Source organism: Sinorhizobium medicae, assembly GCF_007827695.1.
Taxonomy (GTDB): domain Bacteria; phylum Pseudomonadota; class Alphaproteobacteria; order Rhizobiales; family Rhizobiaceae; genus Sinorhizobium; species Sinorhizobium medicae.
In genome coordinates this window covers 57,245-114,915 of sequence record NZ_VITA01000015.1, presented here as the reverse complement: position 1 = coordinate 114,915, position 57,671 = coordinate 57,245, and the positions used below count along the sequence as shown (strand labels likewise).

Genomic DNA, 57,671 nt, shown 5'->3' with positions numbered 1-57,671 from the left:
CGGTGCCCTCGATCAGTATCCATCCCTTTTCCGCGGCCACCCGCCGGCCCACGGTAATCGGTGCCGTGCAGAGCGTCGGCGTTTCGGGGTGCTTTCCGGGCGAAGCGTAAAGCGAGGCCTCGAATGCACGCCTGTCGATGCAAATGGGGGAGAAAGTGTTCGTCTCGGTCGCGAGCGCCGCCGTGAAGATGCGCAATGTCTTCGTCTTTGCCGTCACCTCGGTTCACCCCATCGGATTGGGGAGATAGCCGGTGAAGCCGCATATTCTCCAACGGCTAAGATGGAGCCGGCAATAATAAACTGTCTGCCACTTCATCACATCGAAGCTGCCGTTCGCTTTCTTCACTCCGCCATCGAACTTCTTGCGGGCGAGTGCGAGCTCTCCACTGATTTCGATGTCTTCCAAGGTCGTCGTCCGGAAAATGGCTTCCCGCGGGTCCTCGGCGAAAGACTGCCGTGCGAAATCCTGCGCCTGGCGCAACCATTCGTCGCGATATTCGGCCAGAGAAGGGAAGGTGAGCCGCCACTTGTCGGGGTCCGCCTCTCGCCTTCCGTCTATACCGATGAAGCTTTCCTCCACGAAATCCTCGGCGACCATCGACCAGTCGGCGGCCAGGAAGGCGTCTATGTCGCGCGGCACCAACATCTCCCAGATGGAACGGCGAGCCGCGTCGTCACCGGGGAACGGATTCTGGAAGGGATCCCGCATGTGTTTCGCCCTAAATTGAAATTCTTTTCATAAATAAGCATTTTCTCTGGTCAAATTCCGCATTCTATGATCATTTGTCAACGAAATAAGAAAATAATTTGCAGAGAAGATTCGCATGTCGATCAAGCGGTATGGCGACGAGCAGACTGGAGCAGGTGGAAAAGCCCTGCCTTTTGCACGCGCAGTCGAGGCGGATGGCTGGCTTCATGTCTCCGGTCAGGTCGCGATGGAAAATGGCGAGATCATCGAAGGCAATATCGTCGCCCAGACGCATAGGGCGATAGGCAATCTACTGGCCATCCTGAAAGAGGCCGGCTACGGTGTCGAGCACGTGGTGAGAGTTGGCGTCTGGCTGGACGATCCGCGCGATTTCTGGAGCTTCAACAAGATCTATCAGGACTATTTCGGAGCTCATCCGCCCGCGCGTGCCTGCGTTCAGTCCTCCATGATGGTCGATTGCAAGGTGGAGATCGATTGCGTCGCCTACAAGCCGAAGGACGCCTGACAGGGAGAGGGCGCCGTTTGATGGATATTTTCGCGACACTGCAGGAAGAGAAAGGGCGGCTCTCTCAATCGGAGAACCGCATTGCCGATATCCTGCTCAACGATTTCGAGTTTGCTGTTAACGCTTCCATCATCGAGCTCGCCGGAAAAGCCGACGTTTCGCCACCGACGGTGACCCGCTTCTGCAGGCGACTTGGCTGCGAGAGCTTTTCCGATTTCAAGGTTCAACTGGCGCGTACACCCTATGTCGGGATGCGCTACCTGAAGCCGGAGCCCAAGAGCCAGGAGCCCGGCGATGTGGCCCAGGACATCATCACCAAGGCGCAGAATGCATTGCTCCTCTTACATCGGTCGCTCGACCTTGCAGCCATAGAGCGCGCGGCCGACCAGTTGGCGCAAGCGGAAATGATCTATGCCTTCGGTTCCGGCGGGAACTCCTCGATGATCGCCGGGGAGTTCCAGAACCGTCTCTTCCGCCTCGGCATGCGCATCACTTCGAGCTCCGACCACAGCATGCAAATGATGATGGCGGCGGCCGCACGTCCGGCCGATGTCATTGTTGGATCGTCTTTCTCGGGTCGGAATGCGGAACTGGTGCGAGCCTTCATCCTTGCGCGCGAGGCCAAGGTGCCGACGATCGCGCTAACCCAGAGCGGCAGCCCCGTGGCGCAGGCCGCCGACATCACCGTGCCGGTCGACCTGCCGGAAGGAAACAACATCTATCGCCCCACCTCCACCCGCATCGCCTATCTCGCTTTGCTCGATATCGTCGCGAGTCTTGTCGCCTATCGCGTCCAGCCGCAGGCAACCGTGACCCTCAGGCGCATCAAGCAGCAGCTCGTGGTGCACAGGGATGGCGACGACCGGCAGCTTATGGGAGACTGACGTGCCACAAGGAACGCCTATTCCGAAGTCCGTAGCGATCGTCACGGGAGCCGCCGGCGACATCGGCCGTGCTATTGCCCGGCGCCTGCGTGACGGACATGATACCGTCCTGTTAGCCGACATCGAGGGCGAGGCGGCCGAGAGAACGGCGCGTGATCTCGGCGGAGCGGAGCGGTTCGTGGCCGTCACCTGCGACGTGACGGACACCGCAAGCGTATCCGCAATGGCTCGGGCAGCCGCCTCCTTCGGAACCGTGCGTACACTCGTGAACAATGCGGGCGCTGCGCGCGCCGTCAGCCTGCACGACACGACGCAGGATACATGGCGCGCGGACAATGCGCTCAACCTCGAAGCGGCCTTTCTCTGTTTCAGGGCTGTCGAGGAAATGCTGAAGGAGAGCCGGGGTGCGGTCGTCAACATCGCCTCGGTAAACGGGATGAACGTTTTCGGCCATCCCGCCTACAGCGCCGCCAAGGCTGGCCTTTTGCACCTGACCCGGCTGATCGCCGTCGAATACGGCAAGTTCGGCATCCGCGCGAATGCGGTCGCGCCGGCGACGGTGCGCACGCGGGCCTGGGAGGCGCGCGCAGCCGCCAATCCCGATGTCTTCGAAGAGGCGAAGCGCTGGTACCCCCTGCAGCGCATCGTCGATCCGCAGGACGTCGCCGAGGCCGTCCATTTCCTTGCCAGTCCCGCCGCCGGAGCCATCTCCGGCATCTGCCTGCCGGTCGACTGCGGGCTTACCGCGGGCCATGCCGAAGTCGCCCGGACCTTCTCGCAATCGATCCACTACTGACCTATCCACCTTGGGAGATTGTTCATGCTGCAGGCCGCTTATCGCCTTGAATCTGCCTGGCAACCGGATGGTGGCCCATTCGGGCGCTTCACCTTCAGCCTCTTTAACCTTTCGGGCGAGCCGCTTAGCGACTTTCGGCTCGTCTACACGTCGCTCACCCGCGTCATCGATCCGGACGCATGCGAGAATGCGGTCTTCCTCCGCAGGAATGCCAATTTCCACGAGTTCGCGCCGCCCGAAGGACTGACGCTTGCCCACGGAGAGCACTGGACATTCATGATCAGCGGTCTGCACCGGCAGGCGAAGCATTGCACCGACGGGGCGAAGTCGGCCTATCTGACGCTCGCCGATGGAAGTCATGTCGCTGTGGCGGTTTCCGACCTTCGTCTGGAGGGCGCCGTAAGCGAGCCGCCGCCGGAGCGCCTCCCCGAAGGCTGGCTCGACCTTCCTTTCGCGCTGCAGCCCTGGCCCGCGGAGATCGATGCAGCGCCCGGAGACCTGCTTCCGGATTTCCTCTATCCTGCGGCGGGAAGCGCTGCGGACGAGATCGAGGCGGTCTCCAACGTACTCGCGCTCTTCCACAGGCTGTTTTCGGCGGGTCACGCTCCATTCAGCCTTGCGCCTTCCTCCCAGGGGCGGCCGATCATGTTCAAAAAGGCAGCCGAGCTCGGCGGAGAAGCCTACAGGCTTCATTTTTCCGACGAGGAGATCCGGCTCGACTATGGAGCTGCCGCCGGGAGGCAATACGGCCTGACGTCCCTCGCCCAACTGATCGACGGTGCCCGCAACCACGCCGGGAGTTTCAGTTTTCCGGTATCCGGTGTCATCGCGGACGGGCCGCGCTACGGGTGGCGCGGCTGTCATCTCGATGTGTCGCGGCAATTCTATCCGACCGCCGACATTCTGCGCCTCATTGATATCCTCGCCTGGTTCAAGCTCAACATCTTCCATTGGCACTTGACCGATGACGAAGCCTGGCGGCTTGAAATCAAGGCCTATCCGACGCTCACGACCCTGGGCGTCATGCGGGGGCCGGACGAGCCGATGCTGCCTCAGCTCGGCAACGGCGCCGAACCGGTCGGCGGCTTCTACAGCCAGGAGGAAGCAAAGGCGATCGTCGCGCATGCTGCGGCGCTCAGCATCGAAGTCGTTCCGGAGATCGACATTCCCGGACACAGCACTGCCGCGCTCGTGGCGATTGCCGAACTCTCCGATGGGCAGGAGGCGCCGGAAAGCTACCGTTCGGTCCAGGGCTATCCCAACAACGCCCTTAACCCTGCCATTCCGCTCACCTACGAATTCCTCGAGAAGGTGTTCGACGAAATGGTCGAGCTCTTCCCGAGCCGATATATCCATGTCGGCGGTGACGAGGTGGCAGACGGTTCGTGGCTCGCTTCGCCGCTGGCGCGAAAGCTTATGGAACAGGAAGGCATTTCCGGCACCTTCGCACTGCAGTCCTATTTCCTAAAGAAAGTGAAACAGATGCTGACGGCGCGAGGCCGCAAGCTTGTCGGCTGGAACGAGGTTGCCCATGGCGGCGGGGTCGGAACAAAGGACACGCTGCTGATGGCTTGGGAGAACCCCAAGGTTGGGATCGAGCTGGCACGCGAGGGTTACGACGTCGTGATGACGCCCGGCCAGGCCTATTATCTCGACATGGCCCAGGCGGATGCCTGGCAGGAACCCGGTGCCAGCTGGGCCGGCACGGCAACGCCGTCGCACACCTACGCCTATGAGGCGGAAGGGGAGTTCCCGAAAGAGCTGAAGAGCCGCATGAAGGGCGTCCAGGCCTGCATCTGGTCCGAGCATTTCCTCTCGCGGGGATATTTCAACCGCCTCGTCTTTCCCAGGCTGCCGGCAATTGCCGAGGCGGCCTGGACGCCGAAGGACAAGAAGGATTGGTTGCGCTTTGCCGCGATCGCGCCATTGAGTCCCGTTCTGTGATGTCAAGCGCCATGCGGATCGCCGTCGGTGGAATCCATACGGAATGCAGCACCTATTCCCCCGTCCTGATGACGGTTGAAGACTTCCGGGTGCTCAGGGGAGAGGATCTTCTGAATTCGGACTATTTCGGCTTCCTCAGCGCGGAGGGGATAGATCACCTTCCACTGTTGCATGCGCGTGCTGTTCCCGGGGGGCCGGTCTCGCGCCCGGCTTATGATGCTCTCAAGAGTGAGTTCCTGGAACGCTTGAAGGCGGCCCTGCCTCTCGACGGGCTCTACCTAGCCATGCACGGGGCGATCAAAGTGGACGGAATGGACGATGCCGAGGGGGACTGGATCTCCGCCGCGCGCGCCATTGTTGGCGCCAGCTGCCCGCTCGCTGTGAGCTACGATCTCCATGGCAATGTCAGCCAGCGGATCATCGATCAGATCGACATCTTTGCCGCCTACAGGACCGCGCCGCATATCGACACGCGCGAGACGATGATGCGGTCCTGGTCGATGCTGGTGGAAGCCCTCCGCTCGGGGACGCGGCCCGGCGTCGCCTGGGCGCGCGTGCCGCTTCTCCTTCCCGGAGAACGGACCTCGACGGAGGATGAGCCCGCGGCGGGCCTATATCGCGGCCTCGCTGACATTAACAGGCGGCCGGGCATTCTCGACGCCAATCTGATGGTCGGCTATGTCTGGGCGGACGAGCCGCGCGCAACCGCCTGTGCCGTCGTCACCGGCGCTGACAAGGAAGCTGCTACTAAAGCGGTGGAAGAAATCGCTGCAAGCTACTGGTTCAATAGGGAAGAGTTTCGTTTCGGGTCAATCTCTGGGTCGCTTGCGCAAATGCTCGGCATTGCCGAGAGTGCAAAAACGGCGCCGGTAATCCTCGCCGATTCCGGCGATAACCCCACGGGCGGCGGCGTTGGTGACCGGGCGGATGTGTTGATAGCCCTGATCGAGCGCGGCTGGCGCGACGCGCTGATCGCTGGGATTGCCGATCGGCCGGCAGTCGATGCCTGTTTCGCGGCTGGTACAGGCGGGATCCTGAAATTTCGGGTCGGCGGCAGTCTCGACACGTCGAGCCCGTCCGCCGAGATCGAGGCCAAGGTGGTTCGCCTTGATGACCCGGGACCCGCCACCGAGCGGCAGGCTGTTGTCGAGGCCGCGGGCATCGAGATCGTATTGTCGGCGCGGCGGCGCCCCTATCACAATATCGAGGACTTTACTCGCCTCGGTCTCGATCCCAGGGGTGTGCGGCTGCTCATCGTAAAGTCCGGCTATCTTTCGCCGGAACTTGCGCCGATCGCCAATCCGAGCCTGATGGCGCTGACGGACGGCGTCGTCAATCAGGAGATAGAGAAGCTCGCCAGCCTGCGGCGGGAACGGCCGATCTTCCCCTTCGACCGTGATTTCGAGTTCCGGCCCAGCGCCAGGCTGTCCGCCCGCTGGATTTGAGACAGTGAAACCGCCCGTCTTTTCGGGCGGTTTCGGCAGACCTTGGCCCTTGTGCGGACCCGCCTATATGCCTTCCTCGCTTCTGATCGCCATGCGCAATCCGGTCATCCGGACAAGCATGTTCGCCATTGTCCTGTTCGGTTTTTCGGGCGCTTCTACGTCGCCCTACCAGTCAGTCGTCGGCATCACTGAACTGGGCTTGAGTGACGGGCTCTATTCGGCACTGATCTTCGCCGCGGCCCTGGTCAACGTCGCGCTAAGCGTGACGATCGGCATTGTAGCCGATCGCGTCGGCAATTACCGGACTTTGATGCTGGCGGTCATTCTCTGCGGCGTTGCGGGCTACGGGGCGGTCTATCTGCTGCCAACGAAATTGAGCTTCGTGCTTGCAGCACTCATTTTGTTGCCGGCTTACGGAGCGCTCAATCCTCTACTCTTCGCCTATGTCCGCACGGCTGCGAAGGACATGGGAGGTAGGCATGCGGCTGCAGTCAATTCCGCCATTCGCGCTGCCATATCGCTTTCCTGGGTACTGGTCCCGGGACTGGTCGGATTGGTTCTGTCGGCACACGGCAGCATGCTGCCGGCCTACCTGCTGGCAAGCCTCGGCTGTCTCGCCAACTTCGTGCTTGTTTTGCGGCGGCTGCCGCCCAAGGCGGCTGTCGACCAAGCTTTGGGCAAGCGCCTCTCCTTTCTCGCGTCCTTCGGCGAGATATTGTCATTGCGCGTTGTGTTAAGGCTTCTCGCCATAGCCCTGATCTCCTCGACCCTGCACGTCAATGCGGCGGTGCTGCCACTGATCGTTACAGGTGCGGTCGGCGGCGACGTGGGCGACATCGGCATTATCGTCGGCATCGTTGCGCTGCTGGAGGTGATTTTCATCCTGGTATGGGGACGTATCCAGGACAGCCTCAGCCATATCAACGCACTCGCGCTCGGAACTGCGATCTATGTGGTCAACATGGCCCTGCTGGGGCTCTCGGCCGAGCGCTGGCACATTTATGCGCTGACGCTCGTAAGCGCTTTCGGCGCAGCGGCGCTGATCAGCATTCCGATCACATATCTGCAGGAACTGATCGCAGACCGGCCCGGGCTCGGAAGCTCGCTAATTTCGGTGAATATATTCCTCGGCGGCGGCCTCGGCGCCGCTCTGTTCGCGCTCGGAACGCGCATCAGCGACTATTCAGGAACAGCGCTTCTAAGCTCCCTCGCGGGCGTGGCCGGTCTCTCGCTGCTTCTTTTTCTGGATGGCGGGCGAGGGAAAGCCTCTGCGCTCTGAACCCGCCCCAACCTCATCCCCATGCTCGTTGTCATGGGGATGCAGAAGGTGAAACGGCTGGAGCTTCAGATCACTCGCCCAATATGCCCGGCAGGCGGAGGCCTTTTTCGCGGGCGCAGTCCAATGCGATGTCATATCCGGCATCGGCGTGGCGCATGACGCCGGTTGCCGGGTCGTTCCACAGCACCCGCTCAACGCGGCGTGCCGCATCGTCCGTACCGTCGCAGCAGATCACCATTCCGGAATGCTGCGAGAAGCCCATGCCGACCCCGCCGCCGTGGTGCAGTGATACCCAGGTGGCACCGGAGGCGGTGTTGAGGAGAGCGTTCAGGAGCGGCCAATCGGAGACGGCATCGGAGCCGTCCTTCATCGCTTCGGTCTCGCGGTTTGGCGAGGCGACGGAGCCGGAGTCGAGATGGTCGCGCCCGATGACGATCGGCGCCTTCAGCTCGCCGCTGCGCACCATCTCGTTGAAGGCGAGGCCGAGGCGGTGGCGATCGCCAAGGCCAACCCAGCAGATGCGTGCGGGCAGGCCTTGAAAGGCGATGCGCTCGCGCGCCATGTCGAGCCAGTTGTGCAGGTGCTTGTTATCCGGCAGCAGCTCCTTCACCTTCTGGTCGGTCTTGTAGATATCTTCCGGATCGCCCGAGAGAGCCGCCCAGCGGAACGGACCGATGCCCCGGCAGAAAAGCGGACGGATATAGGCCGGCACGAAACCGGGGAAATCAAAGGCGCGCTCGAGACCTTCGTCCTTGGCGACCTGGCGGATGTTGTTCCCGTAGTCGAGCGTCGGTATGCCGGAATCCCAGAAGGCAAGCATTGCTTCGACATGGTCGCGCATCGACGCGCGGGCGGCCTTCTCGACCGTCTTCGGGTCGCTCTCGCGCTTGGCCTTCCATTCGGCGATCGTCCAGCCCTTCGGCAGGTAGCCATTCACCGGATCGTGGGCGGAGGTCTGGTCGGTGACGATATCGGGGCGGATGCCGCGGCGGACCATTTCGGGCAGAATTTCAGCTGCATTGCCGAGAAGACCGACGGACTTGGCTTCGCCGGCTTTCGTCCAGCGCTCGATCATTTCCATGGCTTCCTCCAGCGTCTCGGCCTTTTCGTCGAGGTAGCGGGTACGGAGGCGGAAATCGATCGAATCCGGGTTGCATTCGACGGCGAGGCAGCAGGCCCCGGCCATGACCGCCGCAAGGGGCTGTGCTCCGCCCATACCGCCGAGGCCGCCCGTCAGGATCCACTTGCCTTTCAGGCTGCCGCCATAGTGCTGGCGGCCCGCCTCGACGAAGGTCTCATACGTGCCCTGCACGATCCCTTGAGTGCCGATATAGATCCACGAGCCGGCGGTCATCTGGCCATACATGGCGAGACCCTTCTTATCCAGCTCATTGAAATGATCCCAGTTCGCCCAGTGCGGCACGAGATTGGAGTTGGCGATCAACACCCGCGGCGCATCCCGGTGCGTGCGGAAGACTCCGACCGGCTTGCCAGACTGGACGAGCAGGGTCTCGTCTTCGTTCAGATACCTGAGCGAGGCGACGATGCGGTCGAAATCGGCCCAGGTGCGTGCAGCGCGGCCGATGCCGCCATAGACGACGAGTTCATGCGGGTTCTCGGCGACATCAGGATCGAGATTGTTCATCAGCATTCTGAGCGGCGCTTCGGTCAGCCAGCTCCTGGCGCTGATCTCGGTGCCTCGCGGGCTGCGTACTTCGCGAATATTGTGGCGCGGGTTGTTCATGTTCATGCCTCGCTCCCTGTCCTTTTGAGTTCGTTTGCTATTTTCCCGATGCGTTCCAGAATTGCCGCCAGAGGCCGGCGGAGCCTTTCGGCTTTCGCCGCATCCAGGGCGAAGGGCGGCGCTTCCGTCGCCAGATGCGTCGATTGCGCCAGTTCCATCTGGATCGCGTGCACACCCTGTTCCGGGCGGCCATAATGGCGGGTCGTCCAGCCGCCCTTGAAGCGACCATTTAGAGTATGGCTGTAACCTTCTGTTTCAGAGGCGATTTCCTCGACCGATCGCTCGATTTCCAAAGCGCAGGTTTTGCCCCTGTCGGTGCCGATGTTGAAGTCCGGCAGCGTGCCTTCAAAAAGGAAGGGAATATGTGAGCGGATCGAATGGCAATCATAGAGCACGGCAATGCCGTGGATCGCCCTGACACGGGCAATCTCCGCTGCAAGCGCCGCATGGTAGGGCGCGTGAAAATCGCGCAGGCGCTCTGCGATGTCGGCCTCCGCCGGTCCTTGGCCTTCTTTCCAGATGGGCTGACCGTCGAAGTCGCTTTCGGGCACGAGCCCCGTCGTGTTCTGGCCGGGATAGAGGCTGACGCCATTAGGGTCGCGATTGGCGTCTATGACATAGCGGTGAAAGGTCGCGCGGACAGTCGTCGCATCCGGGAGCAGACCTTCGTAGAGTTCGTGGATGTGCCAGTCGGTGTCTGCGAGAATGCGGCCATTGTCGTTGAGCCGTTCCCAGATCGACGAGGGTAGGTCCGTCCCCGTATGCGGAAAGCCGAGGATGACGGGCGAATTGCCTCGCCGGACTTCGAAGACGGCCATGTCAGTTCTCCAGTTTGGGAAGAATGCCGGCGGAGACGGCGGCGGCGAGCTGACCCGACGCCACGAGATAGGCCGCGGCCTTCAGGTCGTCGGCCATGTAGCGATCTTCCTCGATGCTGGGCGAGATGCTGCGCACGGCAGCGGCGGCCTTCTGAAGTTCCGGGCTGGTGGTGAGCGGCGCGCGGAACTCGATACCCTGCACCGCAGCGAGCGCCTCGATGCCGACGATCGCAAAGAGGTTGTCCGTCATCTGCAGAAGTCGGCGCGCACCGTGGCAGGCCATGGACACGTGGTCTTCCTGATTTGCAGACGTGGGCGTCGAGTCGACGGAGGCTGGATGGGAGAGCTGCTTGTTTTCCGACATCAACGCCGCCGACGTGACCTCCGCAATCATCAGTCCGGAATTGAGACCCGGTTTCTTGGCGAGGAAAGCCGGCAGGCCGTAGCTGAGCGCGGGGTCGACCAGAAGGGCGATGCGGCGCTGGGCAATGGCGCCGATTTCGCACACCGCAAGCGCGATCTGGTCGGCGGCAAAGGCGACCGGTTCGGCATGGAAATTGCCGCCCGAGACGACGGAATTGTCCGAAAGCACCAGCGGATTGTCGGTGACGGCGTTGGCTTCGATCGTCAAGGTGGCTGCGACGGAACGCAGGAGGTCGAGGCAGGCGCCGTCGACCTGTGGCTGGCAGCGGATGCAATAGGGATCCTGCACGCGCTCGTCGCCCTCGATATGGCTTTGGCGAATCGGGGAGCCAGTCAGCAGGTGCCGTAAGGCGGCGGCCGTGTCGATCTGGCCTTTATGGCCGCGAAGCGTATGAATATCCGGATGGAAGGGGGCGGAAGAGCCCATGGCCGCGTCGGTCGAAAGGGCGCCGGTGATAAGTGCCGCCTGGCCGGCGCGGTGGGCGCGGAAGAGCCCGGCAAGGGCGAGAGCCGTCGAGACCTGGGTGCCGTTGATCAAGGCGAGGCCCTCTTTGGCGGCAAGCGTGACGGGAGAAAGCCCCGCAGCCCGCAGCGCCGCTGCACCCGCCATGCGTTCGCCGGCATAGAAGGCCTCGCCGTGGCCCATCATCACCGCGGCCATGTGCGCAAGCGGCGCGAGGTCTCCGGACGCGCCTACGGAGCCTTTCTCCGGGATGAGCGGGATCACGCCCTTGTCCAGCATCGCTTCGAGGAGCCGGACGAGTTCGAGCCGCACACCGGAGGCGCCGCGGCCGAGAGAGATCAGCTTCAGTGCCATGATCAGCCGCACGATGTTTTCCGTGAGCGGCTGGCCGACGCCGCAGCAATGGGAGAGGATCAGATTGCGCTGCAACGTTTCCACGTCGGCGCTGTCGATCTTGATCGAAGCCAGTTTGCCGAAACCTGTATTGATGCCGTAGACGGGCGCATTGCCCGCGACGATCTCGGCAATCCGCGCTGCAGCCTTGGCCACACCAGCATCGAAGGCAGGGTCGAGGCGCGCCGGCGCGCCAGTCCAGTATATCGTTTCCAGATCGCTGAGCGGAACCGAGCCGGGCCTGAGAATGATGGTCATCGGGAAACCCTTTCGCCCTTGAAAACACGCTCGCACAGGGGATTGAAGCCGACGCGGTAGATCAGCTCCGCCGGTTGATCGATGTTCCAGATCGCAAGGTCCGCGGACTTGCCGGCTTCGATCGTACCGGTCTCGTCGAGCACCCCGAGTGCACGGGCGGCCTCGCGAGTAACTCCGGCGAGACATTCCTCCAACGTCAGGCGGAAGAGCGTCGCGGACATGTTCATTGTGAGCAGCAGCGAGGTGAGCGGCGAGGTTCCGGGATTGCAATCGGTGGCGATAGCCATGCGCGTCCCCGCCGCGCGGAGTGCTTCGACGGGTGGAAGCTGCTTTTCCCGGAGGGTGTAGAAAGCGCCGGGCAGAAGGACGGCGACCGTGCGGGCCTTTGCCATGGCGGCGGCGCCCGCAGCGTCGAGATATTCGAGGTGGTCGGCGGAAAGAGCGCCGTAGGAAGCAGCGAGCTTTGCGCCGCCGAGATCGGAAAGCTGTTCGGCGTGAAGCTTCACGGGAAGGCCGAGCGACTTCGCCTTGTCGAAGACCAAGGCGATCTCCGCCGGCGAAAAGGCTATGCCTTCGCAGAATCCGTCGACGGCATCCACAAGCCCTTCCGCATGCGCTGCTGCGAGGCCCGGCAGGACGACCTCGGCGATGTAGTCGCCGTTTCGACCCTGATATCCCGGCGGGGTCGCATGGGCTGCGAGATAGCTGGTGACGATGCGCACCGGGCGCAGGGTCTCCAACCGGCGGGCGGCGCGCAGCATCTTTAGCTCGGTCTCGACGTTGAGACCATAGCCCGACTTTACCTCGACGGTCGAAACGCCCTCCGCGAGCAGGGCGTCGAGCCGTGGCAGTGCGGCCGCCACAAGTTCGTCGACGGAAAGGGCGTTGGTCGCCTCGACGGTCGAAGCGATGCCGCCTCCGGCGCGGGCGATCGCCTCATAGGTCGCGCCTTCGAGGCGGAGCTGGAATTCCCGGGCCCGGTTGCCGCCATGAACGATATGTGTGTGGCAGTCGATCAACGCGGGGGTTACCCAGCGGCCTTCGCAATCGAAGATCTGGTCTGCGCGCGCAAGCTCCGAGGTGAGACCGGCCTCGGGGCCGGCATAAACGATCCGCTCGCCGCGAGCGGCGACGACCCCGCTCTCGACGACTCCGAGGGTGCCCAGATCTTCGCGAAGCGTCGCAAGGCGTGCGTTACGCCAGAGGCTGGTTCTGACAGGGCCTGGGTTTTCGTTTCCGTCCATAAGGCTCCACCCTTCTTTCCTGATAATGTATATACATAAAGCGGAGCATGACAAGTGGGAAATATGAATCCGTCAGATAACGCGGTTTGAGCCGCGGGCCAGAAGCACAAAGAAGCCCCGAACTCCCGTCCGGGGCTTGTCGAGAGGACCGTTGGTTTGGGCCTTAGGCCGGTTATCCGAAGCGGACGCCGTCCCGCCGCGGGCTGCGGACGATGTCGGTCTATTCCGCCGCGACGGTGGCCAAGCGCCGCCGGTGGGAGCGCAGCCCTGCATAAAGGACCGCAAGCGAAGCCACCGGAAACAGCGCGGCGAAGAAGCCGAGATCGGCTGCAGCCGTATTCTCGAGCACGCGTCCGCCGATCGCCGTGCCGGTCGCGATGCCGAGATAGATCGCCGAGGCGTTGAGCGACAGGGTCAGATGCGCGACCTCGGGTGCGAAGCCGACGATACGGCTCGCCTGGGCCGGCGGAAAGGCCCAACCTACAATGCCCCATGGCACCATGATGCCGATCAGCAGCAAGCCGGCGAGATCACGCGTGAGAAGGTGCAGGCCGGTGGCGATCATCAACGAGACCACCAGCGCCGAGATCAGCGAAGCTGTCACCACGCGCGTGGCGCCGAGCCGGTCGGCCAGATAGCCGCTGGAGAGATTGCCGATCACCGCGCCAACACCGAAGGCAAGCAGCAGGCCAGGTAGCGCCAGTTGCGAAAGCCCAGCCCCATCGATCGCCAGCGGTGCAAGATAGGAGATGATCATGAAGCCGCCGGTGAGGTAGAGAAATGTCACCGATAGCGACGAAGCGACTCCCGGACGGCCGATGGCGCCGAAGCGCTCGGACATTGTCAGCTTCGTTCCGCTGAGGCCCCGCGGCAGGCGCAGCCAGAGCACGGCGGCGCAGGAGAGCCCAAGCAGAGCAATCGCCCCGAACGTGCCGCGCCATCCCCAGAAGGCGGCGATCAGCGCGCCCAGAGGCGCGCCCAGCGCCACCGCGAACGTGGTGCCGCCCACCACGATTGAAATCGCCAGCGCGCGGTGCTCCGCTCCGGCCAGCGAAACCGCCGTCGCTTGCGCTGTGGCCGCAAAGAGGCCGCTCGCCATTCCCATCACGATCTGTGCGAACAGCAGCGTCGCGAAGGAGACGCTCGTTGCCGCGATGCAGTTGCCGACGACGAAGGTAAGCATCGCAGCCACCAGCAATCGACGCCTGTCCGCCGCGCCGGCCAACGCCGATAGCAGCGGCGCGCCGATGGCATAGGAGAGCGCGAACAGGGTGATCAGGTGCCCCGCACGAGGAATGGTCGTGTGTGTGTCGGCGGCGATCGAGGGCAGAAGGCTCGAGAATACGAAGCCGACCGTACTCATGGTGAAGGAGCCAACGGCGAGCCAGATGAGGCGCTTGTCCATGGGGAAGCCTTCTTGTTCAAAAGATGTTGAACTATTGAACTTAGTGGCTGGTCATGTCAATATGGAGTGACAGCAATCTTCGAGCCAAATGACTCTACCACATCCGACACCAGACCAGATCGCTCTGTCCAATGTACTCGCGGCCCTCGGCGACCCGACGCGGCTGGCGATCGTGGGCTATCTCGCCAGTCGAGATGGACGGCCGACCATGTGTCTGAACTTCACGACTTTCGGTTCCAAGACCAATATCAGCTATCATCTCGCCAAACTGCGCGAGGCTGGCATCACGCGCACCGAGGTGTCCGGCACGAGCCGGTTGATCACCTTGCGGCGGGACGATCTCGACATTCGCTTTCCCGGTCTCCTCGATCCCATCATCGCCGCCGCGATGGACCTGCCCATGGTCAAGATGATCGAGGACGCAGAGAAGGACGCTTTGGCGAAAGGCGAGCCGGGATGACGATTTCCGGTCTTTTATTGTCGTTTGCGGATATGCCGCTGCGGCTCAAGCGGGATGATGGCTCCTGGCCGAGTGCCGCTCCACCAGCGCGACGAATTGCCGGCCGGCGATTTCGAGCCTGTCGCTATTGTCGATCACCGTGACGTCCGGCTCGGCGATCAGGTCCGGTGCCTGCCGCGTCAGACGACGCAGGACATCTTCTTCGCTCTCCCGGCCGCGCTCCGCCAACCGCCTCGCCAGCACCGGCAGGTCGGCTGTGATCACCACGACAGCAATTTTGCCGAACGCCTGACGAATGGCGGGGAGGGCGGCGCGGCTGCCGTTCACGATCGCCGTCATGCCGGCTGCCACTTTCTCGGAGATTTCGGCCGGGATGCCGTAGCTCAATCCATGCGCGCGCCAGAAAACGGCGAAAATGCCGCTGCGTCGCATTTCCTCGAATTCCGCGTCGGAGACGCTCTCGTGCACCTCGCTGCCCGCATCGGAAGGCCGTGTGATCACCCGCCGGACGAACAGAATATCGGGGCGCTTCGCGAAATGGCGGGCGGCAAACCCCATGACGCTGTCCTTGCCGGCGCCGCTCGGTCCGACGACGACGATGAGGGTTCCGGTTCCTTGCTCGGCGGCGGTCATGCGACACGCCGACCTTCGCGCCAGACGGAGCGGACGACCGGTATGCCCTCCGGCCTGCGGACGCGTGCGAGATCGGCACGGAGGCCAACGGCGATCCGGCCGCGGTCATCGAGACCGACCGTGCGCGCCGGAGTGGCCGTCACCATTGCGATGGCTTCGGGCAGGCCGATCGATTCGACCTCATCCGCGAGTATGAAAGGCGCATGAATGAGGCTGAACGGCACGTAATCCGAAGACAGTACGTCGAGGACGCCGCGCTCGGCGAGATCACGCGCGGCGATGTTGCCGGAATGCGATTTGCCGCGCACGATATTGGGTGCGCCCATCAGCACGCTGAGACCTGCCCGATGGGAAGCTTCCGCCGCCTCGAAGCTCGTCGGAAACTCCGCAAGGCGAATACCATAGCCGATCGACTCGTCGACATGCTCGATCGTGGCGTCGTCGTGGCTGGCAATCGTGATGCCGCGTTCGGCGCAAGCTTTCGCAAGGGCGGTTCGGTGCGGTGTCGCATAGCGCGCCGACAATGCCTGCTGGCGCTCGATGAACGAAGCGAAGGCATCATCGGTGAGACCGCGCTTGGTTTTGTAGTAGAGCGTATATTGGTCCATCGTCTGGAACTGACGTTGACCGGGTGCGTGATCCATCAGCGAAACGAGGCGGACCTGCGGATCGCTCCGGAAGTCCTCGTAATGCTCCAGCACGTCGGCGGTCGACACTTCGCAGCGCAGGTGAATGAGGTGATCGGCCCTCAGTCGGCCCTCTTGCTTGGCCTGGGCGAGCGCATCGGCCATGCTGCGCATCTCGCCCTTCGGGAAGCCGCTATCCTCGTCCGAGCCCAGGCGCAGGCAATCGAAGACGGTGGTGATCCCCGAGGTGACGACCTGGGCATCATGGGCCTGGATCGCCGCGATCTTCAGCCAGCGCACGCCGGGACGCGGAGAATAATGCGCCTCGAGATGGTCGGTGTGCAGCTCGACGAGGCCGGGCAGCAGGTAGTCGCCCTCGAAATCTTCGCCCGCAGCACTGGCTCCTTCGGAAATGTCGGCGATCTTGCCGTCGCGGATCAGCACCGAGCCATCGACAATCCGATCCTCCAAGACGATGCGGGCGTTGGTCAAAACCTGTTCTTTGGGCATGTCATGCTATCTTTCGTTCGGATGCGCCGCCGAGCGGCAGCAGGGAATGGACGGTGAAGGGGGCGCCACGGCGCTCTTCGGCGAAAAGCGCAATCGTCGAAACGGCAAGCGGCTTGCCGATAAATTCGGCGAACACCGTCTCGAGCGCCTTCCTCATGGGGCGGTGCATTTCTTCCGGAACCGGTCCCGTCAGCGTCAGATGGAACTGGAATTCATCAAAGACGTATGGATAGCCCCAAGCCGCCAGGTACTCGCGCTGACGCTGCGTGAGCCTCTCCGGATTGCGGCGGGCGAGATCAGCTTCCGAGAGCGCCGCCCGGAATGGCTCGAAACGGCGAACCGCCTGCTCCGCCAAATGCTGCAGTTCCGGGCAAGCCTTGGCCGAGACGAGCGCGAAAAACGGGCCGATCTGATGCAGGGCGATCGACGGAACTTCGAACGGCTCGATCTCTGCCGCGAACTCATCGAAAGCCGCGATCAAGTCGGCTTCGCTGCGCTGGGGCGTAAGCTCGAACGGTGCCTTTAATGTCCCATGAAAGCCGTAGCGGCGCGGTTCGGCCGTCAGCACCATTTGGTCTTCGCGCCCCAGCGCCGGATTTTCCGGGCAGTCCAGAGCGCCGCCTGTGAACGCGTCGCGTCCCAGCCAACGGGAAGCGGTCTGCGACAGCCGGTCATCGGACGGCGGTGCGAAGTAGATTGCATAGCGCACGGGTTCAAACTCTCTCTATCAGTCGCCTCGGCGCAGGTTACCCCGAGTCGAGGGTTCGCGGGATGAAATGCGCAGCTAGCCGATTTGCATGACAACATCATGATGGCATCGTCGCAGAGCGCAATTCGGTTCCGAACGGGATGAACCCTATGCAGCTGTTCGTTGCATCCCGCGCTACAGCGCCGTGCGTCTTATCAGACGCACAACGGTCGCCGTAGCACTTTGATCTGCTGCATGTTTTTGTCCTTCAGTCGGATCCGATTGAAGGGAACATTCAGTAGGCTATCCGAATCAAATTGTCATTATCCGGATCGGGCCCCAATCCAGTCTACCCCCCTTCAATGTGCCTTGCGGCCCATCAACCGCGACCGGCAGATATTGGAAATGCTGTCGAAAACGAAGACCACGATCAAGATCAGCAGCACCATATAGGCGACATTTTCCCAATCCGAATTGGTACGCATCGCCTCCCAGAGCTTGAGCCCGATACCGCCGGCGCCTACGGCGCCGATAATGGTTGCCGAGCGTGTGTTGGACTCCCAAAAATAAAGGGCTTGGCTGGCGAAGACCGGCAGGACCTGCGGGAGAACGCCGAAGCGCTGCACGGCCACCGGCGCGGCGCCGACCGATTTGACGCCCTCGCGCTGCTTGTCGTCGATGTTCTCGAGCGCCTCGGAATAGAGTTTGCCAAGCGTACCGGTGTCGGTGAAGAAGATCGCCGACATACCGGCGAGCGGCCCGGGTCCGAAGGCGCGCGTGAAAAACAACGCCCAGATGAACATGTCAACGGAACGCAGGAAGTCGAAGAAGCGCTTGACGACCTGGTTGGTGATCCGGCTCGGCGTGATGTTGCGCGCTGCAAGAAAGCAAAGCGGAAAAGCGATGAAGGATGCGAAAAGCGTTCCGACGAAAGCCATGACGACCGTCTGCAGGAGCTTGGTCCAGACGTCCAGGTGCTGCCATTCGGCATTGTAGAGGATATTGTCCCAGGCCAGAGACAGGTTGGATCGCGCCGGATCGATCCGCTCGCCGGAAGAAATCAACGAGAGCACCTCGCCGTAGGACTTGCCGAAGAAGGGCGAATTGGTGTCGAAGAAAAAATTCACCCAGCCGAAGAAGCGATTGCGGATGGAAATCTCGTCGCCCTCTACCTCGGCCCAGCCTGTGGCGCCGAATGACAACGTCACTTTTTCTCCCGGCCGCTTCTGAATGGCCCAGGAGGGCAGGACGCCTTCAGGCGTCACATTGTCCGAGCCGTCGACCTTCAGCGTGAGGGTATCGCCGCCATGCGTGATGGTGACGCGTTTTTCGGCGGCTTCGATGCGCGTCGAGCGGCCGATGGTTACCACCGCATGCGTGACGACTTCTTCGGTCCGTGTCGCGGCGACCGTTTCCTGTGGCGTTGCTTCCGCACTGCCGCGCGCCGCGTTCGGTGCCATGAAGCTGAAGGAGGAGGCGCTCTTCGGCTTTTGAGCCGCGGCGGCCGGAGCCGCGACAGTGCGCGTTACCATCTCCTTTTCGAGCGAGACCCATTCGGGATCCGGATTGTCCCCAAGCGGCGAATTGCGCCCGAAAGACACGTGCATCGCTCCGTCGGGCTCGATGGCGATCTCCGGCCGGACCTCATAGGATACCCAGTCGGCGAGGTAGGTGCCGGCGATCCCCCAATTGGCGTTGGCAAGCACATGCCCGATGGAGAAGAACCACCAGCTGAAGATCATGTAGATGACGACGCCTGCAGAAATCAGTGCGGTCCGGCGCCACTTTGCCGCCGACGACTTCAGGAGATGCGGGTGGCGTGCCGCAATTGCGTCCATTTCGGATGCGTCGAGGTTGGTCGAGGCGATCATGATGTCGTCCTATTGCGCAAGCTGGAAGGCCTGGTCGCCAACGAGACGGCGGCGAAGCCAGGCGGAGAACTGATCGACGGCGAGGATCGTGGCGAAGAGCAGGAGGACGATCGCGAGCGTCTTTGCTTCATGGCCCTGACCGATCGAAAGGCGCAGGAGTTCGCCGATGCCGCCGCCCCCGACAGCGCCGATGATGGTCGAGGCGCGCACATTGATTTCAAGCCGGAGCAGGAAGTAACTGGTGAAGTTGGGAAGGACCTGGGGGACCATGCCGAACCAGACCCGTTCGATCCAATTGGCACCGACGGCGCGCAAACCTTCCTCCGGCTTCATGTCGGCATTCTCGACCACTTCGAAGAACAGCTTACCGAGCGCGCCGATCGTGTGGATGGATACCGCAGCGATGGCGGGAATAGGCCCGAGCGAGAGAATGGCCAGAAAAAAGCCGGCGATGACGACTTCCGGAAAGGCGCGCAGGATCTCCATCAGCCGGCGTACGATGCCTCTGACCCAGGGATTGGGCATCAGATTTCTTGCGGCGAGGAAGCACAGGATGAAGCCGAAGAACACGCCGATCACCGTAGAAAAGATGGCGATGTTCACCGTCTCCAGCATCTTGTGAACATATTCCGGGATGTAGAGGCTCTCCGTCAGATAGAGGCGACCCTCCGGATAATTGTATTTGAAGCTGCCGTCGTCATAGGGCGAAGGCAGATCGAAGAGAGCCCGGCCGATCTCGATCGGATCGCGCGGCATGAGATGGCCCACGAAATCGAAGAAGTGCGGCAGCCGGTCGAAGAACTTGCCGGCGTTCGAATGGTTGGCGAACCAGAGCGAACCGAAGAGCGTCAGTGCGAGGATGGCGAGACCGAGCCAGGTATAGAGTCGGCGCCGATTGTTGAGCTCCTGCCAGTGTCGCTCGATAAGGGCGCCATTCGCGCTGAGATGCCGTGTTTGCACGGAAGTGACCATTGGGTTTCCGGCAGGAGCCGGCCTCTAGAGCGGATGAGGAAAAAATGAGTGCGATTTTCCGCCCGCATGCCGCTGAGCAGGCGGGCATTGCAAGCGCCCGATAGTAGAACGCCGACCGCCACAAGGCGGTCGGCGCAGGATCATGGCTTTGGCGCTCAGCCGCCGATCGTCGCCTTGCGGGCGTCGATGATCGGCTTGTAGAATTCGCTGTTGACTTCGACGAAGCCGGTAAAATCACCGCCCTGGATGGCGGAGAAGCAAGCGGCGTCGGTCTTCGGCAGATCCATCATGAACTGCTTGAACTTGGCCTTCATGTCGCCGTTCAATGCCGTACGCACGACGATCGGGCCGTTCGGGATCAACGGCGACTTCCAGAGTTCGACGAGGTCGTTCATGTCGACGATACCCTTGTCGACCATCTTGCGCAGGTTGCCCGAGGTGTAGCCGTCCTTGAACTCGCCGACGCCCGAGCCGAAGGTCGTGCCGGCATCGAAGGTGCCCTTCACGACCTCAAGAACGAGGTTTTCGTGACCGCCGCCGAAGCCGGTTTCACCGAAATATTCCTTCACCGGAGCGCCGATGGCTTCCGGCAGGGTGACGAGCGGAACGAGGTAGCCCGAGGTCGAGTCCGGATCGGCGAATCCGAGCTTCTTGCCCTTGAGGTCTTCGAGCTTGGTGATGCCGGAGTCCTTCCGGGCGACCATGATCGAATGATAGCCCGTGGAGCCGTCGGTCTGGACGGTTGTCAGGATCGGCTCGACCGCATCGGCTTTGGCCAGATAGATCTTGGCATAACCGGAGGCGCCGAGTTCCGCGTAATCGAGCGTGCCGCCGAGGAGGCCCTGGATCACACCGTCATAGTCGGCGGCCGGGAAGAGAGAGACCTTCTCGACGCCGATCGCTGCCGGGAGCTTGTCGACCAGGCACTGGTAGTTACGAAGGCGGTCAGCTTCGTTTTCGCCACCGATGATGCCGACGCGAAATTCCTTTAGCTCTTCGGCCTGGGCATGGCCGGTGAGGGCGAAGAGCGCGACAGCGCTCAGAAGGGCTTTCTTAAACATGAGGTTCGTTCTCCCGTTGTCCGGACGCGCCGGATGTTTTCGGTTTCAGAAGGCGCCCTTTTCGCGGGCGTTTCGATCGCGGCTGCCTCAGAGGCCGGCCAGTGCCAGCGGCTTCGAGCCGGCCGATGCGGTCTCCCGCGGGGCTTCCGTGGGGATGTTGATGCTGGTCGAGGTCATCGACTCCTCGATCGCGGTATCGCCGCCATAAATCTGCGCCACGGCTGCGGAAGTGAGGTCCTTCGGCTGTCCATCGAAAACGACCCGGCCATGCGCCATGCCGATGATCCGCTCGCAATAGTTCCGCGCGGTATCCAGCGTGTGCAGATTGGTGATCACGGTGATGCCGTCGCGCTCGTTGATGTCGCGCAGCGCGTCCATCACGATCTTCGCGTTGAGCGGGTCTAGCGACGCGATAGGCTCATCGGCAAGCAGCACTTTCGGTTGCTGCATCAGCGCCCGGGCGATTGCGACGCGCTGCTGCTGGCCGCCCGATAGCGTGCCGGCTGGCTGAAGTGCGGTCTGCTCGATGCCGAGCCGCTCCAGTGCGCCGATCGCCATGAGGCGCTCATCGCGGCTGAACATGTTTAAAACGCTCAACACAGTGGATCGGTGGTTGAGCCGCCCAAGGAGTACATTGGTCAGCACATCGAGGCGCGGCACCAGATTGAACTGCTGGAAGATCATGGCGCAATCGCGCTGCCATTTGCGCAGGGCCGCCCCCCTTAGTGACGAAACCTCTGCTTCGCCGAAGGCGATCGAACCGGAGGAAGGGTCCACGAGACGGTTTATCATGCGCAGAAGTGTCGACTTGCCGGCACCGGAGCGGCCGATAATGCCAACCATCTGGCCCTGCGGGATGTCGAAGGTAACCGAGCTGACGGCGGTTTTCTTGCCGAACTGGCGGGTTACGTTCTTCAACTGAAACATTGGCAGCAGTTCCTCTTCCGGGGGACCGTTGATCGGTATGACCCTGCCATAACCGCGCTTCATGAAGGCGCAGTGTCAGTTTCGTGTCGGTTCTGTTACAGTGCACAGGGCCGCAGCCCCCGGCCGGTTCCGGCGCCTACCATGGCGGGAAAGGGGATGCGGGGGCGCTACTATCGGAAGCGGCGCGGGTCGAAAACGCTGGAGTCGAGGCCGTCAGCCCGGAAGCCTTCCGGTGGTGCCGTATCCGTCAGAAGGCTCGCTGCGAGCGCACCCAGCGCTGGCGAAGTGAGAATCCCATAGCCACCCTGGCCGGCCAGCCAGAAGAAATCCGGTCGCTCTGCGCCAAAGCCGATCACGGGCAAGCGATCTGGCGAAAAGCTACGCAGGCCAGCCCAGCTCTTGGCAATCCTTTGCACATTGATCGTGGTCGCCTCCTCGACGTAGTGTGCCGCCCAGGCGACGTCGATTTCCTCCGGCTGTACGTCCGAAGCTTCGCATGGCGTTGCGTCGGCAGGCGAGGCAAGCAGACGCCCGCCCTCCGGCTTCATGTAAAAATCCTCGTCTATCTCGTTGATTTCCGGGAGATTTGCGGCATCTACGCCGGCGGGAAGATCGACGGTGATGGCTGTACGCCGATGCGGAACAATGCCGGCAGGTTTTACGCCGAAGAGCGTGGCGATGGGGTCGGCCCAGGCTCCGGCAGCGTTGACGACGATCTTTGCCCCGATCTCCCCGCCAGCCGTGCGCAGCAGCCAGGCCGGTCCATCATGCTGTGCGCCAAGGATCTCCTGGCGTTCGAGGATCTCGCAACCGTTGCGGCGGGCACCTTTGACGTAGCCCTGGAGCAGGTTCTCGACTTCGATGTCCCAGAAGTTCGGGTCGTAGAATGTGGCTGCGACATACTCCGCTTTGAGGATCGGAACGCGGGCAATCGCTTCGTCTTTCGTGAGCCGCTCGATTTCAGGCGTGAACGCACGTTCTTCAGCGAGCAGTTTCTCAAATCGTTGGAGTTTCTCGGCACTGGCGATCATTACGCCTCCACGCTGCCTCAACAGCGGCACATCGCTGAAGCCTTCCGGCGGCCGATCGAAGAAACCTTTCGATATCGTGGCGAGTTGGCAGATTTCCGCCGCATTGTACCTGAGCACGAATTCCGCGGCCGAACGCCCCGTACTGTGATAGCCAATCGCCTCCTCCCGCTCCAGGACGGCGACGGAACGATGCGGGCTGAGGAAATAGGCAAGGGACAGGCCGGCGATCCCGCCCCCGATGATCACGATGTCATAGTTTCGCATATACCCTGCTCCCGGTTGCGCCGTGGACCATAGGAACAGTGGTGACTGCGCTCAAATTTATAGTGATTAATACCGTTATCAATCCTGCTGATGGCCGCAGTGATCCAGCGCTTCGGTGTCGGCGACATGGGCGAGGAAAGCGGCTTCGGCCGGGTTGAGGATGGAATTCGGATTGGAGATGCGGAAAACGTCGGTCGTCGGAAGGTCGCGGTAGGGCGGCAACTGCCACAACTCTCCCGTTGCCACCGACGGGCGGGCGATATGGTCGGGGAGCATGCCGATGCCGACATTGGCGGCGATCAGCCGCAAGACTTCCTCGACATTGCAGGAGATACCCCGAACCTGTTGTCCGAAGGAGCCGACGGCACGGACTGCGGTCACGGAATTCATGTGCTGTCCGCCGAGCACATCGGCGATGAAGGCGACATATGGATCGCCGCGCAGGTCATGGAAATCGACGTCCTCGGCGGCGAAAAGCCGGTGGCCGCGCCCGCAGTAGAGCGCGTAGCGCTCGCGTATGTGAAAGCTCTTGCTCAAGCCGTCGGGTATGATCCCGTCGCAAAGGCCCAGGGTCGCGATATTGCGCTCGACAGCGCTCAGGACGTCGACGGTCGTTGCCACCGTTATGGATATCGTCACCTTCGGATGCATACGAAAGAAGCTGCTGAGCTTTCTGTCCCAGGCGGGATTGTGCGCGTGGCTCACGGCATGGATATTGAGATGGCCGGTGATCTCTTCGCCGGCCGTTTCGAGAACATGCGGCAGCCGAATGACGGCTGCGAAGATATCGCGGCACTGAAGGTGCAGTTTTTCACCGGCTTCGGTCAGGTCGAAGCGACCGGGGCGGCGGTCGATCAGTTTCTGCCCGATCGTCTGCTCCAGCCGCTTGAGCGCCATGCTGACCGCCGGTTGCTGCAGGAGAAGCCGGTTTGCGGCGGCCGTGATGCTGCCTTCCTCGACGACCACGACGAAGGTGCGCAACAGGTTCCAATCGAGATTATGGGCAAAGCGTTCAAGGCGGTTACTGGTCATGATGCCCGCGGGAGCGATGGGGTACTTTGTGCATATTCAGAAGAATGGCCGCTTGCACAAGACCATTCCGCCAAAGCGCCGACCTGATAAATCATGCAACAGGCGCATGAGCCAGTGTTTCAATTTCGTTTGAAAGCCTTGACCCGGCTTGCCATAACACAGACGCGATAATGCGACGGGAGACAGATATGGCCGGCAAAAGCCAATTCCAATGGGACGATCCGTTCCTGCTCGAGGACCAGCTGACGGAAGACGAGCGGATGATCCGGGACACCGCGCGCGCCTATGCTCAGGAGAAGCTGCAGCCGCGGGTGATCGAAGCTTACCGGGAAGAGACGACGGATCCGGCGATCTTCCGCGAAATGGGCGATCTCGGCCTTCTCGGGGTCACCGTGCCCGACAGCTACGGTGGTGTCGGTGCCTCATACGTCGCCTACGGCCTGGTCGCACGAGAGGTGGAGCGCGTCGATTCCGGCTATCGCTCAATGATGAGCGTGCAATCATCGCTCGTCGTCTATCCGATCTACGCCTATGGCTCCGAGGATCAGAAGCGGAAATACCTGCCAAAGCTTATCAGCGGCGAGTGGATCGGCTGCTTCGGATTGACGGAGCCGGATGCGGGCTCCGATCCGGCCGGCATGAAGACGAGGGCGATCAGGACCGAGGGCGGCTATCGTCTGATTGGCTCGAAGATGTGGATCTCCAACGCGCCGCTCGCCGATGTCTTCGTCGTCTGGGCGAAGTCGGAAGCGCATGACAACGCCATCCGTGGCTTCGTGCTGGAGAAAGGTACCAAGGGACTTTCGGCGCCGAAGATTGCGGGCAAGCTTTCGCTGCGTGCCTCGATCACGGGGGAAATCGTCCTCGACAATGTCGAGGTCGGCGAGGAGGCGCTGCTGCCTGATGTCGAGGGACTGAAGGGCCCCTTTGGCTGCCTCAACCGCGCCCGCTACGGCATTTCCTGGGGTGCGCTCGGGGCCGCCGAATTCTGCTGGCACGCAGCGCGTCAATACGGTCTGGATCGCAAGCAGTTCAACCGGCCGCTCGCGCAGACCCAGCTGTTCCAGAAGAAGCTCGCGGACATGCAGACCGAGATCGCGCTCGGGCTGCAGGGCTCGCTGAGAGTCGGACGGCTGATGGACGAGGGCCGGATGGCACCGGAGATGATCTCGATCGTCAAGCGCAACAATTGCGGCAAGGCACTCGATATAGCGCGGCAAGCCCGCGATATGCATGGCGGCAACGGCATTTCCGAGGAATATCAGGTCATGCGGCACATGCTTAACCTCGAGACTGTCAATACCTACGAGGGTACGCATGACGTGCATGCCCTGATCCTCGGCCGCGCCCAGACCGGGCTGCAGGCCTTCTTCTGAGCGGCGCGATGGAAGCGCCGCTGAAGGGTATTCGCGTCCTCGAACTTGCCCGCATACTGGCTGGGCCCTGGATCGGGCAGACGCTTGCGGATCTCGGAGCAGACGTCATCAAGGTCGAGAGCCCGGCCGGTGACGACACCCGGAGTTGGGGGCCCCCCTTCGTGCAGGGAGAGGGCGAGGAAAGGCTGGATGCGGCCTATTTCCACGCCTGCAATCGCGGAAAGAGGTCGGTCGTTCTCGATTTTACGACCGAGGAGGGGCAGGAGGCGGTACGCCGGCTGGCGTCGCAGTCCGACGTCTTGCTCGAGAACTTCAAGGTCGGCGGCCTGGCCAAATACGGGCTCGATTATGAGAGCCTGAGGAAAGTCAATCCGCGGCTCATCTATTGCTCGGTAACAGGATTCGGGCAGGAAGGGCCCTATGCTCATCGGGCCGGCTACGACTACATCGTGCAGGGTATGAGCGGCATCATGGACTTGACGGGTGAGCCGGACGGCGAGCCGCAGAAGATCGGCGTCGCCTTCGCCGATATATTCACTGGGCTCTATGGCGTCATCGCCGTGCAGGCGGCGCTGGCGCAGCGGGAGCGCAATGGCGCGGGACAGCATATCGACATGGCGCTGCTGGACTGCATGACCGGCGTGCTCGCCAATCAGGCCCTGAACTTTCTAGTCTCGGGCAAGGCACCGCGGCGGCTCGGCAACGCCCATCCGAATATCGCGCCGTATCAGGTGTTTCCAACCTCCGACGGCCATCTCATCGTTGCCGTCGGCAACGATCGCCAGTTCGTGAAATTCTGCGAACTCCTCGGTCGGCCGGACCTCGCGTCGGATCCACGCTACCGAACGAACGCCGACCGCGTGCAGAACCGCGACAGCCTGACCCCGGAACTCGCGGCGGAAACGGCGAAGTTCGAAAGGGATACGTTGCTCGCCAGGCTCGAAGCCACAGGGGTGCCCGGCGGCCCCATCAACACCGTCGCCGACGTTTTCGCCGATCCCCAGATCATCCACCGGCAGATGCGGGTGGAGACACCGCACACCGGCGCGGCGACAGGAACCTCGCCGGGCATCCGCACGCCAATCCGCTTCTCCGATGCGGCGCTCGCGCTCGAACGGGGGGTGCCCCGGTTGGGGGAGCATACGGAAGAGGTGCTGGCGGAGATAGGGATGAGTTTGCTTGAGCCTTAAGGACGAATGCTCCCCTCATCCGGCCTGCCGGCCACCTTCTCCCCGCAGGCGGGGCGAAGGAGACTCGCAGCCGGCGTCGTGCTCATCCCCCGCCTCTTTGCGGGAAGGGGTTCCTCATCGGGTTAACCCCTAAACTCGAGGAGAGGCCACAGCTGGAACCTTAATTCCCTTACGACCCCTTCAAAGCTCGGCTGAACACGCGAGTCAGCCGTTCGGCGAAGGCGCGGGGATCCTCCGGCTTGTCGCCGTCCAGAACGCGCGCCTGGTCGAACAGCAGCTTGACCGCGTCCTCGCGGAACGTCTTGTCCTCGCCGGGGCAGCCGGCAAGGGCGGTGATCAGCTGATGCCCGGGATTGACCTCGAGCACTGGTTTTGCCGCGCTCTCGATTCGCCCGGCCCCCTGCAGCATTTTCTGGAGCTGTAGGTCCGGACCCTGTTCCGTTGCAACCAGGCAGACGGCGCTCTCCGTCAGGCGGTCGGAGGTCCGGACATCTGAAACGGCGTCGCCGAGCGTCTCCTTGGCGAAGGCCAAGAAATCGGTGACCGCGACACCCGCTTCCGCCGAAGCGGCGGCTGCCGCATCGTTCTTTTTTGCGATGCCCGCCAGATCTGCCGCACCTTGCGTGATCGATTTGAACGGCTTCCCCTCGAAGTCCGGTGCCGTCGTCACCCAGAAGCTGTCGACCGGGCACGTCAGGAGAAGCACTTCGATGCCGCGGGCGCGGAAACCTTCGAGCTGAGGCGAGGCCTTAAGCTGCGCGAGGTTGTCGCCGGTCAGGTAATAGATCGCCGCTTGGCCTTCCTTCATCTCCTTGACGTAATCGCTCAGGCTGCGCGTTTTTTCGTCGTCGACGGTGGTGCGGAAGCGAGACAGGGCGAGGAGCTGGGCCCGTCGCTCGAAATCTTCGTAGATGCCTTCCTTGATCACGCTGCCGAAGTTTTCCCACAGCTTGGCGAAAGCTTCCGGATCGCTTTCCGCGAGCTTTTCGATGCTGGTGAGGACGCGGTTCGTCACCCCCTTGCGGATGTTTGCGAGAAGAGGACTTTCCTGGATCATCTCGCGCGAGACGTTGAGGGGCAGGTCTGCCGTATCGACCAGGCCGCGTACGAAGCGCAGATAGCGCGGCAGCAGTTCCGCCTCGTCGGTGATGAAGACGCGCTTCACGTAGAGCTTCATCCGGCCCTTGCGGTCGGGGTCGAAGAGATCGAAGGGCTTGGAGCCGGGCACGAAGGCGAGCGCGGTGTATTCGTGACGCCCCTCCGCACGGAAATGCACCGTCAGTGCGGGCTCGTCATACTGGCCGGCGACGCCGCGATAGAAGTCGGTGTAATCTTCCGTGGTGATCTCGCTTTTCTGCTTCGTCCAGAGCGCCGTGCCGTCCACGACCTGCACCGGTGCCGCTCCGGGCTTTTCGACAATCGAGATCGGAACCGGGACGTGACCGGATTGCTCCTTGACGATGCCTTCGACCGTCCAGCGCGACGTGAAAGTTTTGGCATCCTCCATCAGATGCAGCGTGATGCGCGTACCGCGCGCGGGCGCGTCGGCAAGGTCGAACGACGAGACCGTGTAGCTGCCCTTGCCGTCCGACGACCAGTGCCAGGCCTTGTCGGTGCCGGCACGGCGGGAAACGACATCGACATTGTCGGCGACCATGAAGGCGGAGTAGAAGCCCACGCCGAACTGACCGATGAGCTGTGCGCCGTCCTTGTTCTGCGCCGCCTCTATCCGCTCCATGAAAGCGCGCGTGCCGGAGCGCGCGATGGTGCCGAGGGATTCGACGAGTTCGTCGCGGCCCATGCCTATGCCATTGTCCTCGATCGTAAGACGGGCATTCTCCTCATCGAGCGTCAGCGTGATGCGCGAGGTGGGGTCGCTGCCAAGGAGCTCCGGCGCGACGATCGCTTCGTAGCGCAGCTTCTCGCAGGCGTCTGCCGCGTTCGAAATCAGCTCGCGGAGAAAGACGTTCTTATCGGAATAGACCGAGTGCACCATCAGGTGCAGCAGCTTCGCCACATCGGCTTCGAAGACATGTTTCTCGACGGACGTTTCGACTTCACTCATCGCGTTTTCGGACCTCCTTGATGTTTGCTCCCAATTGGCAAGCCGCGGCTTGAATTTCAAGGGTCGTCTTGCGGCATGCCTGCATCGGTGCGAAGCTTCACGCGGGCGCTCAACGCCGGGTGGCGCACCTGCCGGCCGTTGTGCTGCAGATCGAGGAGGAGACCTGGTGTCGGAGGTGACGGAGCTGGCGGCCGAGCCGTCCAAGTATGATCGCCTGATCGCAGCGGCGCAGGCCGAGGAGCCGGCGGTCACACTGGTGGTCCATCCCTGCGATGAGACCGCCTTGCGAGGTGCGCTCGAAGCAGCGCAGATGCGTCTTATCACGCCGGTTCTCGTCGGCCCTCGCGTCAGGATCCGGAGCATCGCTGCCGAACATCGCCTCGATCTCGGCCAGTGGGAGATCGTCGATGTTCCGCACAGCCACGCTGCCGCAGCGAAAGCGGTCGCTCTGATCCGCGAAGGCAAGGGCAGCCTCTTGATGAAGGGCAGCCTGCACACCGACGAGCTCATGCGAGAGGTGGCCGCCGCCGCTTCGGGTCTTAGAACCGAGCGGCGGATCAGCCACGTCTTCGTGATGGATGTGCCCGGTCATGCCGACACGTTGTTCATCACCGACGCCGCAATCAATATCGCACCCGATCTGGATGCCAAAAGCGACATCGTCCAGAACGCGATCGACCTTTGGGTGACGATCGGACTCGGCGAGCCGCGCGTCGCCATTCTTTCAGCCGTCGAGACGGTAACGATGAAGATCCCCTCGACGATCGAAGCGGCCGCGCTCTGCAAAATGGCCGAACGGGGCCAGATCACCGGCGGTTTGCTCGACGGACCTCTGGCCTTTGATAACGCGATTGACCCGGAAGCTGCGCGTATCAAGGGGATTGTGTCACCCGTGGCCGGGCGCGCCCAGATTCTCGTCGTTCCGGACCTGGAGGCCGGCAACATGCTCGCCAAGAATCTGACATTTCTGGCCCACGCCGACGCCGCAGGAATCGTTCTCGGCGCTCGTGTGCCGATCGTCCTCACCTCCCGGGCGGATTCGGTCCGCACGCGCCTCGCCTCATGTGCAGTCGCTTCGCTCTTTGCGGCCCGGCGGCGGGCAGCACAAGTGGCTGTGTGATATGGAAGCGGTTCTCGTCGTCAATGCCGGCTCGTCCAGTCTGAAGTTCCAGATCTTCGGTATCGCCGGGGGCGGGCTGCAAAGGCAGGTCCGCGGGAAGATCGACGGCATAGGCACGCACCCGCACCTGAAGGCGAGCAACGCCGACGGCACGGACCTCGTGGATCGTGCTCTCGATTCGTCTACCGTTCGCGACCTCCCTACTGCCATTGCGGAAGCGCGGAACTGGCTCGCCGGCGTCGACGGCATCGAACTGCGGGCGATCGGACACCGGGTGGTGCATGGCGGTCCGGACTACGTTCGCCCCGTGCTGATCGATGCGGCGGTGCTCGAGCGGCTGGCGAGCTACCAGCACCTCGCGCCGCTCCATCAGCCGAACAATCTCGCGCCGATCCGCCTTGCCATGGACATCAACCCCGATGTGCCGCAGGTTGCCTGCTTCGACACAGCCTTTCACCGGGGGCGTGCCGAGCACACAGACTGCTACGCTCTCCCGCATGCCTTCTACGAGGACGGAATACGGCGCTACGGCTTCCACGGGCTTTCCTATGAATATATTGCCGAGCGGCTGCGCGAGGTGGCTCCCGACATCGCGGGGGGCAGGGTCATCGTCGCGCATCTCGGCAGCGGCGTTTCGATGTGCGCGCTGAAAGACGGGCGCAGTGTCGAAACGACGATGGGTTTCACGGCGCTCGACGGGTTGCCGATGGGGACGAGGCCGGGGCAACTCGACCCGGGCGTCATCCTGTACCTGCTCACACATCACGGCATGAGCGCGCAAGAGATATCAGACCTCCTTTACCATGACGCCGGGTTGAAAGGATTGTCCGGCATATCGAACGACATGCGCGAACTTTCGGCGAGCGAGGACCCGCGCGCATCCTTCGCAATCGATCATTTCGTGCATCGCTGTTCGCTCCATGCCGGCATGCTTGCTGCGGCCTTGGGAGGTCTCGATGCTTTCGTCTTCACGGCAGGCATCGGTGAAAATTCCGCAACGGTCAGAGCCCGCATCGCCGAACGCCTCGACTGGCTCGGAGCCGAACTCGACGCTAAAGCCAACGATACGGGCGCGCCGGTCGTCTCCAGAGCCGGGAGCCGCGTTTCGCTTCACGTCATACCGACCGACGAGGAACTGATGATCGCCCGTCACACGCTTGCGCTTCTGCGCGTTTGATTTGCCGCACCGGCCGAGTCTAGCCGTTCAGATATTGCCCATGCAGAGATATTTCATCTCCAGATAGTCTTCGAGACCGTGGCGGGAACCCTCGCGGCCGATACCGGATTGCTTGATGCCGCCGAAGGGAGCGGCCTCTGAAGACATTCGGCCCGTATTGATCCCGACCATTCCGTATTCCAGCGCCTCGGCAACATGCCAGACCCGCTTGAGGTTTTCGGCATAGAAGTAGGCCGCAAGGCCATAGATCGTGTCGTTTGCCTCGGCCACGACCTGCTCGGCGCTGTCGAAGCGGATGATCGGGGCGATCGGCCCGAATGTCTCTTCCTGGGCAACACGCATATCGTGCGAGATGCCTGTAAGCACGGTCGGTTCGAAGAAGGTTCCGGCCGTCCCGATGCGGTTGCCGCCGCAGCGCACTTCGGCACCCTTGGCAATGGCATCGGACACATGCGCCTCGATCTTCTCGATCGCATGGGCGTCGATCATCGGGCCGATCGTAACGCCGGGGGCAAAGCCGTCGCCGACGGTGAGCTCTCGCACGCGGGTGACGAACTTCTCGGCGAAGGCGTCGTGCACCGCGGTTTGCACGTAGATGCGGTTCGCTGAAACGCAGGTCTGGCCGGCATTGCGAAACTTGGCCTGAAGCGCACCGTCCACCGCCTCGTCGATATCGGCGTCGTCGAAGACGATGAAGGGGGCATTGCCGCCGAGTTCGAGACTGACTTTCTTGATCTGGTCGGAACATTGCCGCATCAAAAGGCGCCCGACCTCGGTCGATCCGGTGAAGCTGATCTTGCGGATCCTGGGATTGCTGCAGAGCTCCCGGCCGATAGGTGCACCCTCGGATGCGTATAGGAGATTGAGGACGCCTTCCGGAAAGCCTGCTTGTTCGGCGAGCGCGAACATGGCCCCGGCCACCAGCGGCGTCTGCTCGGCCGGCTTCAGGACAATCGTGCAGCCGGCGGCAAGCGCCGGAGAAATCTTGCGCGCAACCATCGAAGCCGGGAAGTTCCAGGGCGTGATGGTGCCGACCACGCCGACGGGCTGCTTGATGACGAGCATACGGCGATCGTTGGCGGGCGCAGGGAAGGTCTCGCCGTAGACGCGCTTGGCTTCTTCCGCATACCACTCGATGTAGGATGCCGCGTGAAGGACCTCGCCCTTCGCCTCGCCGACGGGCTTGCCCATTTCAGCCGTCAGAATCGCCGCGAGGTCGTCGACGTGCTCGACGATCAGGTCGTGCCAGCGACGCAGGACGATGCTGCGGTCCTTGGCCGGCTTGCCGGCCCATAAAGGTTGGGCAAGGGCGGCGGCGTCGATCGCAGCGCGCGCCTCTTTGATGCCCATATCCGGAAGCTTCGCCAGCAATTCGCCGGTCGAAGGATTGAAGACGTCGAAAGTCGGACCGGCCCATTCTCCTGCGGGCAGGGCGACGCTATCGAGCGACGCGAAAAGCTTCGGTTCGCGGATGTGTCCGGTGAGTGCAGGCGTCAGGGCCACGCAACGTCCTCCCGCGATGCCTGCGGCGGCCGCAAGCCTCGCTTCTCTTCCTTGTTACGGGCGCAGCCAATGCGCCCCCGGCATGGCTGACCGCGATAGCGGCCGCCTGTGCAGCCGTCAACCGCGCGCTTCGAGGATCGAGGATTCGAGGATGTCCAGGGCTTCCGCGAAGACATCATCCTGGATCGTGATCGGCGCCAGAAAGCGGATGACATTGCCGTGTACGCCACAGGTCAAGAGGATGAGCCCCTTTTCCAGGGCAAGGAGGCGGACCTTGTTGGCGAATTCGGCGCTAGGGACGTTCGTCTTCACATCGTTGAATTCGACAGCGTTCATGAAGCCGGGTCCGCGGATATCCACGATCTCCGGCGCCTTCTCACGGATTGCCGCAAGGCGCTGCTTCAGCCGGTTGCCGAGCTGGTTCGCCCGTTCGCATAGATTTTCCTCGGCAATCACGTCGAGCACGGCATGCGCGGCGGCGATGCCGAGCGGATTGCCGCCGTAGGTGCCGCCCAGGCCGCCCGGCCCGGGCGCGTCCATGATCTCGGCGCGGCCAGTCACGGCGGCGAGCGGGAAACCGCCGGCGAGGCTCTTCGCCATTGTCGTCAGGTCCGGTGCGACGCCATGGTGTTCCATGGCAAGCAGCTTGCCGGTCCGGGCAAAACCAGTCTGGACCTCGTCGGCGATCAGCAGGATGCCGTTCTGATCGCAGATCTCGCGCAGCGCCTTCATGAAGGCGGTCGGAACCGGATAGAAGCCGCCTTCGCCCTGAACCGGCTCGATGATGATCGCAGCGACGCGGTTCGGATCGACGTCAGCAGCGAAGAGCTTCTTCAGCGCCGCCAACGACTGCTCGACGCTGACGCCATGAAGCTCGACCGGGAAGGGAACGTGGAACACATCCGCCGGCATCGCACCGAAGCCGACCTTGTATGGAACGACCTTGCCGGTCAGCGCCATGCCCATGAAAGTGCGGCCATGGAAACCGCCGCCGAAGGCGACGATCGCCTGGCGGCCGGTCGCGGCGCGCGCGATCTTGACGGCGTTTTCGACAGCCTCGGCACCGGTCGTAACGAAAATCGTCTTCTTCGCGAAGTCGCCGGGCACGATCGCGTTCAGGCGTTCGGCCAGATGCACGTAGTTCTCGTAGGGCACGACCTGGTGGCAGGTATGGGTGAAGCGGTCGAGCTGCGCCTTGACGGCGGCGATCACCTTCGGGTGGCGGTGGCCCGTATTTACCACGGCGATCCCCGAGGCAAAGTCGATGTAGCGGTTGCCTTCCTTGTCCCAGATTTCGGCATTTTCCGCGCGCTCGGCGTAGATCTGCGTGGTCATGCCGACACCGCGGGAAATAGCTGCATTCTTGCGATCGGTAAGGCTCGTCATCGTTTCCGTCCTGGTCGAGAGAGAATATATTGCATTTTTTCTGCAAAGTTTCGTGAAAAGGGGTACATTTTTCCGGGGAGATTGCAAATCAAATTTACTGATCGGCACAGCACTCGAATTGATGGAGCGCGGAAAACTGCTTCACACCTTTCCTGGAAGTACTCTAGATTGCCGCAGCCCGTGGACGGCACGGATTCGTACGCGAGTCTTACGGCGCAACGAGGGTATGAATTGATGGGCGGTGTTGGTGCCATCCGCTACAAGGTTGCCGAGGCGGCAAGGCTCGCAGGCGTTTCGGCCTCGACACTCAGATTGTGGGAAACCCAAGGTCTCGTCGTGCCCGAGCGCTCGGCGACGGGTCACCGGCAATATACGGATGCCGATCTTGCCCGGTTGAAGCGTATTTCCTGGTTCCGCTCCGAACGCGGTCTCAACCCGGCTGCGATCAGGGAGGCTCTCGAGGCAGAAAATGCGGCCACTGACGATGAAAACGGCTTGGCGGCGCCGAGCGACGAGAATGCCGAGCTTCAGGTCGGACGGAAGCTACGCAGCCTGAGACACACCGCCGGTAAGACTCTGGAGCAGGTGGCAGGCGACATCGGTATCGCCGCCTCCGTGTTGTCGACGCTGGAGAGGACATCACAGGGTGTGTCAGTTGCCGTTCTGCACAATCTGGCGGAATATTTCGACACCACCGTCTCAAGTCTCTCCGGCGAAGAAGAGACAAAGGCACGGGCGCTCGTGCGGGCAGGCGAATGGCGAAACTGGCCGCGCACGACACCGGGCGTTACGGTGCAGTTGCTTGCCGAAGGCAAGAACCAGATGGATTGCCATCGCTTCGTTCTGGCGCCCGGCGCATCGAGCGAGGGCGCCTACCGGCATGAGGGAGAGGAATTCGTTTATGTCCTCTCCGGGCGTGTGGAGTTCGTGCTGGATTCGGATCAGTTCTACGATCTTCACCCGGGCGATTCCCTCTACTTCGAGAGCCGCCGCCGCCATGCCTGGTCGAACAGGCACGACGGCGAAACCGTATTGTTGTGGATCAACACGCCGCCGACATTCTGACAGAACGCCCGGCAATGAAGACGCCGCTTCTCGCGGCGACATCAGTGCGTCCGTGTAGCAGCGGAATATTGCGCGCAGGCCACACCCCCACCCTCGTACGAGCGTCCAGGCTATGTTGATCGAGCCCGGAACAAAGTTTGGCCCGATTCCCCCATTCAGCCTCGAACAGTTCTTTAGCCTACCGACCACCAGCTGCCGCTGGGAAGCGCTCAGGAAACGGGATTGCACAGGGATGCACCTGTTCCATGAGCTTGCCGGAGAAATCCTCAAAGGACGACCGCGGAGGGAGTGTTGATGCAGGTAGTGCGCGACCAGCAGCTTGATGGCCTGAGAGCCGTCGCGGTCACAATGGTGCTCTACGCGCATTTCTTTGCAGCCGATGGATCGCATTGGGGCCATCTTGGCGTCAGGCTGTTCTTCGTGCTGAGTGGCTTTCTGATAACGCGGCTGCTGCTCGACGCCCGCGACGCTGCCCGTTTCGAGCCGAGCACGGCGCTGAAGTCCTTCTATGCGCGCCGGGCGCTTCGTATTTTCCCGCCTTATTTTGCCGTGCTGGCCGCGGTGTTTCTCCTGGACCTGGAGCGCTCCACGGAGGTTATGGCATGGCACGGGCTTTACCTGTCCAACTTCTGGTATGCGCTGCAGAACGAATGGTCGCCGTGGGTTCTCTGTCATACGTGGAGCCTGAGCATCGAGGAGCAATTCTACCTCGTCTGGCCATTGGTCGTGCTGCTCCTGCCGCGCCGCTCGATTGCCGGGGTCTGCATCGGCGTCATCGTCTGCTCGCTCGTCTACCGCTTCTACTGGCCCTTCACCGGTACGCCTTCGCTCGCGCGCGATCTCCTGCCGCCGGCATCCATGGATGCGCTGGCCGTGGGCGCCTTGTTGGCTGCACGTCCATCCTGGCGTGTGGCTTGGCCGCGATGGGCGGAATTGAGCTGGATTCCCCTTTCTATCGCTTCCTTCGCCCTGGTCTGGCTGAAGCCGGTTCCGATGACCCCGGTCATAGCGTGGCTTGCATGGATCGGACTGGAGGTGGTCCCGCTCTTGCCACTCGCCATGCTGGTCGGCAACTGTTCGAAGGGGATCGTCGGGATTGCCGGGCGGGTCGTCGCGCTTTCGCCCGTGGCGGCTCTGGGCCGGATCAGTTATGGCGTCTACCTCTTTCACGCCGTCGTACTGGCTGTGGTCGTCCAGGCGCAGCCGTTCATCCCGGTCAATGTCACGAATCAGGGGGTAGGGCGGTTCGTAGTCGCCGGCGCTCTGACACTGATGCTCGCCTCGGCGTCCTGGATCCTCTTCGAAAAGCCGCTGAACGGGTTGAAGCGCCACTTTCCCTATGTTCGTCCGGAGGGCGCGGCGGGGCCCGTAACTGCCGTTCCTCGCGTCCGTCGCGACGAGGCCTTGCAAACACCGCCCCTTCGATAGCACCCGAGTTGAACCCCGAGTTGAACCATGCCTTTGCCCCTCGTCTCCGTCCTCCTACCCGTCTACAATGCGGAGCCATACATCGCCGCAGCCCTCGAGAGCATGTTGCGCCAGGACTACCAACGTGTCGAGGTGATCGCGATCGACGACGGATCGACGGACCGGTCGCGGGACGTTCTCGAACGCTACGGGAAGACCGATTCCCGGCTTTCCATCATCTCTCGCGAAAACCGCGGGCTGGTAGCAAGCTTGAATGAAGGGCTTGCTCTTGCAAAGGGCGAGCTTATCGCGCGGATGGATGCAGACGATATCGCCTATCCCTCGCGTCTTTCCCGGCAGGTCGCGCTGTTTGGCGAAGAGCCGCGGCTGGCCCTCTGCGGCACCGGCATCGACATGCTCATCGGCAACCGCATCATACGCGGCAGACCAAATCCCATCTACCGGCCGGGAAGCCTGCGCACCCTGTCGATGTTCTTCACCATCTTCATGCATTCAACGGTGGTCTATAACAGGACAATCATTCCCGACGAGATGCTCCGCTACGATTCGAACTATGTGCACGCGGAAGACTTCGATCTCTTCAGGCGGATCGCGGATCGCTTTCCGGTTCATATGATCGACGAGCCCCTGGTTGCCTATCGCATCCATGAACATAGTGTCACCAGCAAGCACAAGCGGCAGATGCGCCGCACCCATCTGAGCATCGTGGCCGAGAACCTGGCACGGGACGCTCTTCTCGATGATTCCGCCGTTCTCGAAGCAATCGGCGCCGCCGTAACGGGCGATGCGGTGGCACGTCTTGCCGACTGGGTCCTGGCACTCGAACGTGCGATTGCGGCGCGGCCGGTGGAAGTCCGTAGTGCCTATGAAGACGGCGCCCTGTGCTTCTTCTATTTCCTCTATCAGCTCATTGCCGACGAGGAGCAGCCGCGGCTGACCCACGAATTCCTGACGAGGACAGGCAAATGGGGCCTGATCCGCCGTCGCGAACGCTATGGGCTGCTCGCCGCGACTCGGGCACCGTGGTGCAGCCGGATTTCGCTTGCGGCAAGCAGGCGGGTGGACCGGCTAGCGCGCCATCTGCAGTCGGTACCGGCAGCGACCGTGCTTCCAGAACATGGCTTGACCTGACATGGCCCCAGAACCGCCCGCAATGATGCAAGACGATCCGATAGCACCGGATGCTCGGCGCTTGGTCGCCGCCTCGCCTTCCGGTGAGCCCGAGCCGTTCGCCAGCTTCATCGTCTGCACGCACAACCGCGTCCACGCGCTTGCGGCGTCGATCCGGTCTATCGAGTCCGCCAGCCACGCTCATGCCATGGTCGAGAGCGAACTCGTGGTGGTAGACAATGGCTCGACGGACGGCACGGCGGAAGAACTGGCCGGCATCGCGGCACGAACGATGATGTCGATCACGCTCCTCACCGAGCCTCGCCCGGGTCTCGCCGCAGCGCGCAACACGGGGATGGCACGCGCGCGCGGACGGATACTCATCTTCATCGATGACGATTGCGAGGTGGACAGCAATTACCTCCGTGATCTCGAGCGGCACTACAGCGGTGGTGATGAACAAGTCATCCGCGGCGGGCGCGTCGAGCTCGGTAATCCCGCCGATCTACCGTTCACCGTCAAGCGCTCGAAGGTGGCGGCGCGCCTGACCCGCGATGTCCACCCGGGCGGATTCGTCCTTGGCTGCAACATGACCATGCATCGTGACATCGCGGCGCGCATCGGCCCTTTCGACGAGCGGTTCGGTGCCGGAGCGCCGCTGAAAGCCGCCGAGGACACGGACTACCTGGTGCGGGCTTTTGAGCTGGGCATACCGGTTGAATACGTGCCTGACATGGTCGTCCACCACCACCACGGCCGCCGCCATCGTGCGGCAATCGAAGAGCTCCATCGCAACTACAGCCTCGGCAATGGCGGGCTTTGTCTGAAGCACCTCCTTCGCGCACCGTGGCTGCTTAAGCATTTCGGCTGGACCGTCAGATCCGCGTGGGGCGAGGCTTTCGGCCGTTCCCGCTTCGATCCAGAACTCCAATTGTCACACTGGCCCATCGTTTCGATGAACCTGCTTGGCGCACTTCGCTTTGCGTGGCTTGCCGCGGCGAATGCGGAACCGCGGATCGAACGGCGACGGGTCGAACAACCAGAGCCGAAGCTCAGGTGAGGGCCATTCATGCGTAGATTTCTATTGCCAGGTCTCGAAGTCCTTCGCGGCGCGCTAGGGCGCCAAATGCGCCTGCTTCCGGCCGTCGTCATTCTCGGCCTTACCAGCGCTGCGCTCGAAGGCGCCGGCATCGGGCTCATCATACCTATGCTGAGCATCATTGCCGGAGACGAGCAGGCCACCGGCCTGAGCGGCATCTCCGCTTATTTCCAGGGGATGGGGGAGGGCCTTGATGACGGCGAGCGCCTGTTGGCGATTTCGGTAGCGGTGCTGGCTCTGATCCTCCTCAAGAACGTTCTTTCCTTCGCCAACACGCTGCTCACGACCTTCATATACGGCAAAGCCAGCCACTCCGTCCGCAGCGCGCTCTCGGATCAGTTGCTGCGGATCGGATATCCCTTCTTCATGCAGCATAATCCGGGCCGGCTGCTCAACATCATATCCAATGAATCGTGGCGCGCGTCCGACGCGATCCAGACTGTGCTCGCCGCGATCGTGCATGGCTCAGCCGCGCTGATCCTTCTCGCCTTTCTGTTGCTCATGTCGTGGCAGATGACGCTGTTCGTTGCGCTCGGCCTTGTCCTCGTCCAGCTTGCGCACGCGGCCCTTTCGGCGACGCTCAAGGGCCCGAGCCGCCATGTCACTTCCTTCAACAGCGAGCTTTCCGCCAGAATGCTGCATCTGGTGCACGCCGGGCGGCTGATCCGTGTCTTCGGTCAGGAACCGCGCGAGAAGCAGGCATTCGATTCGGCCTCGGACGCCGTTCGCCGGGCCGGCTTCGTGCTGCAATCACGACAGGGTGCGCTGCCGCCGCTCACCGAAGTTCTCCATTCGGCGCTTTTTCTCGCGGTGGTGGTTAGCGCCTGGTCCGTCGGCGTCAGCTTTCCGGTGATCGTCGCCTTCGTCGTCCTGCTTTACCGCCTGCAGCCGCATGTGCGCGCCCTGCAGATGTCCTGGAGCCAGATCCAGGGCTGGAGCGGGTCGCTCGAAGAGGTGCGGTGGCTTCTCGACTCGTCCGACAAGCCGAAGCCTCCGGAGGGCAAAACTCCGGTCGACGGCCTGCACGAGATCCTGGTGTTCGACCGGGTGACCTTCCGTTATCCAGGTTCCGAGGTGCGGCCAGTCGTTTTGCGTTCCGCGAGCTTCGAAATCCGCAGCGGTCGTTCGACGGCGATCATCGGTCGTTCAGGCGCGGGAAAGACCACGATCGTCAATCTTCTGTGCCGTTTCGTCGAGCCGGATGAAGGATGCATCCTCGTCGACGGGGTGCCTCTGAGTGAGATCGATCCGATCCAGTGGCGGCGCCAGATCGCCGTCGCCAGCCAGGATCTCGAACTGGTGGACGGCAGCATTCTGGAAAACATCACCTATGGTCAGAGCGCCACCTTCGTGGAAGCGGAACGTGCCGCGAAGCTCGCCGAGGCCCACGGCTTCATAGAGCAGCTGCCGCAGGGCTATCAGACAGTCGTCGGTTACAGGGGGGCCAGCCTCTCGGCAGGGCAGAGGCAGCGCATCGCGCTTGCCAGGGCCCTCGTGCGCGATCCGGCGATCCTGATCCTAGACGAGGCAACCAATGCGGTTGACGGCCTGTCGGAGGCAGCGATCGTCGAGACGCTGCGATTAAGAGCCGGCAGACGCACGACGATCGTGATCAGCCATCACAGGAGCACGATCTCGTTTTGCGACGACGTCGTGGTCCTTGGTTCCGGGCACGTGAAGGGTCAGGCCGCACTGGCCGACGTCGCGTCGCTCAGCATGGATCAGCTATACGAGCATGAGACGCGCGCGGACAGCGCAACGTAAACTCCCCATGTGGCCCTCCGCGAGATGGGGAGTTGGCTTTTGCATGTCTTCCCGAACCGCGATCTTACGCGGCCGCGTAACGCTTGGCCATTTCCGGCAAACGCAGCACCCGGATCTTCGAGGCCTGCCCGGCGGAGCGGAATGCCTCGAAACGCTCCTTGCACACCTCGGCCATGTGGGCGATCGCCGGCTTCAGATAGTTGCGCGGGTCGAAATTGTCCGGATGTTCGATATGATTCTTGCGGATCTCTCCGGTAAAGGCGAGGCGGAGATCCGTGTCGATGTTGACCTTGCGCACGCCGAGCGGAATGGCTTTCTGAATCTCGGATACCGGCACGCCCCAGGTTTTCTTCATCTTGCCGCCATAGGCATTGAAGAGTTCCTGGAGACCGGCGGGCACGCTCGATGAGCCGTGCATGACGAGGTGCGTATTCGGCAACCGCTTGTTGATCTTGGCGATCGTTTCAATCGAGAGGATTTCGCCGTCGGGTTCGCGCGTGAACTTGTACGCGCCGTGGCTGGTGCCGATCGCCACCGCGAGGGCATCGACGCCGGTCTTCGAGACGAAGTCGAGGGCCTGCTCGGGATCGGTGAGCAGTTCCTCGCGCGAGAGCTTGCCCTCGAAGCCGTGCCCGTCCTCCTTGTCGCCGGCACCCGTCTCCAGATTGCCGAGGCAGCCGAGTTCCCCCTCGACGGAAACGCCGGCCGCATGAGCGATCTTCACGACTTCGGCCGTGACGGCGACATTGTATTCGTAGCTCGCGACGGTCTTGCCGTCCTTCTCCAGCGAGCCGTCCATCATCACGGAGGTGAAGCCGTTGATGATCGCCGAGATGCAGGTCGACGGCTGGTCGCCATGGTCGAGGTGGAGACAGACGGGGATATGCGGATATTCTTCCACAGCTCCAAGGATCAGATGGCGGAGAAAGGCGTCGCCGGCATAAGCGCGCGCGCCGCGGCTTGCCTGCAGGATGACAGGAGAGTCGGTCGCATCCGCGGCGCGCATGACCGCCTGGATATATTCGAGATTGTTCACATTGAAGGCCGGCAGCGCGTAATTGTTCTCTGCCGCGTGGTCGAGCAGTTGCCGCAATGTGATCAATGCCATCATTAACTCCCTGATGCTCCGCGCCAATCGGGCGCCAATTCGAGGCACAATAATTCATGCGGGGCTTTTGGCAACCGGCCCGGCGGTGCTGCCGGTCGCTTGATGGACGTGCGTCAGGCCAAATTTTTGTGGATGAGAAATCATGCAGTCAGAATTCGCTACTTTCGCCCTCTGGTGGTGCTGCCACTCTGGGTGCGCCCCGCGGGGCGGTCGCAGCTTTTCGCCGGCCGACTGCCGGCTCCGGCCCCGAAGCCCGCGCTGGGTGTCGGGTTCAGGTGCGTGTGGTGAAGGAGGACCGATTTGCAAAAAGATTGCAGCAAGGCGGTCACTTTTTTGTGCATATTACGTAAAGTGCCGCTACAATTCATGAAGGTTGCATGACAGGTTTTTTCCGGCCTTCCTGTGAGAAGCGGACGCAGCAAGGCTGAAGCGAACTACAACGTTGCAGTCGGACATCCGCCTCTCGGCTCCGCGCGGTGCACATGCGCCGACGAGAAGCGGAAACTCATTGCAGATGCTGTGCAACCTGGGCGTTTACAGGTGTTCGTCTTTTAAAGAGAAGGATGCAATTTTCCGAACCGATCAGCTTGCGTTCGCTGAGAATTTGCACTTCTCTCCTTCGATCAATGAACCCAAAAACGAGGGGAAGGAGAAGAAAAATGGCTTCACTCAGACATAATCTCGCCGGCGCGGCGCTCATCTGTTCGCTGCTCATGGGGGCAAGCCCCGCGCTCGCCGAGGCGGTACTTCACCGCGGCAATGCCGGCGAGCCGCAGACGCTCGACCAGGCTCACACCTCCATCAATATCGAGGAGTTCATTCTCAAGGACCTCTATGAAGGCCTGACCATCTATGATGCCGCGGGAAAGATCGTACCGGGTGCCGCCGAAACCTGGGAGCTTTCGGATGATGGTACCGTCTATACCTTCAAACTGCGTGCCGATGCCAAGTGGTCTGACGGCTCACCGGTGACGGCAGAAGATTTCGCCTTCTCCCTCCGTCGGGTGGAAGATCCGAAGACGGCGGCCGAGTACGCCAATATCCTGTTCCCGATCAAGAACGCGGAAAAGGTCAACAAGGGCGAACTGCCGGTCGACCAGCTCGGCGTGAAGGCCGTCGACGAGAAGACGCTCGAAGTCACCCTCGAACGTCCGACGCCTTTCTTCCTGGAACTGCTCGCACATCAGACGGCTCTTCCGGTCAGCAAGGCGAACGTCGAGAAGAACGGTGCCGACTTCGTGAAGCCGGGCGTGATGGTTTCGAACGGGGCCTTCAAACTGGCGTCACATGTGCCGAACGACAGCCTGACCGTGGAGAAGAACACGAACTACTGGGATGCCGCCAACGTCAAGCTCGACAAGGTGATCTTCTATCCGATCGATGATCAGGCCGCCTCGGTGCGCCGTTTCGAAGCGAAGGAAATGGACCTCGCCTATAACTTCTCGGCCGACCAGATCGACCGCCTGCGTAAATCCTATGGTGAACAGGTGCACGTTTCTCCGACGCTTGCGACCTACTACTACGCTTTCGACACGCGCCAGGAGCCCTACAACGATGTCCGGGTCCGCCGGGCACTCTCTATGGCGGTTGACCGCGACTTCCTTGCCAAGGAAATCTACAGCGGCTCGCAGCTGCCGTCCTATTCGATGGTGCCGCCAGGCATCGAGAGCTACGGAGATCCCGCCAAGGCCGATTTCGGGGACATGTCGCAACTCGACCGCGAGGACAAGGCGATCGAGTTGATGAAGGAAGCCGGCTACGGCGAAGGCGGCAAGCCGCTCAACATCGAAATCCGCTACAACACCAACCCCAACCATGAGCGTGTCGCGACCGCGGTTGCCGACATGTGGAAGAACACCTTCGGTGCCAAGGTCTCGCTGGTGAATCTCGATGTGTCGTCCCACTACGCCTATCTGCAGGAAGGCGGCAAGTTCAACGTCGCGCGTGCAGGCTGGGTCGCCGATTACGCCGATGCCGAGAACTTTCTGGCGCTGAGCCTCAGCACCAACAAGACGTTCAATTACGGCCACTTCGAAAATGCGGAATTCGACGCGTTGATGAAGAAATCCTATGAAGAACAGGATCCTGCAGCACGTTCGAAAATCCTGCATGAGGCCGAAACGCTGCTGATGAAGGAACAGCCGATAGCGCCCCTCCTGACCCAGGCCGACCTCTGGCTCGTTTCGGAACGGGTCCAGGGTTGGGTGGACAATGCGCCGAACGCTCACCTGAGCAAGTTCCTGAGCATCGCCGAGTAACGAACAGAGGCGACGCGCGGGCATCTGCGCGTCGCCTCCGGAGCCAAATCCATGATCTCCTTCATCCTTCGCCGGCTGGCGAGTGCGGTGCCGACGCTGTTTATCGTCGTCACGCTATCCTTCTTCCTGATGCGATTCGCCCCCGGCGGGCCCTTCAACCTCGAGCGTCCTCTTCCGCCCTCCACGATGGAGAATCTGATGAGGACCTATCACCTCGACCAGCCGCTCTGGCGCCAATACGTTCACTATCTGAGCAATGCAGTCACCGGCGACTTCGGCCCGAGCTACATTTACCACGACAACAATGTCGCGCAGCTGATCGGCAAAGGTCTCCCCTATTCGATGGAGCTTGGCTTCTACGCGCTGTTGCTGGCAGTCGTCGGCGGCGTCATAACGGGAACGATCGCGGCTTTGAAGCAGAACAGCTTCCTGGATTTCGCGGTCATGTCGGTGTCCACCATCGGGGTAACCGTTCCGAACTTCGTCGTCGGCCCCGTGCTCACGCTGATCTTCGCGATCATGCTCGCGTGGCTGCCCGCCGGCGGCTGGGGCGATGGATCTTTGCGATTTCTCATCCTGCCGATGATCGCGCTGGCGCTTCCCCAGCTTGCCGTCTTCGCAAGGCTCACGCGCGGCTCGATGATCGAGGCGCTCCACACGGATCATATCCGTACGGCGAAGGCCTATGGCCTGCCGTCCCGCGCCGTCGTCGTGACGCACGCGATGCGGGGAGCCATGCTGCCGGTCGTCTCCTATCTCGCTCCGTGTGCTGCCGCCCTGCTTACGGGTTCGGCCGTGGTGGAGACGATTTTCACCATTCCAGGCGTCGGGCGCTACTTCGTTCTTGGCGCGATCAACCGCGACTATACGCTTGTGATGGGTACCGTGATCCTCATCGCCATCTTCGTCATCCTCTTCAACCTTCTGGTCGATATTCTCTACGGCCTGCTCGATCCGAGGGTTCGCCATGACTGATATTGCTCAGATCCCGGCATCGGCGCCCGAAACCAGGGGGCGCAGCCTGTTTCAGCTCGCGGCGCTGCGTTTCCGCCGGAACCGCCCCGCCATGGCGGGCTGCGTCATGCTGGTTCTCATCGGCCTCTTTTCCTTCGTAGGGCCGCTTTTTTCTCCCCATAGCTACGATCAGGTGTTTCCGTCCTATGTCACGATCGGGCCAAGCCTCGAGCCGCGACCGGATAGTTCGACGCTTCAGGGCGTGATGGAAGGCGTGGCGTCCCGTGCCCGCGTCAGGCTGACGGAATTCGCCGTCGAGGATCAGAGCTTCACCGCCACGGTCACGTCGGATGCGCCGATCGATCCCCGCGCCACGCGCTATTTCGACCGGGCGAACGAGTTCGAGAACACCAAGGTGGTCGCAACGGAGGGCGATGGCCGAACGCTGAAGGTCGAGGGCGACGTGGCTCGCGAATATTTCCCCTTCGGTACCGATTCAAACGGCCGCGATCTGCTTGTCCGGGTCATGCTGGGCGGGCAGATCTCCATCGCCGTCGGCCTGCTGGCGAGCCTCGTTTCACTCGGCATCGGTGTGCTTTACGGCGCGACTTCCGGCTATATCGGCGGGCGCGTCGACAACGTCATGATGCGTTTCGTCGAGATTCTCTATTCGCTGCCCTTCGTCTTCCTCGTCGTGGTGCTCGTCGTCTTTTTCGGCCGCAGCTTCATCCTGATCTTCCTGGTAATCGGTGCAGTCGAGTGGCTGGACATGGCACGCATCGTCCGCGGCCAGACGCTGGCCCTCAAACGCCGTGAGTTCGTTGGTGCAGCACAGGCGCTGGGTCTGACCGACTGGCAGATCATCCGCCGGCACATCATCCCCAACACGATCGGGCCGGTCATCGTCTTCGTCACCGTCGTCGTGCCGAAGGTCATTCTGCTGGAGAGCTTCCTGTCATTCCTCGGGCTGGGTGTCCAGGCGCCGCTCACGAGTTGGGGCGCGTTGATCTCGGAGGGTGCGAACAACATTCAGTCGGCTCCCTGGCTGCTTATTTTCCCCGCCATCTTCTTCGTCCTGACGTTGTTTTCGCTGAACTTCGTCGGCGACGGCCTGCGCGACGCACTTGACCCGAAGGACCGCTGACATGACAGAGATGCAAGACGCCATTCTCGCGGTCCGTGGTCTCAAGGTCGATTTCTCGACGCCCGATGGGACCGTCGAAGCGGTCAAGGGAATCGATCTCGACGTCCGTTCCGGCGAGACTCTCGCCGTCGTCGGCGAATCCGGCTCGGGCAAAAGCCAAACCATGATGGGTATCATGGGCCTGCTCGCCAACAACGGAACGGTGACCGGCTCGGCGCTTTACCGCGGCCAGGAGCTCGTGGGTCTTCCGCCGAAGGCCCTGAACAGAGTGCGCGGCTCGAAGATCACGATGATCTTCCAGGAGCCGATGACCTCGCTCGATCCGCTCTACACGATCGGTCGCCAGATCGCCGAGCCGATCGTCCATCACCGCGGCGGTACGTTCAAGGGTGCGCGCAAGCGCGTCCTCGAACTCCTGGAGCTCGTCGGCATTCCCGAAGCGCAGCGCCGCATCGACAGCTACCCGCATGAGCTCTCCGGCGGTCAGCGTCAGCGCGTCATGATCGCCATGGCGCTTGCCAACGAGCCGGATATCCTGATTGCCGACGAACCGACGACCGCCCTGGACGTGACCATCCAGGCCCAGATCCTCGATTTGCTCAAGGCGCTGCAAACGCGTTTCGGCATGGCCATCGTGCTGATCACGCACGACCTTGGGATTGTCAAACACTTCGCCGAGCGGGTCGCGGTCATGCGCCGCGGCGAGGTTGTGGAGCAGGGCACGACGGCCGACATCTTCGAGCGGCCGGAGGCGGACTACACCAGAATGCTGCTGGAGGCAGAGCCGAGCGGACACAAGGCTCCGCCCCCGGACAATGCACCGATCATCCTCGAGGGGCGCAATGTCGGGGTCGACTATACGATCCCCGGCGGCCTCTTCCGGGGCGCCTCGACCGCCTTCCGGGCCGTCGACGGCGTAAGCCTGAGGCTCAGGCAAGGCCAGACGATCGGCATTGTCGGCGAATCCGGTTCGGGTAAGTCGACGCTCGGACGGGCGCTGCTGAGGCTTTTGCCGAGTAGCGGTTACTATCGCTTTGGTTCCACGGATATTTCGGGATTTGACCGCGGCGCGATGCGGCCACTGCGCCGCCAGCTGCAGCTCGTATTTCAGGATCCTTACGGATCGCTCTCGCCGCGCCGGACCGTCGGCGAGATCATTACCGAAGGCCTTCATGTGCATGAGCCCGACTTGAGCCGCGCCGACCGCGATCGGCGGGCCATCGCCGCACTGAAGGAGGTCGGCCTCGATCCCGCCTCGCGCAACCGCTATCCGCATGAATTCTCCGGCGGCCAGCGCCAACGCATCGCAATTGCCCGCGCGATTATCCTGAAACCCAAGGTCGTCATTCTCGATGAACCGACCTCAGCCCTCGATCGATCGGTACAGGGGCAGGTGATCGCACTCCTGCGCGATCTGCAGGAGAAGCACGGTCTTTCCTACATCTTCATCAGCCACGATCTGTCAGTCGTGAAGGCGATGTCCGACTATGTGATCGTGATGAAAAACGGCCGCATCGTCGAAGAGGGGGAAACTGACGCGATTTTCAAGGCGCCGCGGGAGCCCTACACGAAGACGCTGATCGGCGCGGCATTCAACGTGTGAGGGAACGGCGGGTGGCGCTTCCTCTCTCATCCGCATTGCGGCAGCTTCTCCCCGCAGGCGGGCGAAGGGGAACTCGCGGCGCCGCTTGAGCCACTTTCACCGCCTTCCTTCTCGCGGAGAACGGCACGGCTCCCACCAACGCGAAGCCCTACCGCTCCTCAGTCAAAGCCTTCTTGTCGAGCCCGAACTTCTGCATCTTCTCGTAAAGCGTCTTGCGCGAGATACCGAGCGACTCGTAAACGGGTTTCAATGCTCCACCGTGGGCGGCCAGCGCGCTGGCGATCACGCTTCTTTCGAAGGCGGCCACCTTTTCGGCGAGGCGCTGCCCATTCGCAGGAGCGAGCGCTTCTTCGCTTTCGGGTTCGAGACCGAGGATCAAACGCTCGGCGGCATTGCGCAGCTCACGCACATTGCCCGGCCATTCGCGTGAAGCCATGTCCGATGCGAGCGCCGCCGATATCTCGACATCGTCCCGGCCGTATCGGGCGGCGGATTCGCGGACGAGCTGCATGAAGAGCAAGGGGATGTCGGAGCGGCGCTGCGAAAGCGTCGGCACTCTCAAGGTTGCGACATTCAGCCGGTAAAGCAGATCGGCACGGAATCGGCCATTTGCGACCTCGCGCTCCAGATCGACCTTGCTGGTGGCGATGAAGCGAACGTCCAGTGAAACGGTCTCGTTCGAGCCGAGACGGGTTATGACACGCTCCTGCAGGACGCGAAGGAACTTTGCCTGAAGATCGAAAGGCATGGAGCCGATCTCGTCGAGCAGGATGGTGCCGCCGCGGCCATGTTCGAATTTGCCGTAACGGGGCCTGAGCGCTCCGGGGAATGCGCCCGGCTCGTGGCCGAAGAGTTCGCTCTCGATCAGATTCTGAGGAAGTGCCGCACAATTGATGGCGATGAACGGGCCCCTCGCGCGGCTGCTCAAATCATGAAGCGCACGGGCGACGACTTCCTTTCCGACGCCGGTCTCGCCAATGATCAGCGTGTCGGCGTCAGAGGCGCCGATCGCCCTGACCCGGTAGCGCAGATCCACCATCGCTTGGCTCCGCCCCGGCAGCCTTTGTTCTATGTCGTCGCGCTTCCCCGCGACAGCCCGCAACCGGCGGTTCTCGAGCACGAGAGCGCGCCAATCGAGCGCGCGGCGTATGGTGCCGGCGAGCATCTGGGCGGTGAAAGGCTTTTCGACGAAATCATAGGCACCCTCACGCATCGCCCGAACCGCCAGCTGGACATCGCCGTGACCGGTCACCAGGATCACCGGCAGTTCGGCATCGATCTCGCGGATGCGCTGCAGAAAGGTCATTCCATCCATCCCGGGCATTCGGATGTCGCTGATGACCACCCCGTGGAAGCTGAAGGCGATGCGCTCGAGCGCGTCTTCGGCACAGGCGAAGGTATCCACCCGAAACCCCGCAAGCTCCAGTGCCTGAGCGCTGGAACGGCGCAATTCCTCTTCATCATCGACGAGCAGGATGCGGCTTTCGCTCATTCGGCTGCCTCGCGACCGGTTTGGCCGGCGAGGGCGAGCTCGATGCGAAAGACCGCTCCACCCTCCGGATGGTTCGACACGGTCAGGCTGCCTCCGAAATCCTTGATGATGTTGTAGGAAATGGACAGGCCGAGGCCAAGACCCCTGCCGACGCCCTTCGTCGTGTAGAATGGATCGAAAATGCGCTCGGCGACCGACGGCGCGACGCCCCCGCCGCGGTCGCGCACGGTCAGCACGGCTTTGCCGTCCTCGCGCCAGGCACGCACGGAGAGCGTGCGGTCGTCCAGCCCCTCAACGGCGTCGGCGGCATTGGATATCACGTTGACGAGCACCTGCTGCAGCCGGACCGAACCGGCCCGGACCATAAGGTCCCCGTCAAGCTCAATGTCCATCTTTGCGCCCGCCGTCTTGATTCGTGCTGCCACGATCTCGAGCGTGTCACGCATCACCTCGTCGAGACGAACCGGGCCGAGCTTCTCATTGGGTTTTCGGGCAAAGTTGCGTAGATGCCGGCTGATCGATGCCATGCGATCGATCAGGCCCGAAATGCGCCTCACATTGTCGCTCGCCTCGGCGGTTCGGCCGCGCTCGATCAGCAGTGCAGCGCTGTCGGCGTAGGTCTTGGCGGCGGCAAGCGGCTGGTTGAATTCGTGCGACAGGGCCGCTGACATCTGCCCGAGACCGGCGAGTTTGCCCGCCTGGATGAGGTCGGCCTGGGTTTGCCGCAACTGCTGCTCGGTGAGCCGCCGCTCGGCGATTTCAGCCTCGATCTGCGTGTTGACGCGCGCGAGATCCGCCGTGCGTTCTTCGACCCGGCGCTCCAGCTCTTCCTGTGCCTGCTCCTGCATCAGGATGCGTTCCCTGAGCCGCGCACGGCGTTGGATGAAAATCGCGATCGCAAGCCCGGTCAGGCAGAGCAGCAGCATGACGGCGGCAACCGTGGTCAAGGCTTGCGTGCGAACGGAGCCCGTGTCGGCGAGCACGTTCACGGTCCAATCGGCCTCGGGCATATAGTGCGAGAGGACGAGATATTCCCGGTCGCTGCCCCCGGAGACCCTTAACACCCGATGTCCGGATAGTTCACTTTGCACGGCCGGCAACTGATGCAGAACGGCATCGGCATAGCGCCGCGATGCTTCCGTCCTGGCAAGCCGCTCAGCCGTCAGGGGCAGGATCCCGGCGTAGAGCCATTCGGGATTGCCGCTCATGAAGATGATACCCTCCGGGTCGGACACGAAGATCCTGTATTCGCCGCCTTGCCAGGAGGCTTCGATCGTCTCTATGTCCACCTTGAACACGATCACGCCCCGGATATCTCCGCCGATGCGGACAGGAGCGCCGAAGTAGTAGCCGCGCTTTAGCGATGTCGTGCCGAGCGCGTAGAAGCGAGATTGCTCGCCCTTGAGCGCATCCTGGAAATAGGGCCGGTAGCTGAAATTCTCTCCGACAAAGCTCGTCGGTCCATCGTAGTTGCTCGCGGCGATCGTATTGCCGTTCGGCAGGATCACGTAAATGTCGGAGGACTTGAGAAGTCCATTGATCTCTTTCAGATAGGAATTGACGGTGCCGCGCAGCTCCCCATCGTTCGGACGCGTCACCAGCTCCTTGACGTCGTCATGGTCGGCGATGAGCGCGGGCAGGGCCTGATAGCGGTTCAAATGGCCGCTAAGAGCGGCCACCGCCAGTCGCAGCGCCGTGTGTGCCTGCGAGGAGGCCTCCTGCATATAGCTGCGCGTGGCGACGGCGTTTCCCTGCACGGCGATTAACCCGGCGGCTGCCGGCACCAGAAGGAGTGCGAGAAAGAAGCGGTATTTCACGGAATGCCCGGGCTCCTCCTCCCGCTCGCGGTCTTGGCTGCAGGTTCCTTTTTGCGCGGCCGCTGCCACGCGATGCTAATTGTCGGTCTGACGCGTTGCAAGCCGCCCATGCGGGTGCCTTACTCCATCTGCTCTATGACGCAGTTGTTGACAGCGTGTCGCTTCTGTCAACGTAGCGTTGACAATGCGTCTGTGTGGGATGGTCTTCCGCTCTCGCCGCCCAGGGAGCATCTATTCGCCATCGACGCTCCCGCCAAAGCTGGGGGAAGAAAGGAAGCCGATCATGCTCGAACAGATCAAAGGCCTGCATCACGTAACATCCATGGCAGAGGACGCTCGTACGAACAACCAGTTCTTTACCCAAACGCTTGGTCTACGCCGCGTCAAGAAAACGGTGAACTTCGACTCGCCGGATGTCTACCACCTCTACTATGGCGACGAGACCGGCACAGCCGGCACGGTGATGACCTACTTCCCTTTTCCGCAGATGCCGCGCGGTCGTGCGGGCACGGGAGAGGTGGGGACGACGGCATTCTCTGTCCCGCAAGGCTCGCTCGGCTTCTGGGAGGGCCGTTTGACGCGCCTCGGTGTGAGTGGCCTCAAGCGCTCGGAAAGCTTCGGTGAGAAGCGGTTGAATTTTGCCGGGCCGGACGGCGACGGTTTCGCTCTGGTCGAGGTCAGGGATGACCCGCGCACGCCCTGGACCGAGGGTGGCCTTTCCGGGGATTACGCCATTCGCGGCTTCCACTCGGTCGCCATGCGGTTGCGTGACGAGGGCGCCACGGCCGACCTGCTGAAGTACATGGGTTACGAGGAACTCGATCGAAGGGACGGTGTCACGAGGCTGGTCGTCCCCGACGGCAACGGCGCGAACCTCGTAGACCTCGAAACACTGCCCGGCATCAATCGTGCTGCACAGGGTGCCGGTTCGGTGCACCACGTCGCATTTGCCGTCGACAATCGGGAGCGGCAACTCGAGGTCCGCAAGGCGCTAATGGATACCGGCTATCATGTGACGCCGGTCATCGACCGGGATTATTTCTGGGCGATCTATTTCCGCACACCCGGTGGCGTTCTCTTCGAGATCGCCACGAATGAGCCGGGCTTCGACCGCGACGAGGACACCGCGCATCTGGGCGAGGCGCTGAAGCTTCCGCAGCAGCACAAGCACCTGCGGCCGATTCTCGAAGGTCATTTACAGAGGCTGGAAGCGTAAGCGGACGCGTCTGCCGCTTCAGCCCGGCCTTCTCGTTACGCCGGGAAGGGTTCAATATTCCAATATTCACAGATGAACGCGTGTTGGCAAGCAAGCGCGCATGATGGAGAAATCGATGCCTGATCACGGTTACATGCATAAATTGAAAGCCGGCAGTCCCGGCGGACCCATCCTTTTCGTTTTTCACGGGACCGGCGGCGACGAGAACCAGTTCTTCGACTTCGGAGCACAGCTCCTGCCGAAAGCCACGGTGGTTTCACCAAGGGGCGACGTGTCGGAGCATGGAGCCGCCCGCTTTTTCCGGCGAACGGGCGAGGGCGTCTACGACATGGCGGATCTAGCACGTGCGACTGAGAAGATGGCGGGTTTCGTGAAGGCGCTCGCAAGCGAATACGAGGCCTCGGAGATCATCGGTCTCGGCTACTCCAACGGTGCCAACATCCTTGCGAATGTCCTTATCGAAGAGGGTCTCTTCGATAAGGCCGTGCTCATGCACCCGCTGATCCCTTTCCGCCCGAAGGCCAATGCCGCGCTCGCCGGTCGGAAAATCCTGATCACTGCCGGAGAACGCGACCCGATCTGCCCGGCCCCGCTGACACAAGCGCTGGGCGATTACCTCTCGCAGCAGAACGCGGCGGTGGAACTGAAGTGGCATTCGGGTGGCCACGACATCCGCCAGAATGAGATCGCCGCCACTGAAGAGTTTTTGAGAGTCTGAAGCGAGAAGCAACGCAGTAGCTTTGAAACGACGGGTGAAGTCAGCTAAGTTCAATGAACTAAGGTTGAACCCGAGGCCTTGATAGAAACCGTCAACATTCACCAAGCGAAAACCAATTTATCGCGTCTGATCGAAAAGGCGGCTAAGGGAGAACCCTTCATCATCGCCAAGGCGGGAAAACCGATGGTGAAGGTGATCCGCTCGATCAGCCGTCCGATGCGAAGGTGCAGCGGATCGGCTTCATGGCAGGACAGTTTTCGGTGCCGGACGATTTCGATCGGATGGGCCGTGACGAGATCGAAGGTCTTTTCGGCGCATGACTATTCTTTGATACGCACATTCTCCTCTGGGCAGCCGGTGTACCCGGCCGCTTGTCGAATGAGGCCCGTGCTCTCATCGAAGGCCCCGGGAATACGCTCGACTTCAGCGCGGCGAGCGTGTGGGAGATCGCGATCAAACGTGGCTTGGGCCGGATGGATTTCGATGCCGATCCACGGCTTCTGCGTCGAGGTTTGCTGGACAATGGCTACCAGGAATTACGGGTAGAGGGCACGCATGCGTTGGCACTTGATCAACTGCCCCCGATCCATCAGGAACCGTTCGACCGCATTGCGATCGCGCAGTCTCTCGTCGAAGGATTTACGCTCGTCACGTCCGATGAAGTTGTTAGCCGCTACCCCGGTCCTAGCCGGGTTGTTTAGTCTTCATTCGAGACGCTTGCGAAAGAGCCACGCCGCCGATGACAGAGTGACGATCGCGATCAGGCAAAGGGGAAGCGTCTGGTGGACGACTTCGTAAAGCGGGATGTCCTTGAGGAACACGCCCTTTACGATCACCAGGAAATAACGCAGCGGATTGATCAGCGTCACCGGCTGCAGCCAGGAGGGCATGTTTTCGATCGGCGTCGCAAATCCCGAAAGAAGCATGGCGGGCACCATGAAGAGAAAGGCCCCGAGGATCGCCTGCTGCTGGGTCTTGGACAGTGCCGAGATGAAGAGACCGAGACCGACGACGGCGGCGAGATAGAAGACGGCGCTGCCATAGAGCAGGAAAAGCGAACCGCGCAGCGGCACGCCGAACACGAAAACCGCTGCAAGAATGTATATGGTGATGTGGAAGAGCCCGATCATCATAGGCGGGATGAGCTTTCCAAGCAAAATCTCGTGGGTGCGCAACGGCGAGACGATGAGCTGGTCGAAGGTACCGAGTTCCCGCTCGCGTGCCACAGATAGTGCCGTGACGATCAGTCCGATCAGGAGAGCGATGCTCGCGACCAGGTTCGGCACCATGAACCATTGATAGGTCAGGTTGGGGTTGAACCAGTTGCGGGCAACGACCTGGACCGTTTCGGAGGGCGCGCGCTTGCCGGCCGGCGTTTCGGCTGCGAGCGTGCTGACGATACGCCCGAGATAGCCGGACACGATCTGCGACCCATTGGAGCGCCGGCCGTCGAGGATCAGCTGCACCTCAGCCGGTCTTCCTGCCTCAATGTCGCGGGAGAAGGTGGGGCCGATCTCCACAGCGGCGATGACACGCTGCGTATCGATCGCCAGACGGACCTCGGCGGGGCTGCTTGCAAGCTCGATCGAGCGAAATGTCGGAGAGCCGCCGACCAGCTGGATGAGTTCCTGGCTCCACTGGCCATTGTCTCGGTTCAGCACCATGATGTCGACATCTGTCACTTCGAGCGTCGCCGCATAGGAGAAGACGAGGAGCTGGATGATCGGAGGGCCGATCAGAATGGTGCGCCCCTTCGGATCACGAAGAACCGCCAGCAGCTCCTTGACGATCAGCGCCTTCAGCCGTGTCCACCACATGTCAGCCGATCCTCTTTCTAGTGCTGCGCGCGGCAAGCGCGAAGAACATGCAGCCGATCAGGAACATGACCGCGATGGCGCGTGCGAACATCGGCCAGATGTTCCCGGCCAGAAAGACAGTCTGAAGGCTGGGTATGAGATAGCTTGCCGGCACTGCATAGGTGATCCATTGAATGACGGTGGGCATGGAATTGATCTCGAAAAGAAAACCGGACAGCAGAAAGGCCGGCAGAAAGGCCGAGATCAGCGCAAGCTGGGAGGCAAGGAACTGGTTCTTCGTCGCGGCCGAGATCAGCAGCCCCTGTCCGAGAGCCGGCATGAGGAAGGTCGCCGAAAGAGCGTAGAGCGCAGCTACCGAACCGCGGAAGGGGACATCGAAGACAAAGACGGCAAGCAGAACACAAAGCGTCATCGATGTAAGACCGAGGACAAAGTAGGGCAAGAGCTTGCCGGCGAGCAGTTCGGCGGCGGAAACGGGCGTCGCCATCATTGCCTCCATCGTGCCGCGTTCCCATTCACGTGCAACGACAAGCGAGGTGAGGAGCGTGCCGACAAGAGTCATCACGATGGCGATCGACCCCGGAACCAGGAAGTTGCGGCTCGTCAGCTGCGGGTTGAACCAGAAACGCTGCTCGGTGGAGATTGCCGGGGGCATGCTCCTGCCTTCGCTCATGCGCTGACGCTCCCAGTTGGCAACCGTGCCTTGTGCATAGTTCTGCACGAAATTTGCGGTGTTCGGATCGGAGCCATCGACAATCACCTGGACCGACGGATGGCGTGCCGCCGCGTGATCGGCGGCAAAGCCCGCCGGGATCACCACTATGCCGCGCACATGGCCAAGCACGAGCTCGTCTTCGAATTCCCTGCGGTCGCGTCCCGCGACCACGGAGAAGTAGCGCGAGGCCTCAAAGCTCGCAGCAAGATCGCGGGTGAGCGGGCTGGTCTCCTCGACGACGAGGGCCACACGCGTTCGTGTCGTGTCGAGCGACACGCCGTAACCGAAGAGAAAGAGAAGGACCAAGGGCAAGACGAAGGCTATCAGGATACTGCTCGGATCGCGCACGACCTGATAACTTTCCTTGCGAACGAGGGCAGCGAAGCGGCGGGCGCGTCCAGAGCTTTTGTAAGCCTGTGCCTGTTTCCCTTGGTCCTTCATGCTGCGTCCTTCGCCTCCGAGCCCTGGACGAGGGCTATGAATGCGTCCTCCATTGTCGGGTCGGGAAGGTCCTCGCTCGCGATGCGGGCCTTCATTTCGTCGGGTGAGCCAAGCGCGATCGAACGGCCGCGATAAATGAGCGATATGCGGTCGCAATACTCCGCCTCATCCATGAAGTGCGTGGTGACGAGTACGGTCACGCCTTTTTCTACGAGGCCATTGATGTGGGTCCAGAACTCCCGCCGGGTGATCGGATCGACTCCGGAGGTCGGCTCGTCGAGAAAGAGCACTTCCGGTTCGTGCAAGACCGCGCATGCGAGCGCCAGGCGCTGCTTGACGCCGAGCGGCAGATCCTTGGCCGACATGTCGAGCACGCTGCGGAAATCGAAGATCTCTCCCATAAGCGCGATGCGCTCGCGCTTTCGCGCACCGGCAAGTCCGTAAACGCCGGCAAAAAAATTCAGGTTCTGGATGACGCTCAAATCGCCGTATAAGGAGAACTTCTGCGCCATGTAGCCCAGCCGATTACGTGCCGCCGGCGCATCGCGCCTGAGATCGAAGCCGGCGACGCGGCCGTCGCCAGCGGTCGGCGTCAGAAGACCGCACAACATCTTGAAGGTTGTCGATTTGCCGGCGCCGTTCGGACCGAGGAGGCCGAAAATTTCGCCGCGCGGTATGTCGAAAGTGATGTTGTCTGCGGCGGTAAAATCGCCGAACCGCTTCGTCAGCCCACGTGCCTCTATCACGGATCTGCCGTCTTCTGAGGCGAAGGCGCGCTGTGTTTCCGCAAGCCTCGACCGTCCGCCGGGGCCGCCACCGAGCATATCGACGAACGCGTCTTCGAAGCGCGGCGGCGTGACTGCCGCGCAATACGCGCCGGTCGCCTCTCTGGACTGAAATGGTTGAAGGCCCGGCTTCATGACAAGACGTATGGCTTCGCCCTGGATCACCCCGTCGACGACGCCTTCCATTTCGAGAAAATGCGCAAGCTTTTCGCGCCGGCGTCCACGGATGCCGGAGAGGCGGAAGACCCGGTTCTCGACGCGGCCGGTCATCTCGGCCGGCGGACCGGAAAACAATAGCCTTCCCTGGTTGAGCAGAAAGACATGATCGCAGGCTTCTGCTTCTTCCAGGTAGGCGGTCGACCAGACGACGCCGATGCCTTCCGCCTTCAAATTCTCGACCATCTTCCAGAGGTCGCGCCGAGAAATCGGATCGACACCGACGCCGGGCTCGTCGAGCAACAGGAGCCGCGGCTTGCGAAGGAGCGCGCAAGCCAGCCCGAGCTTCTGTTTCATGCCGCCCGAGAGCTTGCCGGCGAGCCGGGTGGTAAACCGGGCAAGATCCGTGAACTCGAGCAACTCGCCGAAGGTGCGGCTCCGCTCGGACTTGGGCAGACCGCGCAGATCGGCGTAAAGGTCGAGATTCTCCTGAACCGACAAGTCTTCGTAGAGGCCGAACCGCTGCGGCATATAGCCGATGGACGCCTGAATGCCGGCGGGATCCGAGCGGGTATCGTAACCAAGCACTTCGACGCTGCCCGCATCCGGCAGCATCAGAGCTGTCATCAGCCGGATCAGCGTCGTCTTGCCCGCCCCATCTGGGCCGACGATGCCGGTGATCCTTCCACCCAGGATATCGCCCGCAACCGCGTCTAAAGCAGGGGCCGCTGAACCGAATCGCTTGGTGACAGAGGTGAGCCTCACAAACGGGGTCGTGT

The 57,671-nt window shown here is 62.1% G+C and carries 47 protein-coding genes and 2 pseudogenes (2 of these 49 running past the window's edge); 24 read left to right on the top strand and 25 right to left on the bottom strand.

Translation table 11 applies throughout. The features are described from left to right. Positions 1 to 196: the 5' portion of a M81 family metallopeptidase gene (locus tag FB009_RS23285; RefSeq protein WP_024311741.1), read on the bottom strand. Its footprint begins 1,277 nt before the window's first position; 196 of the gene's 1,473 nt are visible here — the first part of the coding sequence; the start codon lies at positions 194 to 196; its stop codon lies off the left edge, out of view. A gap of 27 nt (positions 197 to 223) precedes the next feature. After that, positions 224 to 709: a hypothetical protein gene (locus tag FB009_RS23280; protein ID WP_024311740.1), complete on the bottom strand. Its 486-nt coding sequence runs from the start codon at positions 707 to 709 to the stop codon at positions 224 to 226. 115 nt (positions 710 to 824) lie between these two features. Between FB009_RS23280 and FB009_RS23275 the strand changes: the two genes are divergently transcribed. The 6 genes from FB009_RS23275 to FB009_RS23250 all read left to right on the top strand — a co-directional run bounded on the left by FB009_RS23275 (position 825) and on the right by FB009_RS23250 (position 7,562). Then, positions 825 to 1,214, top strand: coding sequence for a RidA family protein (locus tag FB009_RS23275; protein WP_018012921.1), 390 nt, complete (start codon positions 825 to 827; stop codon positions 1,212 to 1,214). A 20-nt stretch (positions 1,215 to 1,234) separates the two neighbouring features. Next, positions 1,235 to 2,098, top strand: coding sequence for a MurR/RpiR family transcriptional regulator (locus FB009_RS23270; protein WP_012061581.1), 864 nt, complete (start codon positions 1,235 to 1,237; stop codon positions 2,096 to 2,098). Positions 2,099 to 2,117: 19 nt separating this feature from the next. Continuing rightward, on the top strand, positions 2,118 to 2,894 hold the full coding sequence (locus FB009_RS23265) for an SDR family oxidoreductase (RefSeq protein ID WP_024311739.1): 777 nt from the start codon (positions 2,118 to 2,120) through the stop codon (positions 2,892 to 2,894). 24 nt (positions 2,895 to 2,918) lie between these two features. Next, positions 2,919 to 4,838, top strand: a complete 1,920-nt coding sequence (locus FB009_RS23260; RefSeq protein ID WP_018209759.1) for a beta-N-acetylhexosaminidase — start codon at positions 2,919 to 2,921, stop codon at positions 4,836 to 4,838. Between the two features lie 11 nt (positions 4,839 to 4,849). Beyond that, on the top strand, positions 4,850 to 6,283 hold the full coding sequence (locus tag FB009_RS23255; RefSeq protein ID WP_012061584.1) for a M81 family metallopeptidase: 1,434 nt from the start codon (positions 4,850 to 4,852) through the stop codon (positions 6,281 to 6,283). A gap of 67 nt (positions 6,284 to 6,350) precedes the next feature. Beyond that, positions 6,351 to 7,562, top strand: coding sequence for an MFS transporter (locus FB009_RS23250; RefSeq protein WP_102045122.1), 1,212 nt, complete (start codon positions 6,351 to 6,353; stop codon positions 7,560 to 7,562). A 70-nt stretch (positions 7,563 to 7,632) separates the two neighbouring features. Here FB009_RS23250 and hutU read toward each other — a convergent pair whose 3' ends face one another. The 5 genes from hutU to FB009_RS23225 all read right to left on the bottom strand — a co-directional run bounded on the left by hutU (position 7,633) and on the right by FB009_RS23225 (position 14,310). After that, positions 7,633 to 9,306 carry a urocanate hydratase gene (gene hutU / locus FB009_RS23245; protein ID WP_024311737.1) on the bottom strand — a complete coding sequence of 558 codons (1,674 nt, stop codon included), beginning with the start codon at positions 9,304 to 9,306 and terminating at the stop codon, positions 7,633 to 7,635. A 2-nt stretch (positions 9,307 to 9,308) separates the two neighbouring features. Next, entirely contained in the window at positions 9,309 to 10,124 is an 816-nt protein-coding gene (gene hutG / locus FB009_RS23240; protein WP_018012918.1) for an N-formylglutamate deformylase, read from the bottom strand. Between the two features lies 1 nt (position 10,125). Continuing rightward, on the bottom strand, positions 10,126 to 11,661 hold the full coding sequence (gene hutH, locus FB009_RS23235; protein ID WP_012061588.1) for a histidine ammonia-lyase: 1,536 nt from the start codon (positions 11,659 to 11,661) through the stop codon (positions 10,126 to 10,128). After that, the gene (gene hutI / locus FB009_RS23230) at positions 11,658 to 12,905 is read right to left on the bottom strand and encodes an imidazolonepropionase (protein WP_102045116.1); all 1,248 of its coding nucleotides are present in this window, start codon (positions 12,903 to 12,905) and stop codon (positions 11,658 to 11,660) included. The genes hutH and hutI overlap by 4 nt, the downstream gene beginning before the upstream one ends. Positions 12,906 to 13,125: 220 nt before the next feature. After that, positions 13,126 to 14,310, bottom strand: a complete 1,185-nt coding sequence (locus FB009_RS23225; RefSeq protein WP_012061590.1) for an MFS transporter — start codon at positions 14,308 to 14,310, stop codon at positions 13,126 to 13,128. Between the two features lie 88 nt (positions 14,311 to 14,398). Between FB009_RS23225 and FB009_RS23220 the strand changes: the two genes are divergently transcribed. After that, entirely contained in the window at positions 14,399 to 14,770 is a 372-nt protein-coding gene (locus tag FB009_RS23220; protein ID WP_012061591.1) for an ArsR/SmtB family transcription factor, read from the top strand. 45 nt (positions 14,771 to 14,815) lie between these two features. Here FB009_RS23220 and phnN read toward each other — a convergent pair whose 3' ends face one another. The 9 genes from phnN to FB009_RS23175 all read right to left on the bottom strand — a co-directional run bounded on the left by phnN (position 14,816) and on the right by FB009_RS23175 (position 24,385). Beyond that, positions 14,816 to 15,403: a phosphonate metabolism protein/1,5-bisphosphokinase (PRPP-forming) PhnN gene (gene phnN / locus FB009_RS23215; protein ID WP_127580600.1), complete on the bottom strand. Its 588-nt coding sequence runs from the start codon at positions 15,401 to 15,403 to the stop codon at positions 14,816 to 14,818. Further along, on the bottom strand, positions 15,400 to 16,539 hold the full coding sequence (locus FB009_RS23210; RefSeq protein WP_012061593.1) for an alpha-D-ribose 1-methylphosphonate 5-triphosphate diphosphatase: 1,140 nt from the start codon (positions 16,537 to 16,539) through the stop codon (positions 15,400 to 15,402). Before FB009_RS23210 ends, phnN begins: the two co-directional genes overlap by 4 nt. 1 nt (position 16,540) lies before the next feature. After that, positions 16,541 to 17,248: a DUF1045 domain-containing protein gene (locus tag FB009_RS23205; protein ID WP_018012914.1), complete on the bottom strand. Its 708-nt coding sequence runs from the start codon at positions 17,246 to 17,248 to the stop codon at positions 16,541 to 16,543. Between the two features lie 338 nt (positions 17,249 to 17,586). Next, positions 17,587 to 19,098: a phosphonate ABC transporter, permease protein PhnE gene (gene phnE, locus FB009_RS23200; protein WP_018012913.1), complete on the bottom strand. Its 1,512-nt coding sequence runs from the start codon at positions 19,096 to 19,098 to the stop codon at positions 17,587 to 17,589. A 9-nt stretch (positions 19,099 to 19,107) separates the two neighbouring features. Next, on the bottom strand, positions 19,108 to 20,070 hold the full coding sequence (phnE, locus tag FB009_RS23195) for a phosphonate ABC transporter, permease protein PhnE (protein WP_018012912.1): 963 nt from the start codon (positions 20,068 to 20,070) through the stop codon (positions 19,108 to 19,110). Positions 20,071 to 20,225: 155 nt separating this feature from the next. After that, positions 20,226 to 21,131, bottom strand: coding sequence for a phosphonate ABC transporter substrate-binding protein (gene phnD / locus FB009_RS23190; protein ID WP_018209747.1), 906 nt, complete (start codon positions 21,129 to 21,131; stop codon positions 20,226 to 20,228). A gap of 87 nt (positions 21,132 to 21,218) precedes the next feature. After that, positions 21,219 to 22,058 (bottom strand): phosphonate ABC transporter ATP-binding protein, encoded by an 840-nt coding sequence (phnC, locus tag FB009_RS23185; RefSeq protein WP_024311734.1) that lies wholly within the window; start codon positions 22,056 to 22,058, stop codon positions 21,219 to 21,221. Positions 22,059 to 22,228: 170 nt separating this feature from the next. Next, the gene (locus FB009_RS23180; RefSeq protein ID WP_024311733.1) at positions 22,229 to 23,353 is read right to left on the bottom strand and encodes an NAD(P)/FAD-dependent oxidoreductase; all 1,125 of its coding nucleotides are present in this window, start codon (positions 23,351 to 23,353) and stop codon (positions 22,229 to 22,231) included. A gap of 78 nt (positions 23,354 to 23,431) precedes the next feature. Beyond that, positions 23,432 to 24,385, bottom strand: coding sequence for a LysR family transcriptional regulator (locus FB009_RS23175; protein WP_127580602.1), 954 nt, complete (start codon positions 24,383 to 24,385; stop codon positions 23,432 to 23,434). 188 nt (positions 24,386 to 24,573) lie between these two features. Between FB009_RS23175 and FB009_RS23170 the strand changes: the two genes are divergently transcribed. Next, positions 24,574 to 25,761: an acyl-CoA dehydrogenase gene (locus tag FB009_RS23170; protein WP_012061601.1), complete on the top strand. Its 1,188-nt coding sequence runs from the start codon at positions 24,574 to 24,576 to the stop codon at positions 25,759 to 25,761. Between the two features lie 8 nt (positions 25,762 to 25,769). Beyond that, entirely contained in the window at positions 25,770 to 26,951 is a 1,182-nt protein-coding gene (locus FB009_RS23165; protein WP_024311732.1) for a CaiB/BaiF CoA transferase family protein, read from the top strand. 169 nt (positions 26,952 to 27,120) lie between these two features. On the opposite strand, the gene htpG is transcribed toward FB009_RS23165, so the two are convergent. Further along, positions 27,121 to 29,016 carry a molecular chaperone HtpG gene (htpG, locus tag FB009_RS23160; protein WP_024311731.1) on the bottom strand — a complete coding sequence of 632 codons (1,896 nt, stop codon included), beginning with the start codon at positions 29,014 to 29,016 and terminating at the stop codon, positions 27,121 to 27,123. 166 nt (positions 29,017 to 29,182) lie between these two features. Between htpG and FB009_RS23155 the strand changes: the two genes are divergently transcribed. Both FB009_RS23155 and FB009_RS23150 read left to right on the top strand, forming a co-directional pair. After that, entirely contained in the window at positions 29,183 to 30,136 is a 954-nt protein-coding gene (locus FB009_RS23155; protein WP_024311730.1) for a phosphate acetyltransferase, read from the top strand. A gap of 1 nt (position 30,137) precedes the next feature. After that, entirely contained in the window at positions 30,138 to 31,313 is a 1,176-nt protein-coding gene (locus tag FB009_RS23150) for an acetate/propionate family kinase (protein WP_024311729.1), read from the top strand. 27 nt (positions 31,314 to 31,340) lie between these two features. Here FB009_RS23150 and FB009_RS23145 read toward each other — a convergent pair whose 3' ends face one another. Both FB009_RS23145 and FB009_RS23140 read right to left on the bottom strand, forming a co-directional pair. After that, the gene (locus FB009_RS23145) at positions 31,341 to 32,816 is read right to left on the bottom strand and encodes an NAD-dependent succinate-semialdehyde dehydrogenase (protein ID WP_012061606.1); all 1,476 of its coding nucleotides are present in this window, start codon (positions 32,814 to 32,816) and stop codon (positions 31,341 to 31,343) included. 117 nt (positions 32,817 to 32,933) lie between these two features. Continuing rightward, positions 32,934 to 34,202: a 4-aminobutyrate--2-oxoglutarate transaminase gene (locus tag FB009_RS23140; protein ID WP_024311728.1), complete on the bottom strand. Its 1,269-nt coding sequence runs from the start codon at positions 34,200 to 34,202 to the stop codon at positions 32,934 to 32,936. 234 nt (positions 34,203 to 34,436) lie between these two features. On the opposite strand from FB009_RS23140, the gene FB009_RS23135 reads away from it, so the two are divergent. The 5 genes from FB009_RS23135 to FB009_RS23115 all read left to right on the top strand — a co-directional run bounded on the left by FB009_RS23135 (position 34,437) and on the right by FB009_RS23115 (position 40,668). Then, complete coding sequence (locus FB009_RS23135) at positions 34,437 to 35,267, top strand: MerR family transcriptional regulator (protein WP_024311727.1); 831 nt, start codon at positions 34,437 to 34,439, stop codon at positions 35,265 to 35,267. Between the two features lie 294 nt (positions 35,268 to 35,561). Then, complete coding sequence (locus tag FB009_RS23130) at positions 35,562 to 36,695, top strand: acyltransferase family protein (RefSeq protein WP_018012901.1); 1,134 nt, start codon at positions 35,562 to 35,564, stop codon at positions 36,693 to 36,695. 27 nt (positions 36,696 to 36,722) lie between these two features. After that, entirely contained in the window at positions 36,723 to 37,826 is a 1,104-nt protein-coding gene (locus FB009_RS23125) for a glycosyltransferase family 2 protein (RefSeq protein WP_024311726.1), read from the top strand. Position 37,827: 1 nt separating this feature from the next. Further along, complete coding sequence (locus tag FB009_RS23120; protein WP_024311725.1) at positions 37,828 to 38,865, top strand: glycosyltransferase family 2 protein; 1,038 nt, start codon at positions 37,828 to 37,830, stop codon at positions 38,863 to 38,865. 9 nt (positions 38,866 to 38,874) lie between these two features. Next, positions 38,875 to 40,668, top strand: a complete 1,794-nt coding sequence (locus FB009_RS23115) for an ABC transporter ATP-binding protein (protein WP_018012899.1) — start codon at positions 38,875 to 38,877, stop codon at positions 40,666 to 40,668. Positions 40,669 to 40,732: 64 nt separating this feature from the next. Here the strand turns inward: FB009_RS23115 and fba are convergent, their stop codons facing one another. After that, a complete protein-coding gene (gene fba, locus FB009_RS23110) occupies positions 40,733 to 41,776 on the bottom strand; it encodes a class II fructose-bisphosphate aldolase (protein WP_024311724.1) in 1,044 nt (347 codons plus the stop codon). Between the two features lie 659 nt (positions 41,777 to 42,435). Here fba and FB009_RS23100 point away from each other — a divergent pair. From FB009_RS23100 to FB009_RS23085, 4 genes are read left to right on the top strand one after another with little or no spacing between them, the layout of a single operon-like run. Beyond that, entirely contained in the window at positions 42,436 to 44,034 is a 1,599-nt protein-coding gene (locus tag FB009_RS23100; protein ID WP_024311723.1) for a peptide ABC transporter substrate-binding protein, read from the top strand. Between the two features lie 51 nt (positions 44,035 to 44,085). Beyond that, positions 44,086 to 45,009: an oligopeptide ABC transporter permease OppB gene (gene oppB / locus FB009_RS23095; protein ID WP_024311722.1), complete on the top strand. Its 924-nt coding sequence runs from the start codon at positions 44,086 to 44,088 to the stop codon at positions 45,007 to 45,009. Continuing rightward, positions 45,002 to 46,132: an ABC transporter permease gene (locus tag FB009_RS23090; protein ID WP_024311721.1), complete on the top strand. Its 1,131-nt coding sequence runs from the start codon at positions 45,002 to 45,004 to the stop codon at positions 46,130 to 46,132. Before oppB ends, FB009_RS23090 begins: the two co-directional genes overlap by 8 nt. Before the next feature lies 1 nt (position 46,133). After that, positions 46,134 to 47,735 carry an ABC transporter ATP-binding protein gene (locus FB009_RS23085; RefSeq protein ID WP_012061618.1) on the top strand — a complete coding sequence of 534 codons (1,602 nt, stop codon included), beginning with the start codon at positions 46,134 to 46,136 and terminating at the stop codon, positions 47,733 to 47,735. A gap of 148 nt (positions 47,736 to 47,883) precedes the next feature. Here the strand turns inward: FB009_RS23085 and FB009_RS23080 are convergent, their stop codons facing one another. Both FB009_RS23080 and FB009_RS23075 read right to left on the bottom strand, forming a co-directional pair. After that, positions 47,884 to 49,227: a sigma-54-dependent transcriptional regulator gene (locus FB009_RS23080; protein ID WP_012061619.1), complete on the bottom strand. Its 1,344-nt coding sequence runs from the start codon at positions 49,225 to 49,227 to the stop codon at positions 47,884 to 47,886. Further along, the gene (locus tag FB009_RS23075; RefSeq protein WP_127580608.1) at positions 49,224 to 51,044 is read right to left on the bottom strand and encodes a sensor histidine kinase; all 1,821 of its coding nucleotides are present in this window, start codon (positions 51,042 to 51,044) and stop codon (positions 49,224 to 49,226) included. The genes FB009_RS23080 and FB009_RS23075 overlap by 4 nt, the downstream gene beginning before the upstream one ends. Positions 51,045 to 51,327: 283 nt before the next feature. Here FB009_RS23075 and FB009_RS23070 point away from each other — a divergent pair, with 283 nt between their 5' ends. From FB009_RS23070 to FB009_RS23055, 4 genes and pseudogenes are all read left to right on the top strand, one after another. Beyond that, positions 51,328 to 52,260: a VOC family protein gene (locus tag FB009_RS23070; RefSeq protein ID WP_024311718.1), complete on the top strand. Its 933-nt coding sequence runs from the start codon at positions 51,328 to 51,330 to the stop codon at positions 52,258 to 52,260. A 115-nt stretch (positions 52,261 to 52,375) separates the two neighbouring features. Then, positions 52,376 to 52,978, top strand: a complete 603-nt coding sequence (locus FB009_RS23065) for an alpha/beta hydrolase (RefSeq protein ID WP_012061622.1) — start codon at positions 52,376 to 52,378, stop codon at positions 52,976 to 52,978. Between the two features lie 81 nt (positions 52,979 to 53,059). Continuing rightward, positions 53,060 to 53,298, top strand: a pseudogene (locus tag FB009_RS23060) (type II toxin-antitoxin system Phd/YefM family antitoxin). Further along, a pseudogene (locus FB009_RS23055) lies at positions 53,299 to 53,679 on the top strand (type II toxin-antitoxin system VapC family toxin); the annotation flags it as partial. Positions 53,680 to 53,682: 3 nt separating this feature from the next. Here the strand turns inward: FB009_RS23055 and FB009_RS23050 are convergent. The 3 genes in view from FB009_RS23050 to FB009_RS23040 are tightly spaced (at most 1 nt apart) and all read right to left on the bottom strand, a layout consistent with a single transcriptional unit that may run on beyond the window. After that, positions 53,683 to 54,795 (bottom strand): ABC transporter permease, encoded by a 1,113-nt coding sequence (locus tag FB009_RS23050; protein WP_127580610.1) that lies wholly within the window; start codon positions 54,793 to 54,795, stop codon positions 53,683 to 53,685. A gap of 1 nt (position 54,796) precedes the next feature. Then, positions 54,797 to 55,951 carry an ABC transporter permease gene (locus tag FB009_RS23045; protein WP_024311716.1) on the bottom strand — a complete coding sequence of 385 codons (1,155 nt, stop codon included), beginning with the start codon at positions 55,949 to 55,951 and terminating at the stop codon, positions 54,797 to 54,799. Beyond that, positions 55,948 to 57,671 carry the 3' portion of an ATP-binding cassette domain-containing protein gene (locus FB009_RS23040; RefSeq protein ID WP_012061627.1) on the bottom strand. The gene runs 25 nt beyond the window's last position, so the window shows 1,724 of its 1,749 coding nt (coding positions 26-1,749); the start codon falls outside the window, past its right edge; it ends in the stop codon at positions 55,948 to 55,950. The genes FB009_RS23045 and FB009_RS23040 overlap by 4 nt, the downstream gene beginning before the upstream one ends.

Bases quoted from the DNA above. Each gene is read 5' to 3' on its own strand.
- FB009_RS23280 (WP_024311740.1), bottom strand. From the start codon at position 709: ATGCGGGATCCCTTCCAGAATCCGTTCCCCGGTGACGACGCGGCTCGC.
- FB009_RS23275 (WP_018012921.1), top strand. From the start codon at position 825: ATGTCGATCAAGCGGTATGGCGACGAGCAGACTGGAGCAGGTGGAAAA.
- FB009_RS23270 (WP_012061581.1), top strand. From the start codon at position 1,235: ATGGATATTTTCGCGACACTGCAGGAAGAGAAAGGGCGGCTCTCTCAA.
- FB009_RS23260 (WP_018209759.1), top strand. From the start codon at position 2,919: ATGCTGCAGGCCGCTTATCGCCTTGAATCTGCCTGGCAACCGGATGGT.
- FB009_RS23255 (WP_012061584.1), top strand. From the start codon at position 4,850: ATGCGGATCGCCGTCGGTGGAATCCATACGGAATGCAGCACCTATTCC.
- FB009_RS23250 (WP_102045122.1), top strand. From the start codon at position 6,351: ATGCCTTCCTCGCTTCTGATCGCCATGCGCAATCCGGTCATCCGGACA.
- hutU (WP_024311737.1), bottom strand. From the start codon at position 9,306: ATGAACAACCCGCGCCACAATATTCGCGAAGTACGCAGCCCGCGAGGC.
- hutG (WP_018012918.1), bottom strand. From the start codon at position 10,124: ATGGCCGTCTTCGAAGTCCGGCGAGGCAATTCGCCCGTCATCCTCGGC.
- hutH (WP_012061588.1), bottom strand. From the start codon at position 11,661: ATGACCATCATTCTCAGGCCCGGCTCGGTTCCGCTCAGCGATCTGGAA.
- hutI (WP_102045116.1), bottom strand. From the start codon at position 12,905: ATGGACGGAAACGAAAACCCAGGCCCTGTCAGAACCAGCCTCTGGCGT.
- FB009_RS23225 (WP_012061590.1), bottom strand. From the start codon at position 14,310: ATGGACAAGCGCCTCATCTGGCTCGCCGTTGGCTCCTTCACCATGAGT.
- FB009_RS23220 (WP_012061591.1), top strand. From the start codon at position 14,399: ATGACTCTACCACATCCGACACCAGACCAGATCGCTCTGTCCAATGTA.
- phnN (WP_127580600.1), bottom strand. From the start codon at position 15,403: ATGACCGCCGCCGAGCAAGGAACCGGAACCCTCATCGTCGTCGTCGGA.
- FB009_RS23210 (WP_012061593.1), bottom strand. From the start codon at position 16,539: ATGCCCAAAGAACAGGTTTTGACCAACGCCCGCATCGTCTTGGAGGAT.
- phnE (WP_018012913.1), bottom strand. From the start codon at position 19,098: ATGATCGCCTCGACCAACCTCGACGCATCCGAAATGGACGCAATTGCG.
- phnE (WP_018012912.1), bottom strand. From the start codon at position 20,070: ATGGTCACTTCCGTGCAAACACGGCATCTCAGCGCGAATGGCGCCCTT.
- phnD (WP_018209747.1), bottom strand. From the start codon at position 21,131: ATGTTTAAGAAAGCCCTTCTGAGCGCTGTCGCGCTCTTCGCCCTCACC.
- phnC (WP_024311734.1), bottom strand. From the start codon at position 22,058: ATGTTTCAGTTGAAGAACGTAACCCGCCAGTTCGGCAAGAAAACCGCC.
- FB009_RS23180 (WP_024311733.1), bottom strand. From the start codon at position 23,353: ATGCGAAACTATGACATCGTGATCATCGGGGGCGGGATCGCCGGCCTG.
- FB009_RS23175 (WP_127580602.1), bottom strand. From the start codon at position 24,385: ATGACCAGTAACCGCCTTGAACGCTTTGCCCATAATCTCGATTGGAAC.
- FB009_RS23170 (WP_012061601.1), top strand. From the start codon at position 24,574: ATGGCCGGCAAAAGCCAATTCCAATGGGACGATCCGTTCCTGCTCGAG.
- FB009_RS23165 (WP_024311732.1), top strand. From the start codon at position 25,770: ATGGAAGCGCCGCTGAAGGGTATTCGCGTCCTCGAACTTGCCCGCATA.
- htpG (WP_024311731.1), bottom strand. From the start codon at position 29,016: ATGAGTGAAGTCGAAACGTCCGTCGAGAAACATGTCTTCGAAGCCGAT.
- FB009_RS23150 (WP_024311729.1), top strand. From the start codon at position 30,138: ATGGAAGCGGTTCTCGTCGTCAATGCCGGCTCGTCCAGTCTGAAGTTC.
- FB009_RS23140 (WP_024311728.1), bottom strand. From the start codon at position 34,202: ATGACGAGCCTTACCGATCGCAAGAATGCAGCTATTTCCCGCGGTGTC.
- FB009_RS23135 (WP_024311727.1), top strand. From the start codon at position 34,437: ATGGGCGGTGTTGGTGCCATCCGCTACAAGGTTGCCGAGGCGGCAAGG.
- FB009_RS23130 (WP_018012901.1), top strand. From the start codon at position 35,562: ATGCAGGTAGTGCGCGACCAGCAGCTTGATGGCCTGAGAGCCGTCGCG.
- FB009_RS23125 (WP_024311726.1), top strand. From the start codon at position 36,723: ATGCCTTTGCCCCTCGTCTCCGTCCTCCTACCCGTCTACAATGCGGAG.
- FB009_RS23120 (WP_024311725.1), top strand. From the start codon at position 37,828: ATGGCCCCAGAACCGCCCGCAATGATGCAAGACGATCCGATAGCACCG.
- FB009_RS23115 (WP_018012899.1), top strand. From the start codon at position 38,875: ATGCGTAGATTTCTATTGCCAGGTCTCGAAGTCCTTCGCGGCGCGCTA.
- fba (WP_024311724.1), bottom strand. From the start codon at position 41,776: ATGGCATTGATCACATTGCGGCAACTGCTCGACCACGCGGCAGAGAAC.
- FB009_RS23100 (WP_024311723.1), top strand. From the start codon at position 42,436: ATGGCTTCACTCAGACATAATCTCGCCGGCGCGGCGCTCATCTGTTCG.
- oppB (WP_024311722.1), top strand. From the start codon at position 44,086: ATGATCTCCTTCATCCTTCGCCGGCTGGCGAGTGCGGTGCCGACGCTG.
- FB009_RS23090 (WP_024311721.1), top strand. From the start codon at position 45,002: ATGACTGATATTGCTCAGATCCCGGCATCGGCGCCCGAAACCAGGGGG.
- FB009_RS23085 (WP_012061618.1), top strand. From the start codon at position 46,134: ATGACAGAGATGCAAGACGCCATTCTCGCGGTCCGTGGTCTCAAGGTC.
- FB009_RS23080 (WP_012061619.1), bottom strand. From the start codon at position 49,227: ATGAGCGAAAGCCGCATCCTGCTCGTCGATGATGAAGAGGAATTGCGC.
- FB009_RS23070 (WP_024311718.1), top strand. From the start codon at position 51,328: ATGCTCGAACAGATCAAAGGCCTGCATCACGTAACATCCATGGCAGAG.
- FB009_RS23065 (WP_012061622.1), top strand. From the start codon at position 52,376: ATGCCTGATCACGGTTACATGCATAAATTGAAAGCCGGCAGTCCCGGC.
- FB009_RS23050 (WP_127580610.1), bottom strand. From the start codon at position 54,795: ATGTGGTGGACACGGCTGAAGGCGCTGATCGTCAAGGAGCTGCTGGCG.
- FB009_RS23045 (WP_024311716.1), bottom strand. From the start codon at position 55,951: ATGAAGGACCAAGGGAAACAGGCACAGGCTTACAAAAGCTCTGGACGC.